Origin of the sequence: Enterobacter cloacae complex sp. P1B (assembly GCF_014982345.1) — a bacterium.
Lineage (GTDB): Bacteria > Pseudomonadota > Gammaproteobacteria > Enterobacterales > Enterobacteriaceae > Enterobacter > Enterobacter bugandensis.
Genome location: NZ_JADCLF010000004.1, coordinates 10,281 through 67,951 on the forward strand (window position 1 = coordinate 10,281; position 57,671 = coordinate 67,951).

Sequence of the window (57,671 nt, forward strand, 5' to 3'; positions counted from 1 at the left end):
CGTACAGGCAGCTTAGAAAACCTGCAACGAATTAATCAGGCTTGGACTGCTGTGCACTGCCTTACAGGCAGCTTAGAAACAAAATGGGTCGGTAAAGCGGCGTGGGGCGCTGGTGCACTGCCGTACAGGCAGCTTAGAAATCCAACATTGCAGTAAGACACCCGCCGCTTAAGTGCACTGCCGTACAGGCAGCTTAGAAAATGACGTCTTCATAATCCAGCCCCTGTAAGGCGTGCACTGCCGTATAGGCAGCTTAGAAAATAAAAATCGGCTGGCCGTCGGCGCGGTGTATGTGCACTGCCGTACAGGCAGCTTAGAAAGTCACGTTTTCCCAGCCGCCGATCTCGATCACGTGCACTGCCGTACAGGCAGCTTAGAAAATATGAAAATGGCGGGGTTATCCCCGCCCTACGTGCACTGCCGTACAGGCAGCTTAGAAATTAACGAGAGCGACGATTTCCCCGATCGAGACGGTGCACTGCCGTACAGACAGCTTAGAAATTCAATCGAATTAACCGACAGTACCGGGAGTAGTGCACTGCCACACGCAGCTCAGCAAAATAGAAAATAAGGCCTAACAGTCGTCGCACCGTGCACTGTCGAACAGACAGCCCCAAATCTCAAACGAACCGCCAACTAATTGTTCAAATAATCAACAGCACCACTAAAAAATAAGGCCGGGAATATCCCGGCCTTATTTAATATTCATCTGCCATTACAGGCGAAAAAATTAGCGACTACGGAAGACAATGCGGCCTTTGCTCAGGTCGTACGGGGTCAGTTCAACAGTCACTTTGTCGCCCGTCAAAATGCGGATGTAGTTTTTGCGCATTTTACCGGAGATGTGCGCAGTTACCACGTGACCGTTTTCCAGCTCTACGCGAAACATGGTATTAGGCAACGTATCAAGTACGGTACCCTGCATTTCAATATTGTCTTCTTTGGCCATCTAATCCTCTGGGGTATCACTACCAAGTTTTGAACCGGCAAGATAATGCCGAAATTCATCAATTAAGTAAAGAATTGCGCGATTAAAACGCAGCAAAACAGTTTCGGCGCATTGCCCAAGCGTCACGGTACAACCGAACAGGAAGCGCATTCGTAAAGGGGAGACAACAGGATAAACGTCAGGACGTTATCTGAAGCGAGGGTCCCAAACGGCGGCGGGGCAACAGGCAGAAGCTACTCTGCGGCATAATTATAACACCCTCACAAAAAATATGCGGAAAACATTTAAGCATTGGGCATAAAGAGCGTTCTGGGGATCCAGAAGTCGCGTGGGAGCTTCTCCTGACGGCAGGCGTCCAGATGCTCGATATACTGTCGTCGCGGGATGTCAACTGCACCGAGAGAGGCCGTGTGCTCGTTCAGCACCTGACAATCGATCAGGCGTCCGCCGCGCTGGGCAAAGGCCTCGCAGAAGACCAGCAGCGCGGTTTTCGAGGCGTTAACCGCACGGGAGAACATCGATTCGCCGCAAAACAGCGTCCCTTGCGCCACGCCGTACATGCCGCCAACCAGTTCCCCCTTTTCCCAAACCTCAATGGAGTGGGCGTAGCCAAGCTCATGGAGCTGGTGATAGGCGTTGACGATATCGCGGGTGATCCACGTCCCTTCATGGCGATCTTCGGCACAGCCTTCTATCACCTGCCCAAAGGCGTGATTCAGCGTGACGCGATATGGGGATTTTGCATGGAAACGCTTCATGCTGCGGCTCAGATGGAACTGCGCTGGCCACAGCACGGCGCGCGGGTCGGGAGACCACCATAAAATCGGGTCGCCGGGAGAAAACCACGGGAAGATGCCGCGCTGGTAGGCCATTAATAGCCGCGCAGGGCTAAGGTCACCGCCAAGGGCCAGCAGCCCGTTGGGCTCACGCAGCGCTCCCTCCGGCGAAGGAAACGCGATGTTATGACGAGAAAGCTGGACCAGGCGCATGACAGCAAAACTCCAGTACGCGAGTGAGGACGCTACAAATATAGTCTACAGACGCTGTTTGAACTGGTAGTAGCGACCCTGTTTCGCCAACAGCTCTGCGTGACTACCTTGCTCAATAATGTGTCCGTTGTCCATCACAATTATCCGATCAAAACTTGCCAGCCCGCGCAGGCGGTGCGTCACCATCAGGACGGTTTTTCCTGCCATAACGTTTGCCAGTAAATCAAGGATTTGACTCTCGGTTGTCGCATCAAGCCCTTCTGTAGGTTCGTCGAGCAGCATCAGAGGTGCATCATGCAGCAGCGCACGCGCAATGGCCAGACGGCGCAGCTCTCCGCCGGAAAGCTGACGACCGCCTTCTCCCAGCCAGCTGTTCAGTCCTTCGTCCTCAAGCAGCTTTTGCAGTCCGACCTGCTCCAGTACGGCGCGAAGATCATCGTCCGAAGCCTCTGGCGCGGCCAGCAGCAGGTTATCGCGCAGGGTGGCGCTAAACAGATGCACGCGCTGTGGAACAACGCTCACGGTCTTGCGCAGGGCCTGCTCGCTGAAATCAGTCAGCAACGTGTTATTAAAACGAATCTGACCGTGCTGTGGATCCCAGGCGCGCGTCAGCAGCTGCAGCAACGTCGACTTACCGCAGCCGGTACGGCCGAGGATCGCAATCCGCTGCCCTGCATTAACGGAAAGGTTGATACCCTCCAGCGCGTTCTGCGCCTGTTTGTCATAGGCGAAGGTCACGTTATCAAGCGTCAGCGCCACCTGCTCAGGCACGGTGGTTTGCCCGGCACTGAACGTGACTTCAGGCTCCTGTTCGGCAATCTGAGTGATGCGCAGGGCAGAGGCGATCACCTGTCCAAGATGCTGGAAAGCGCCCGTCACCGGGGCCAGTGCCTCAAATGCGGCGAGCGCGCAGAAAACAAAGAGGGCAATAAGAGGGCCTGGCTGGGTATTACCGCCAATGCCGCCGGAAGCCAGCCACAGCATGGCGATCACCGCCACGCCGCCGATTAACACCATCAGCGCCTGCGAGAAGGCCGTCAGTTCCGACTGGCGGCGCTGGGCTTCATGCCAGTTCAACTCCGTACTTTCCATTCGGGCACGGTAGCGCTTGCTGGCACCAAAAATGGTTAGCTCTGCCTGGCCCTGAAGCCAGGAGGTCAGCTGCTGGCGGTAATCCCCGCGCAGCCGCGTCAGGTTTTCCCCGGTGGATTTTCCGGCGCGGTAAAAGAGCGGCGGCAGAATGATAAGCGTCAGCAGCATGATCCCGCCCAGCGTCAGCGCAACGGGAACATCCAGAACGGACAGCCCCAGCGTAACTACCACAATCACCACAAACGCGCCCACTATCGGGGAGATCACCCGCAGGTAAAGGTGGTCCAGCGTGTCGACATCCGCAACGACACGGTTCAGTAATTCGCCCTGGCGAAAACGCGCCAGCCCGGCAGGGGAGAGGGGAAGCAGTTTGCTGAAGGTGTAAATGCGCAGGTGCTGCAGGACGCGGAACGTCGCGTCGTGGCTGACCAGCCGCTCGAAATAGCGTCCGGCAGTACGGGTAATGGCGGTACCCCGCACGCCTGCCGCCGGCAGCATATAGTTGAAGCTGTATAATCCGGCGAACCCGGCTACGGCGGAGGCCGACAGGAACCAGCCGGAAAGCGTGAGCAGGCCGATGCTGGCAAGCAGCGTGACAATCGCCAGCACGATCCCCAGCGTCAGCATCCACTTGTGGCGTTTATAGAGCGCAAGATAAGGCAGCAGAGCACGCATCAGATGTCCTCCTGACGGTTCGCCAGCAGGGCGGCGAACGGCCCCTGCGCGGCAACAAGCGCGGCGTAATTGCCTTGCTCAACAATATGACCGTTTTCCATCACCCAGATCTCATCCCAGTCAGCAATGCCTTCCAGCTGATGGGTAACCATAAGGGTGGTTTGCTGCAGGGAAGCGGCGCTCAGGGCCGCCATGACGCGCTGCTCGCTGTGTGAATCCAGGCTGGCAGCAGGCTCATCCAGCAGCATCAGCTGGCACGGGTTCAGCAGCGCACGGGCGACGGCCACGCGCTGTGCCTGGCCGACAGACAGCCCGGCAGACTGATCGCCTACCACGGTATCGACACCCTGCGGGAGAAGCGGCAGAAATTCACTGACCCACGCGCGGTCAAGAACGGACTGCAGTTCATCTTCACGAGCATCCGGGCGTGCCAGGAGCACGTTTTCGCGCAGCGTGGAAGCAGGTAGCTGAGGGTTTTGTCCGACCCAACTGAGCTGCTTACGCCAGGCGTCGGGATCGAGATTACGCAGTTCAGTTTTGTTTATCCGCAGCGAACCGGTGTAGGCCATAAAACCGGATAACGCATTCAGCAGAGAACTCTTCCCTGAACCGCTGGTGCCGACCAGCACCACGCGTTTTCCGGCGGGCAGGCTAAAGTTCAGCGGGCCGGCCAGCACTTTTCCTTCCGGCGAGAGAATGCAGAAATCGCTCGCGTCGACGGTTACCGGCTCTTTAGCGTTCAGCGCCACGTCACCGCGCTCCGGATGCGCCAGCGGCGTCTCCAGGAAGGTTTTCAGGCTGTCGGCCGCGCCAACGGCCTGCGCTTTGGCATGATAGAAGGTCCCCAGGTCGCGAAGCGGCTGGAAAAACTCCGGAGCCAGGATGAGCGCGAGGAAACCGGCAGAGAGGGTCACCGCAGTGCCGTAGTGGCCGAAATCCAGCGCGCCGAGATAGGAGAAACCGAAATAAACCGCCACGAGGGCAATCGACAGCGAGGTAAAGAATTCCAGCACGCCGGACGAGAGGAACGCCAGGCGTAACACTTCCATCGTGCGCTGGCGGAAGTCCTGTGATGCCAGGCGAATATTCTCGGTTTCCGCTTCACCGCGACCAAAAATACGCAGGGTTTCCATCCCGCGCAGACGATCGAGGAAATGTCCGCTCAGCCGGCCCAGCGCCAGGAAGTTGCGGCGGTTGGCATCAGCCGCACCCATGCCGACCATCGCCATAAACAGCGGGATCAGCGGGGCGGTCCCCAGCAGGATCAGCGCCGCCACCCAGTTAACCGGGAAGATGGCAATAACAATCAACAGCGGCACAAAAACCGCCAGCGCCATCTGCGGAAGATAGCGCGCGTAGTAATCGTGCATATCGTCGATCTGCTCAAGGATCAGCGTCGCCCAGCTTCCGGCCGGTTTACCCTGGATCCACGCGGGCCCGGCTTCCTGCAGGCGGTCGAGCACCTGACGACGGATCTCGTAGCGGATATGCTGTCCGGCGTGGAAGCCAACACGTTCACGCAGCCACACCACCCAGGCGCGCAGGACAAAAACCAGGATCAGAACGATAAAGGGCAGCAGGAGCGCTTCACGGGGAATGTTCTCCATGATCATGTGATTAAGAATGCGGGCCAGCAGCCATGCCTGGGCAACAATCAACAGACCGCTAACGAACCCCAGAAGACGGGAGATCGTAAGCCAGCGGCGGGAAATAACGCTTTGCTGTTTCAGCCAGCGTGTTAACTCTTGTTGACGGGTTTTTTCCATTGCGTATTTTGCAGGTGACGTTATAAGAAATTAGACATCTGCATGTTACACGCGAGCAAAAATAAAGGCGACCTGTGGCCGCCTTTATTTACGTTTGTTACTGACTTGTAAAGATTATTTACCTTGTTCCGCCAGTCCATCGAGGTAGCGTTCAGCGTCCAGCGCGGCCATACAGCCGGTGCCCGCAGAGGTGATCGCCTGACGATAAATATGGTCCATCACGTCACCGGCAGCGAACACGCCCGGGATGCTGGTCTGGGTCGCGTTACCGTGAATGCCGGACTGCACTTTGATATAGCCGTTTTCCAGATCCAGCTGGCCTTCGAAGATCGCGGTGTTCGGGCTGTGGCCGATTGCCACAAACAGGCCCGCCACTTCCAGCGTTTCGACGTTATCGGTGTTCTGGGTATCACGAATGCGCAGACCCGCAACGCCCATCTGATCGCCCGTGACTTCTTCCAGGGTACGGTTGGTGTGCAGAACGATGTTGCCGCTCGCCACTTTATCCATCAGGCGCTTAATAAGGATCTTCTCGGCGCGGAAGGTGTCACGACGGTGGATCAGATGCACCTCGGAGGCAATGTTCGCCAGGTACAGCGCTTCTTCCACCGCTGTATTACCGCCGCCGATAACCGCGACTTTCTGGTTACGGTAGAAGAAACCGTCGCAGGTCGCACAGGCAGAGACACCGCGGCCTTTGAACGCTTCTTCAGACGGCAGGCCGAGATAGCGGGCAGAGGCGCCGGTGGCAATGATTAGCGCATCGCAGGTGTATTCACCGCTGTCACCCGTCAGGCGGAACGGACGGTTCTGCAAATCCACTTTATTAATGTGGTCGAACAGGATTTCGGTTTCGAATTTGGCGGCATGCTCGTGCATGCGTTCCATCAGCAGCGGCCCGGTCAGATCGTTCGGGTCGCCCGGCCAGTTTTCCACTTCCGTGGTGGTGGTCAACTGACCGCCTTTTTCCATGCCGGTGATCAGAACCGGCTGCAGGTTTGCGCGTGCAGCATAGACCGCCGCGGTATATCCCGCAGGTCCAGAACCAAGGATTAACAACTTACTGTGTTTGGTCGTGCCCATGAGATCCCCATTGTTGTTGGCAGGCAATGGGCTGGATTGTAGGGAATTTGTTGCCGTAAAAAAAGAGCACTGGGATTTTGCTTTCGATATATGTAATAGCTGCGCCCGATGAATCCCGTGCCGTTACATCACGTTTTCTACTGAAAACCGCTCGTTTATAAAGCAGTAAAATGAGGATTAATACCCCCCCGTAATGAATATCCGGCATCTTGTACTAAAAAACGATGTTTTGCTTTGACAATCCCCTGCGCATTTGCGAAAACATTCAAGGAAGAAAAAAAACCGCGTTAACCGTATGCCGCATAGGCATGCACGTAAATGCCATTTTTACCGTGTCAGTGAAATCTACGCATGGCGTGGACAGACGCCATACGTGATGTCGGTGACAGCCTTCGGGCAGCGGTCTTCTTACCAACAGAACCCGAATCCGCATCGCGTCTAATACATAACCAGGCGATGTGATGACTAACGGGTACAGGCTCTGAACAGTGATGTGCACAGGGTCCAGGCAGGAGTAGGGAAGGAATACAGAGAGACAATAATAATGGTAGATAGCAAGAAGCGCCCTGGCAAAGATCTCGACCGTATCGATCGTAACATTCTTAATGAATTGCAAAAGGATGGGCGTATTTCCAACGTCGAGCTTTCAAAACGTGTGGGACTTTCCCCGACGCCGTGCCTTGAGCGTGTGCGCCGACTGGAAAGACAGGGTTTTATTCAGGGCTATACGGCTCTGCTGAACCCGCATTATCTGGATGCCTCACTTCTGGTATTTGTTGAGATTACTCTGAATCGTGGTGCGCCGGATGTGTTTGAGCAATTTAACGCCGCTGTACAAAAACTTGAAGAAATTCAAGAGTGTCATCTGGTGTCCGGTGATTTCGACTACCTGTTGAAAACCCGTGTGCCTGATATGTCCGCCTACCGTAAGCTGCTGGGGGAAACCCTGCTGCGTCTGCCAGGCGTGAACGACACCCGTACCTATGTGGTGATGGAAGAGGTCAAACAGAGCAATCGTCTGGTTATTAAGACGCGCTAACACGGAACAGGTGCAAAATCAGCGTAGTTTGATTACACTCCTGTTAATCCATACAGCAACAGTGCCGGGGAGTCCCGGCGCTGTTGTCCGTTTTAGCAAACAGGCAGGATATGCCTGATACCTGGAGAGCCTTTCTTGAGCCAGGAATACACTGAAGACAAAGAAGTCACACTATCGAAGCTAAGCAGCGGACGTCGTCTCCTCGAGGCTTTGCTGATCGTTATTGCCCTTTTTGCCGTCTGGCTGATGGCAGCCTTACTCAGTTTCAACCCCTCCGATCCCAGCTGGTCGCAAACCGCGTGGCATGAGCCTATCCATAATTTAGGCGGCGTACCCGGAGCCTGGCTTGCGGACACGCTCTTTTTCATTTTCGGTGTGATGGCCTACACCATTCCCGTCATAATCATTGGCGGATGCTGGTTTGCATGGCGTCATCGTCAGAACGATGATTACATCGACTATTTTGCAGTTTCCCTGCGCCTGATTGGCGCCCTGGCGCTGATCCTCACCTCCTGCGGGCTGGCGGCGATTAATGCCGATGATATCTGGTACTTCGCCTCCGGTGGGGTGATTGGCAGCCTGCTGAGCTCTGCGCTACAGCCGATGCTTCACAGCAGCGGCGGTACGCTGGCGCTGCTCTGCATCTGGGCGGCCGGGCTGACGCTGTTTACCGGCTGGTCATGGGTGAGCATTGCCGAGAAGATCGGCAGCTTTATTCTTACGATCCTGACCTTCGCGAGCAACCGTACCCGCCGCGACGACACGTGGGTCGATGAAGAAGAATATGAAGATGAGTACGAAGAGGAAGACGATGCGCCGGTGCAACGTCGTGAATCTCGTCGTGCTCGTATTCTGCGCGGTGCCCTGGCGCGTCGCCAGCGCGTTGCTGAAAAATTTGCCAACCCGCTTGGACGTAAAACCGACGCGGCGCTCTTCTCCGGTAAGCGTATGGATGAAGACGAGCAGGTGGAGTACCGCGCTGCGGGTAGTACAGTCGATCCTGATGATGTGCTTTTCTCCGGCAACCGTGCGATGCCGGGTGATTTCGATGAATACGATCCGCTGCTTAACGGCCATACCGTTACCGCGCCGGTTGCCGCGGCCGCAGCCGCAACGACAGCATCACAGGCGTATGCCGCGCCTGTCGAAGCCGTGATGCCATCCGCGCCGGTTCCGCCTCCGGAATCCGCTATTCAGCAGCCTCAGGTTGCCTGGCAGACCGCGCCGGGTGTCCACACGCCGGAGCCTGTTATCGCGCCGGAACCAGAGAGCTATATCCCCGTGCAGCAGGAGCAGTGGCAGCAGCCTTATCAGCCGCCGCAACCTGAGTATGAACAGCCGCACTATGAGCAGCCTGTGGCCCAGCCTTATCAGGAGTACGTGCCTGAACCGGTTGAACCTGTGCAGCCTTATGTCGAGCCTCAGCCTGAACCTGAGGTGGTGGAAGAGGTGAAACCGTCTCGTCCGCCAATGTACTATTTTGAAGAAGTTGAAGAACGCCGTGCTCGTGAGCGCGAACAGCTGGCGGCATGGTATCAGCCTGTGCCTGAACCGGTGCAGGAACCTGCGCCAAAAGCCCCGTCGGTTTCGGTTCCACCGGTCGACCCGACGCCTGCTGTTGCCCCCGTAGCGGAAAGCGTGAAGCAGGCTACCGCAGCCGCAGCGGCGGCGGCACCTGTCTTTAGCCTGGCAACGGGCGGTGCGCCGCGTCCGCAGGTGAAAGAGGGAATTGGTCCGCAACTGCCTCGCCCTAACCGCGTCCGCGTTCCAACTCGTCGTGAGCTTGCCTCCTATGGGATCAAGCTGCCTTCCCAGCGGATGGCCGAAGAGAAAGCGCGTGGAACGGACTACGAAGATGATGCTGATGAAATGCAGCAGGACGAGCTGGCGCGCCAGTTCGCCGCGCAGCAGAATCAGCGCTACGGTGAAGACTATCAGCATGATGAACCGATGCTGGAAGACGAAGATGACGCGGCTGAAGCCGAATTAGCGCGTCAGTTTGCGGCAACCCAGCAGCAGCGTTACTCAGGTGAACAGCCAGCTGGTGCGAACCCGTTCTCATTATCGGATTTCGAGTTTTCGCCGATGAAAGATCTGGTGGATGATGGCCCGAGCGAGCCACTGTTCACCCCGAGCGTGATGCCTGAAGCAGAGCCTGTGCGCCAGCCGCCAGCGCCGCAGGCACAGACTTACGCGCAGCCGCAGCAACCTGTTCAGCAGCCGTATGCGCAACCGCAGCAGCCACAACAGCAGCCGCCGCAGTACCAGCAGCCAGCACCGCAGCCGCAGGAGAGCCTGATTCACCCGCTGCTGATGCGTAACGGTGATAGCCGTCCGCTGCAGCGTCCGAGCACGCCGCTGCCGTCGCTGGATCTGCTGACGCCGCCACCGGCTGAAGTCGAACCGGTTGATACGTTTGCCCTGGAGCAGATGGCCCGTCTGGTGGAAGCCCGTCTGGCAGACTTCCGCATCAAGGCGGACGTGGTGAACTACTCGCCCGGTCCGGTGATCACCCGCTTCGAACTGAACCTGGCGCCGGGCGTCAAAGCCGCGCGTATTTCTAACCTCTCCCGCGACCTGGCGCGTTCTCTGTCGACCGTGGCGGTACGTGTGGTGGAAGTGATTCCGGGTAAACCGTACGTTGGCCTTGAGCTGCCGAACAAGAAACGTCAGACCGTTTACCTGCGTGAAGTGCTGGATAACACCAAGTTCCGCGATAACCCATCTCCGCTGACCGTGGTGTTGGGTAAAGATATCGCCGGCGACCCGGTAGTGGCAGACCTCGCGAAAATGCCTCACCTGCTGGTAGCGGGTACCACCGGTTCCGGTAAATCGGTCGGCGTGAACGCCATGATCCTTAGCATGCTCTACAAAGCGCAGCCTGAAGACGTGCGTTTCATCATGATCGACCCGAAAATGCTCGAACTGTCGGTCTACGAAGGCATTCCGCACCTGCTGACGGAAGTGGTCACCGACATGAAGGACGCCGCCAACGCCCTGCGCTGGAGCGTCAATGAAATGGAGCGTCGCTACAAGCTGATGTCTGCGCTGGGCGTGCGTAACCTGGCCGGTTATAACGAGAAGATCGCCGAGGCGGCGCGCATGGGGCGTCCGATTCCGGACCCATACTGGAAGCCGGGTGACAGCATGGATGCCCAGCATCCTGTGCTGGAGAAACTGCCTTATATCGTCGTACTGGTGGATGAATTCGCCGACCTGATGATGACCGTCGGGAAGAAAGTGGAAGAGCTGATCGCGCGTCTGGCACAGAAAGCGCGTGCGGCAGGTATTCACCTGGTGCTGGCGACCCAGCGTCCGTCCGTGGACGTTATCACCGGTCTAATTAAGGCGAATATTCCGACCCGTATTGCGTTTACCGTTTCGAGCAAAATCGACTCCCGTACCATTCTTGACCAGGGCGGCGCTGAGTCGTTGCTGGGAATGGGGGACATGCTGTACTCCGGTCCGAACTCCACCTCTCCGGTGCGCGTACACGGCGCGTTTGTTCGCGACCAGGAAGTACACGCCGTGGTGCAGGACTGGAAGGCGCGCGGACGTCCGCAGTACGTTGACGGCATTACCTCCGACAGCGAAAGCGAAGGCGGCGGTGGTGGCTTTGACGGCGGCGAAGAGCTGGATCCGTTATTCGACCAGGCGGTTAATTTCGTTACTGAAAAACGCAAAGCGTCCATCTCTGGCGTGCAGCGTCAGTTCCGCATCGGCTATAACCGCGCGGCGCGCATCATCGAGCAGATGGAAGCGCAGGGCATTGTGAGCGAGCAGGGGCACAACGGTAACCGTGAGGTGCTGGCTCCGCCGCCGTTTGATTAACCTTCAGCGATTGCAAAGAAGGGTAAATCAGCAAAAATTAAGCATATTCTTCTGTCGCCTGCCTTCGGGCAGGTCCAGAATAGAAACGGAAACCCCATTTCGGGAAGACGTATTTTAAGGAATAACAATGAAAAAAATCGCCATCGCCTGTGCATTACTCACCAGTTTTGTAGCCAGCAGCGTCTGGGCTGATGCAGCCAGCGACCTTAAAAGCCGACTGGATAAAGTAAGCAGCTTCCACGCCAGCTTCACGCAAAAAGTGACGGACGGCAGCGGCAATGCGGTGCAGGAAGGACAGGGTGATTTGTGGGTGAAACGCCCCAATCTGTTTAACTGGCATATGACCCAGCCGGATGAGAGCATCCTGGTTTCTGACGGTAAAACCCTGTGGTTCTTCAACCCGTTTGTTGAGCAGGCCACTGCGACCTGGCTGAAAGACGCTACCAGCAATACACCGTTTATGCTGATCGCCCGCAACCAGACCAGCGACTGGCAGCAGTACAACATTAAACAGAACGGTGATGAATTTGTCCTGACGCCGAAAGGCAGCAACGGCAATCTGAAGCAGTTCACCATCAACGTCAGCACCAACGGTACCATTAATCAGTTCGGCGCGGTTGAGCAGGACGATCAGCGCAGCAGCTACCAGCTTAAGTCTCAGCAAAACGGCGCCGTTGACGCATCGAAATTCACCTTTACCCCGCCGCAGGGCGTAACGGTGGACGACCAACGCAATAAGTAAGAGGCGTGAGTGAGCAACCTGTCGCTCGATTTTTCAGATAATGCGTTTCAACCTCTGGCCGCCCGTATGCGGCCAGAAAATTTAGCGCAGTACATCGGTCAGCAGCATCTGCTGGCTGCGGGGAAACCCTTGCCGCGCGCTATTGAGGCGGGGCATCTGCACTCCATGATCCTCTGGGGGCCGCCCGGCACCGGAAAAACCACGCTCGCTGAAGTGATAGCCCGCTATGCCAACGCGGACGTTGAGCGTATCTCGGCGGTAACGTCTGGCGTGAAGGAGATCCGCGAGGCGATCGAGCGCGCGCGTCAAAACCGCAATGCCGGACGCCGCACCATTCTCTTTGTCGATGAAGTCCACCGCTTCAACAAGAGCCAGCAGGATGCTTTCCTGCCGCACATTGAGGACGGGACGATCATCTTCATTGGTGCGACCACCGAAAACCCGTCGTTTGAACTCAACTCGGCGCTGCTGTCCCGCGCCCGCGTCTACCTGCTTAAATCCCTGACCACGGAAGATATCGAAAAGGTTCTGACCCAGGCAATGGACGACAAAGCGCGGGGTTACGGTGGGCAGGATATCGTTCTGCCTGACGACACGCGACGTGCGATTGCGGAGCTGGTCAACGGCGATGCGCGCCGCGCGCTGAACACGCTCGAAATGATGGCCGATATGGCAGAAGTAGACGATGCGGGCAAGCGCGTATTGAAGCCTGAACTGCTCACCGAAATTGCCGGCGAGCGCAGCGCGCGTTTCGATAATAAAGGCGACCGTTTCTACGACCTGATCTCGGCTCTGCATAAATCCGTACGCGGCAGTGCGCCGGATGCGGCGCTCTACTGGTACGCACGTATCATTACCGCAGGTGGCGATCCGCTATACGTTGCGCGCCGCTGTCTGGCGATTGCGTCAGAAGATGTTGGCAATGCCGACCCGCGCGCCATGCAGGTTGCGCTTTCAGCCTGGGACTGCTTCACCCGCGTAGGCCCGGCGGAAGGCGAACGCGCCATTGCGCAGGCAATTGTCTATCTGGCCTGCGCGCCGAAAAGCAATGCGGTCTATACCGCGTTCAAAGCGGCGATGTCGGATGCGCGCGAGCGCCCGGACTACGATGTGCCGGTTCATCTGCGCAATGCGCCAACCAAACTGATGAAAGAGATGGGTTACGGGCAGGAGTATCGCTACGCCCATGATGAGCCTAACGCCTACGCCGCCGGGGAGGAATATTTCCCGCAGGAGATGGCACAAACGCGCTATTATCATCCCACAAACAGAGGTCTTGAAGGCAAGATTGGTGAAAAGCTCACCTGGCTCGCCGGACAGGATCAAAATAGCCCTATAAAACGCTACCGTTAGTTCAATCGTTGCGGTAATGTTGGCAATTGTATCCTTGTGACCGCAGGCTGTGGTCACATTTCCTATTTTAATTCGATAAGCACAGGATAAGCATGCTCGATCCCAATCTGCTGCGTAATGAGCCAGACGCAGTCGCTGAAAAACTGGCACGCCGGGGCTTTAAGCTGGATGTAGATAAGCTGCGCGCTCTTGAAGAGCGTCGTAAAGTACTGCAGGTACAAACTGAAAATCTGCAGGCAGAGCGTAACTCTCGATCGAAATCCATTGGCCAGGCGAAAGCGCGCGGGGAAGATATTGAGCCATTACGCCTGGAAGTGAACAAGCTGGGTGAAGAGCTGGATCAGGCGAAAGCGGAGCTGGACGTTCTTCAGGCCGAAATTCGTGACATCGCTCTGGCTATCCCGAACATTCCTGACGACAGCGTGCCTGTCGGCAAAGACGAGAACGACAACGTTGAAGTGAAGCGCTGGGGTACGCCTCGCGAGTTTGACTTCGAAGTGCGCGATCACGTGACGCTGGGCGAAATGCACGCGGGCCTGGACTTTGCCGCTGCGGTTAAGCTGACCGGCTCTCGCTTCGTAGTAATGAAAGGTCAGATTGCCCATCTGCACCGCGCCCTGGCGCAGTTCATGCTGGATCTGCACACCGAGCAGCACGGCTACAGCGAAACCTATGTTCCGTATCTGGTTAACCACGATACGCTGTACGGTACAGGCCAGCTGCCGAAATTTGCCGGCGATCTGTTCCATACCCGTCCGCTGGATGAAGAAGCAGACAGCAGCAACTATGCGCTGATCCCAACCGCGGAAGTGCCGCTGACCAACCTCGTGCGTGATGAGATCATTGACGAAGATGATCTGCCAATCAAGCTGACGGCACACTCTCCGTGCTTCCGTTCAGAAGCCGGTTCTTACGGTCGCGACACCCGTGGTCTGATCCGTATGCACCAGTTCGACAAAGTCGAGATGGTGCAGATCGTCCGTCCGGAAGAATCCATGGACGCGCTGGAAGAGATGACTGGCCATGCGGAAAAAGTGCTGGAGCTGCTGGGCCTGCCGTATCGCCGCATGGCGCTGTGCACCGGTGACATGGGCTTTGGTGCCTGCAAAACCTTCGACCTGGAAGTCTGGGTGCCTGCACAGAACACCTACCGTGAAATCTCCTCCTGCTCTAACGTCTGGGATTTCCAGGCGCGCCGCATGCAGGCACGCTGCCGCAGCAAATCTGACAAGAAAACCCGTCTGGTGCATACCCTGAACGGTTCTGGTCTGGCTGTTGGCCGTACGCTGGTTGCCGTGCTGGAAAACTACCAGCAGGCAGATGGCCGCATCGAGATCCCTGAAGTGCTGCGTCCATACATGAAAGGCCAGCAGTACATCGGCTAATTCTTTGCCTCACAACAAAAAAGCGCCTTCGGGCGCTTTTTTTATGCCTCTGAATTGACACGACGCAATACCCCCTCCCTCTAAAGTAGTAATACTCCTCCGAATGAAAGTCAGCATAAGACGCTGATAACGAAGAAATTCGTTATTTACAAAACTATATAGCGGTTCTTGCCGCCTCTTTTTTCTTTGTGAGCAACCAAAGTGAGTCTCTATGAAAATCAAAGCGCCTGAAGCGTTAATGGCTGCCGAGGTCACTCGCCGTGGGTTGATGAAAACCACGGCAATAGGCGGCCTGGCTGTAGCCAGCAGCGCCTTCACGCTCCCTTTTACCCGGCTGGCGTCGGCGGCGGACGCACTATCCGCAGCCGCAGCTCCGGAAAAAGTCGTGTGGAGTGCGTGTACCGTAAACTGCGGTAGCCGTTGTCCGCTGCGTATGCACGTGGTGGATGGCGAAATTAAGTATGTCGAAACCGACAACACCGGGGACGATAACTACGAAGGGTTACACCAGGTTCGCGCCTGCCTGCGCGGTCGCTCCATGCGTCGCCGCGTCTACAACCCGGATCGTCTGAAATACCCAATGAAGCGTGTCGGTAAGCGTGGGGAAGGGAAGTTTGAGCGCATTAGCTGGGACGAAGCCTACGACATTATCGCCACCAACCTGCAGCGCCTGATCAAAGAGTACGGCAACGAGTCCATCTATCTGAACTATGGCACCGGGACGCTGGGCGGCACGCTGACCCGCTCCTGGCCACCGGGTAAAACGCTGGTCGCGCGTCTGATGAACTGCTGCGGCGGTTATCTCAACCACTACGGCGACTACTCTTCCGCGCAGATTGCCGCAGGTCTGAACTATACCTACGGCGGCTGGGCCGACGGCAACAGCCCGTCCGATATCGAAAACAGTAAGCTGGTCGTCCTGTTCGGTAACAACCCGGGCGAAACCCGCATGAGCGGCGGCGGGGTGACGTACTACCTCGAACAGGCCCGCGCCAAATCCAATGCCCGCATGATCATTATCGATCCGCGCTATACCGACACCGGTGCCGGGCGCGAAGATGAGTGGATCCCCATTCGTCCCGGTACCGATGCGGCACTGGTTTCCGCGCTGGCGTGGGTGATGATTACTGAAAACCTCGTCGATCAGCCGTTCCTTGATAAATACTGCGTCGGTTATGACGAGAAAACGCTGCCAGCCAGTGCCCCTGCCAATGGTCACTACAAGGCATATATTCTCGGCCAGGGCAGCGACGGCGTAGCGAAAACGCCGGAGTGGGCCTCCACCATCACCGGTATTCCGGTCGAGCGCATTGTTCAGCTGGCGCGTGAGATAGGTTCAGCTAAACCGGCCTACATCAGCCAGGGCTGGGGACCGCAGCGTCATGCGAATGGTGAAATCGCCACCCGCGCTATCTCCATGCTTTCAATTCTGACCGGCAACGTCGGCGTTCATGGCGGTAACACCGGCGCGCGCGAAGGTTCTTATGAAGTGCCGTTTGAGCGGATGCCGACGCTGGATAACCCGGTTCAGACCAGCATCTCCATGTTTATGTGGACTGACGCAATCGAGCGCGGTCCGGAAATGACCGCGCTGCGCGACGGCGTTCGGGGCAAAGACAAGCTGGATGTGCCGATCAAGATGATCTGGAACTACGCCGGCAACTGCCTTATCAACCAGCACTCGGAAATCAACCGCACCCATGAAATTCTGCAGGACGACAAGAAGTGCGAGATGATTGTGGTGATCGACTGCCACATGACCTCCTCGGCAAAATATGCCGATATTCTGCTGCCGGACTGCACCGCGTCTGAGCAGATGGATTTCGCGCTGGACGCTTCCTGCGGCAACATGTCCTACGTGATCTTTACCGACCAGGCCATCAAGCCGCGCTTCGAGTGCAAAACCATCTATGAGATGACCTCCGAACTGGCGAAGCGATTGGGCGTCGAACAGCAGTTTACCGAAGGGCGTACTCAGGAAGGGTGGATGCGCCATCTGCACGAGCTCTCTCGTAAAGCCATTCCAGACCTGCCGGACTTCGACACCTTCCGCAAGCAGGGCATGTACAAGCAGCGTGACCCGGAAGGGCATCACGTGGCGTATAAAGCGTTCCGTGAAGATCCGCAGGCGAATCCGCTGACCACGCCGTCGGGCAAAATCGAAATCTACTCCGAAGCGCTGGCAAAAATCGCGTCTACCTGGGAGCTGCCGGAAGGAGATGTTATCGATCCGCTGCCGATCTACACGCCGGGGTTCGAAAACTATAACGATCCGCTGACGGCGAAATTCCCGCTGCAGCTGACCGGTTTCCACTATAAGGCGCGTGTGCACTCCACCTACGGCAACGTTGACGTACTGAAGGCCGCCTGCCGCCAGGAGATGTGGATCAACCCGATGGATGCCAAAGCACGTGGTATCCGTAACGGGGATCGCGTGCGTATCTTTAACGGTCGCGGCGAGGTACACATTGAAGCCAAAGTAACACCGCGCATGATGCCTGGCGTAGTGGCACTGGGGGAAGGGGCCTGGTACAGCCCGGATGCCAACGGCATCGACCAGGCAGGCAGTATTAACGTCCTGACCACGCAGCGTCCGTCGCCGCTGGCGAAAGGCAACCCGTCTCACACAAACCTTGTCCAGGTTGAAAAGGTTTAAGGAGTAACCGATGACAACCCAGTATGGATTTTTCATTGATTCCAGCCGTTGCACCGGGTGCAAAACCTGCGAGCTGGCCTGTAAAGATTATAAAGATCTCACCCCGGACGTGAGCTTCCGCCGCATTTACGAATACGCCGGGGGCGACTGGCAGGAAGATAACGGCGTCTGGCATCAGAACGTCTTTGCCTATTACCTGTCGATTGCCTGTAACCACTGTGAAGATCCGGCCTGCACTAAGGTGTGCCCAAGCGGGGCGATGCACAAGCGGGAGGACGGTTTTGTGGTGGTGGATGAAGATGTCTGCATCGGCTGTCGCTACTGCCATATGGCGTGCCCGTACGGCGCGCCGCAGTACAACGCCGCCAAAGGACATATGACCAAGTGCGACGGCTGCCACAGCCGCGTAGCGGACGGCAAAAAGCCAATCTGCGTCGAGTCCTGCCCGCTGCGCGCGCTGGATTTTGGTCCGATAGAAGAGCTGCGTCAGAAACACGGTCAGCTTGCCGCAGTGGCACCGCTGCCGTCAGCGCACTTCACCAAGCCGAGTATTGTCATTAAACCTAACGCCAACAGCCGTCCGACGGGTGACACCACCGGCTACCTGGCAAATCCGAAGGAGGTGTGAGATGGGAAGTGGATGGCATGAATGGCCGCTGATGATCTTCACGGTCTTTGGGCAGTGCGTAGTGGGCGGCTTCATTGTTCTGGCGCTGGCGCTGTTAAAAGGGAACCTCAATGCCGAACAGCAGCAGCGTTTAGTGTTGAGCATGTTTGGCCTGTGGGTGCTGATGGGGATTGGATTTATCGCTTCTACGCTGCACCTGGGCTCACCGATGCGCGCGTTCAACTCCCTGAACCGCGTGGGGGCGTCGTCGCTCAGTAACGAAATTGCCAGCGGGGCAATCTTCTTTACCGTCGGCGGGCTGGGGTGGCTGCTGGCTGCGTTGAAAAAATTGCCTGCGGGCCTGCGCAGCCTGTGGCTGATCGTCACCATGGTACTGGGCGTGGTGTTCGTGTGGATGATGGTGCGCGTCTATAACACCATCGATACCGTTCCAACCTGGTACAGCTTCTGGACGCCGATGAGCTTCTTCCTGACGATGTTTATCGGCGGGCCGCTGCTGGGCTACCTGCTGCTGCGCGTGGCGGGGGTAAACGGTTGGGCAATGCGTCTGCTGCCAGCCGTTTCGCTGCTGGCGCTGGTGGTGAGCGCGATGGTCGCCCTGATGCAGGGGGCCGAGCTGGCAACCATTCACAGCTCTATCCAGCAGGCTTCTGCACTGGTGCCGGACTACGGTTCGCTGATGGCCTGGCGCGTGGTGTTGCTGGCAGCTGCGCTGGTGTGCTGGATCGCCCCTCAGCTTAAAGGTTATCAGCCTGCACTGCCGCTCCTGTCACTGGCTTTTGTGCTGGTGCTGGCAGGGGAGTTAATTGGTCGCGGTGTGTTTTACGGCCTGCATATGACGGTCGGTATGGCTATCGCCAGCTAATTTCATTTTTCGTTATAAAAAGCCGGGACATAGCGCCCGGCTTTTCTTTTTTTCATTCATGAAATTTTTCGACTGTCGCTTTGTTTTAATTTCGGTCATTAATAAATAAAAACAGATACATAATTAATATCTATAGCAGGCGCTGCATTAGCAGGATAAGTTTTTTAAATCGACAGGGAACATATTGTGCGAGCCGGTTAAATCTGTGGATTGACTTTGTTTTTGCCAGTGGCATGATGCGCACGAAATCTGAACTTCCTCACGGTTTTTAATCCATGACCACCTATACCCGGCCAGTGCTCCTGTTGCTCTGTGGCCTGCTTCTGTTGACCCTGGCGATCGCCGTGTTAAACACGCTCGTCCCGCTGTGGCTCGCCCATGAAAACTTACCGACCTGGCAGGTGGGTATGGTCAGCTCGTCCTTTTTTACCGGGAACCTGTTGGGCACATTATTAACCGGTAGCCTGATTAAGCGTTTTGGCTTTAATCGCAGCTATTATCTGGCCTCGCTGATTTTCGCTGCCGGGTGTGCCGGTCTGGGTCTGATGGTGGGCTTCTGGAGCTGGATGGCATGGCGCTTTATCGCCGGCATCGGCTGCGCGATGATTTGGGTGGTGGTTGAAAGCGCGCTGATGTGTAGTGGTACCTCCCGCAACCGCGGACGTCTGCTGGCGGCCTATATGATGGTTTACTACGTCGGTACCGTTCTGGGTCAACTGATGGTCAGCAAACTGCCAACCGACCTGATGAGCGTGCTGCCGTGGGTAACCGGCATGGTGCTGGCCGCGATCCTGCCGCTGCTCTTTACGCGCATTGTGAACCAGAACAGCGAACATCAGGAAGCGACCCACGTCTGGCCGATGTTGAGACTCCGTCAGGCGCGTCTTGGCGTAAATGGCTGTATTATCTCGGGAATTGTACTGGGCTCGCTCTATGGCCTGATGCCGCTCTACCTGAATCATCAGGGCGTCAGCGATTCCGGAATTGGTTTCTGGATGGCGGTGATGGTCAGTGCGGGTATTGTGGGGCAATGGCCGATTGGCCGCCTGGCGGACCGCTTTGGTCGTCTGCTGGTGCTGCGCGTTCAGGTCTTCGTGGTGATCATGGGATGCCTTGCGATGCTCAGCAACGCCGCGATGGCGCCTGCACTGTTTATTCTCGGGGCCGCAGGATTCACGCTTTACCCCGTCGCGATGGCGTGGGCCTGTGAGAAAGTAGAACATCACCAGCTCGTGGCAATGAACCAGGCGCTATTATTAAGCTATACCATCGGTAGCCTGCTGGGACCGACATTTACCGCGATGCTGATGCAGAATTATTCCGACAATTTGCTGTTTATCATGATTGCCAGCGTGTCGTTTATTTATCTCCTGATGCTGCTGCGCAAAGCGGGCGAGCATCCAACCCCTGTGGCGCACGCCTGATTAAATAAAAGCCTGTCGATGACAGGCTTTTTTGTCCCCGTCACATATAAGACTTTTACGCATTGTTTGTTTTCCCCGCCTGGCGATAATTCAAATGAGTTCTACCACAAAAGGCAACAATCATGTCTATACGTCGTTTTTCCACTACCGCACTTGCCGTAGTGTTGTCTTTAACGTTTGCAACGGCTCCGGTCATGGCTAATCCTGGAAACGGGAATGGCGGTGGTCATGGAAACAGTGGCGGACAAGGTAATGGCGGCAATCATGGTAACGGGAATTCTGGTAATTCCGGTAACCATGGTAATAAGCAAAATAGCGGAAAGGAAAACCCTGGAAAATCGGATAAGAGCTTCAAAAACAGCAAAGATGTCGGTAATGACGTCGACGCTCGCGTGAGCTTCGATCATGCCCGCCACCTGGCACTGAATTATGGCTTAACGGGCTATGAGTCTCTGCCGCCGGGGATTGCGAAAAACCTCGCACGCGGTAAACCGCTTCCTCCGGGCATTGCGAAGAAGACCGTACCAGCCTCTATGCTCGGCCAGCTTCCTTCCTACCCGGGCTATGAATGGCGCGTGGTCGGGGACGACCTGGTCTTAATTGCGCTGAGTACGGCAATTGTGACCTCCGTAATTAACGGCGTCTTTAAATAGAATATAAAAAGGCCCGGTTCTTACCGGGCCTTCTCTTTAATACATGACCTTGTGGCCGTACTGCTCAAGAATACCTTTCACGCGTTCCATCGTCTCTTTTTTCGGCGGCTTCACGCCATCAAGCTTGTACTCTTCGCCCATCGCCACCCATTTATGTTTACCCAGTTCGTGATAGGGCAGAAGCTCAATTTTCTCGACGTTGCCCATGTCGCGGGTAAATTCACCCAGGCGATGCGCGGAGTCATCGTCATCTGACCAGCCGGGAACAACAACGTAGCGGATCCAGGTTTTGATGCCTTTGTCGGCGATGTACTTGGCAAACTCCAGCGTACGGTGGTTAGAAACGCCAACCAGATTCTGGTGGATCTCATCGTTCATCTGTTTGAGATCGAGCATCACCAGATCGGTCACGTCGAGCAGTTCATCAATGACCGGATCGTAGCGGCGCACAAAGCCGTTGGTGTCGAGACAGGTATGAATGCCTTCTTTATGGCAGGCGCGGAACCAGTCGCGGACAAACTCAGCCTGAAGAATAGCTTCACCGCCGGACGCGGTCACGCCACCGCCGGATGCGTTCATAAAGTGGCGGTAGGTCACCACCTCTTTCATCAGATCTTCCACGGTGACTTCTTTACCGCCGTGCGTGTCCCAGGTGTCGCGGTTATGGCAGTACAGGCAGCGCATCAGGCAGCCCTGGAAAAAGGTAATAAAGCGGATCCCCGGGCCATCGACGGTGCCACAGGATTCAAAGGAGTGAATGCGACCAATAGTTGACATTGCGGTGATATCTCCGAATTTGGCCCATCCGGGGGCCTGTGTAGTTGCACAGCTCAAAGGCTATGTCGAGTCTGTTTTGGCTGTTATCCATAAAGTATAGATAGCGGACAAAAGAGACTGGTGAAGCGAGGGTGTTAAAAAGGCCCCACTTGCGTGGAGCCTTTATTGTACGCTTTTTAACGCGTGATTTCAGTCAATTCCACTTACATGGACTGAGTGAAAGTACGGGTGATAACGTCCTGCTGCTGTTCTTTCGTCAGGGAGTTAAAACGTACTGCGTAGCCAGATACGCGGATGGTCAGCTGAGGATATTTCTCAGGATGTTCCATCGCGTCGAGCAGCATTTCACGGTTCATTACGTTCACGTTCAGGTGCTGACCACCTTCGATGGACGCTTCGTGGTGGAAGTAACCATCCATCAGACCCGCGAGGTTAGTTTTACGCACTTCGTCGTCTTTACCCAGCGCGTTTGGCACGATAGAGAAGGTGTAAGAGATACCATCTTTCGCGTAAGCAAACGGCAGTTTAGCAACGGAGGTCAGAGAAGCTACAGCACCTTTCTGGTCACGACCGTGCATTGGGTTAGCACCTGGGCCAAATGGCGCGCCAGCACGACGACCGTCTGGGGTGTTACCGGTTTTCTTACCATACACAACGTTAGAGGTGATGGTCAGAACAGACTGAGTCGGGATAGCGTTACGGTAGGTAGTGAGTTTCTGAATTTTCTTCATGAAACGTTCTACCAGGTCAACCGCCATGTCATCAACGCGAGCGTCGTTGTTACCAAACTGCGGGTATTCGCCTTCGATTTCGAAGTCTACGGCCAGACCGTCTTCGTCACGAATTGGTTTAACTTTCGCGTATTTGATAGCAGACAGGGAGTCAGCCGCAACGGACAGACCTGCGATACCACACGCCATGGTGCGGATAACGTCACGGTCGTGCAGCGCCATCAGAGAGGCTTCGTAGCTGTACTTGTCGTGCATGTAGTGGATAACGTTCAGCGCGGTCACGTACTGCTTAGCCAGCCAGTCCATGAAGTGGTCCATGCGCTCCATGACTTCGTCATAGTTCAGCACGTCGCCTTTGATTGGCTCAGACTTAGGACCAACCTGCATTTTCAGTTTTTCATCAACGCCGCCGTTGATAGCGTACAGCATGGTTTTCGCCAGGTTTGCACGCGCACCGAAGAACTGCATTTGTTTACCAACAACCATTGGGCTCACGCAGCAAGCGATAGCGTAGTCGTCGTTGTTGAAGTCCGGACGCATCAGGTCATCGTTCTCGTACTGCAGAGAAGAGGTGTCGATGGACACTTTAGCGGCGAATTTCTTGAAGTTCAGAGGCAGTTTTTCAGACCACAGAACGGTGATGTTCGGCTCCGGAGAAGGACCCATGGTGTACAGGGTGTTCAGGAAGCGGAAGCTGTTTTTGGTAACCAGCGTACGGCCGTCAACGCCCATACCACCGATTGATTCTGTTGCCCAGATTGGGTCACCAGAGAACAGCTCATCATATTCTGGGGTACGCAGGAAGCGAACCATACGCAGTTTCATGACCAGGTGGTCAATCATTTCCTGAGCGTCTTGCTCGGTGATTTTACCCGCTTTCAGGTCACGTTCGATGTACGCATCCAGGAAGGTGGATACGCGGCCGAAGGACATTGCTGCACCGTTCTGAGACTTAACAGCGGCCAGGTAGCCGAAGTAGGTCCACTGAATAGCTTCCTGAGCGTTGGTCGCAGGACCAGAGATATCACAGCCGTATTTAGCCGCCATCTCTTTGATCTGACCCAGCGCGCGGTGCTGTTCAGCAATTTCTTCACGCAGACGGATAGTCGCTTCCAGGTTTACGCCGTTTTCCAGGTCAGACTGCAGGGAAACGAACTGCGCGTATTTGTCTTTCATCAGGAAGTCGATACCGTACAGCGCAACGCGACGGTAGTCACCGATGATACGGCCACGGCCATAGGCATCTGGCAGACCAGTCAGAACGCCAGACTTACGGCAGTTCAGAATGTCTTTGGTATAAACATCGAATACGCCCTGGTTATGGGTTTTGCGGTATTCGGTGAAGATTTTTTTCAGCATTGGGTCCAGCTCGCGGTTATACGCTTTGCAGGAACCTTCAACCATTTTGATACCACCGAACGGGATGATTGCGCGTTTCAGTGGTGCTTCAGTCTGCAGACCAACAATTTTCTCAAGGGCTTTGTTGATGTAGCCAGCATCGTGAGAAGTGATGGTGGATGCAACGGAGGTGTCAAAATCAACTGGCGCGTGAGTGCGGTTTTCCAGTTTAACGCCTTCCATTACGCTGTCCCACAGCTTGGTGGTCGCGTCAGTTGCGCCAGCCAGGAAGGATTCGTCACCTTCATACGGGGTATAGTTTTTCTGAATGAAGTCACGCACGTTGACTTCATTCTGCCAGTCACCTTTCGCAAAACCTTCCCAGGCTGTGGCTAACTTTTCATTAAGCTCGGACATGTAACACCTACCTTCTTAAGTGGATTTTTTATTTACTGCCTGAGACAACCATTAATGATGGTCGCCGCCACGCAGGTAAATGACCCAGTATGTCAACCCAACTAACAGACCCCCACCGATAATGTTCCCGATAGTGACGGGGATCAGGTTATCAGTAATGAAATTCATAATAGTCAGGTGAGAGAAACTTTCCGGGGATGAACCAACTGCGGTCCAGAACTCCGGGCTTGCAAAGTTGCGGATAACAATCCCCATCGGGATCATGAACATATTCGCAATACTGTGCTCGAAGCCGCTGGCAACAAACATCGCAACCGGCAGAACCATAATCATGGCTTTATCCATCAGGCTACGGCCAGAGTAGCTCATCCAGACCGCCAGGCAGACCATCAGGTTTGCGAGGATGCCGAGAGCAACGGCTTCGATAAATGTGTGATGCATTTTGTGGTCAGCGGTTTGCAGGACATTAAGCCCCCAGCCACCGTTGGCGGTCATATACTCGCCAGAGAGCCACATCAACAGAACAAAGAGCAGACAGCCAATCAGGTTACCAACGTAGACGTTAAGCCAGTTGCGCGCCAGTTGACCCCAGGTAATTCTTCCGCTGGCTTTCGCCACAACAATCAGCACCGTTGAGGTGAAGAGGTCGGCGCCGCAAATGACGCAGAGAATCAGACCCAGTGAGAAGCAAATGCCGCCAATCAGTTTGGCCATGCCGAAAGGCATTCCGGCAGTACCGGTGGTGGCGGTGATGTAGAAGACGAAAGCGATAGAGATGAACACACCAGCGGTGATCGCCAGATAGAACGTCTTCATCGGGTGTTTCGTTGCTTTATAGACACCCGCTTCTTCGGCAACTTTTGCCATCGCGGCGGGGAGTAAAAGATCAAAAGGGTTGTCAGCTTTCACACTAACTCTCTCTTTATTAAGTCGGCGACGAGATACTAACAAAGCATTATAGAAGAGAAATTGATATAGATCATATCTCGCCTGGCTTATAGGCCCGCAGTATGTATGGTTTTACAACAAATGCGGAGTAAGTATTTGATTATCCGTATAAAAATAAATTTTAAAAGTTATGAAAAGAGTTGAATTTTTTCGTTCGGCCCCCTTCGAAACAGTTAATTAATATGGAGTATTTACCATAAAAAGTAACAATAAAGCCCAGGCAAATATTATTATATTTACCCGTGTTTAACTTTATTATTACAATCAACAATCATTGCCTAAGAGAATAAAAAACGGGGCAATGAAATTGCCCCGTAATATAGCCCAGACGATTGAATACGCCTACTGCCGTTAATGTTATATGCGCTTATTTTGACCAGTAAGCGGCTTTTGCTTTCTGCAGCTTTTCATAGGCCTTCAGCAGAGACTGATGCGCCGGTAAGGCTTTCAGATCGCTGTCAACCGCCTGCAGACCGTAGAACGGCTCTTCACCGCTCAGCGCCGCGCTGGCGGCTTCAACCGCTTCAGCACCGTACATACGTACAAAAGCGTTCAGGTACTGCAGTGGCTCGCGATCGTCTTCCTGCGCAAGCAGCAGCAGGGTTTGCAGGCAGCGGTAATAGTTGGTGCGCTCGGCGGAGAAGACCGACTGGTTAAACTCCATGGTCCATTCTGTCCAGGCCAGAGCCTGATCCAGATCGCCGCCCGCGAGGGCCAGCATCGCTTTCAGTTCACCGATGCGCAGCGTGTACCAGCCGTTGTCTTTCCCGGTCGCCAGACCCAGCAACTCGCGCACGCGGGTAAAGTCATCGTGGCCTTCATCGTCCAGCTGGGCTATCAGGTTGAGATAATCTTCTTTTTCCCACTCGCTGCCCGGCAGGGAGAGTAGGGTTTCACGCAGGTGCGCGCCCATGCTGTTGTTTGCGAGCCACAGATCTTCCGCCGGGTAGATATCGGACATGCCAGGTACGATGATGCGGCACGCGTAAACGCCCAGGTGTTCGTAGTCGGCAATGTAGACTTCCTGATCTTCGGCGTCGAAGATTGCCATCAATGTAGCGAACTCTTCTTCGGTGGTACCGGCAAAGCTCCAGTCCACGAACGGATAGTCCGCGTCCTGCTTGAACATATCCCAGGAGATCAAACCGCTGGAGTCGATGAAGTGGGTTTCGAGGTTGGTGTGCTCGGCCACTTCTTCATCGTCAAACGTTGGCGGGGTGAATACGTCGAGATCTTTCAGGCTACGGCCCTGCAGCAGCTCGGTCACGGTACGCTCCAGCGCCACGCCGAAGTCAGGATGCGCGCCGAAGGAGGCGAAGCAGGTTCCGTTAGTCGGGTTAAACAGCACGACGCAGATAACCGGATATTTACCGCCCAGCGAGCCGTCATACGCAAAGATTGGGAAACCTTCCGCTTCCAGTTTGGCGATGGATTCCACCACGCCCGGGTAGCGCGCCAGCACGTCTGCCGGAATTTCAGGCAGGCTGATGGATTCGGCAATAATGCGGTTTTTGATATGACGCTCGAAGACTTCAGAGAGACCCTGTACGCGCGCTTCATTGCGGGTGTTACCGGCGGACATACCGTTAGACACATACAGGTTGCCGACGATGTTCATCGGGATATAGACGGTCTGCTCGTCAGACTGACGGGTGAACGGCAGGGCGCAGATCCCACGCTCTTCATTACCAGACTGCAGATCGATCAGCATGCTGGCGGTCAGTTCGTTTTCCGGATCGTAGAAGGCACGCAGACGGGCATCCAGAATGCCTTCCGGCAGTTCATCGTCTTCGGTCAGCGGGAACCATTTTTCGTTCGGATAGTGAACGAACGGGCCGTTGGCGATGGTTTCACCCAGCCAGAAGTCAGCGAAGAAATAGTTGGTGGACAGACGCTCAAAATACTCACCCAGCGCAGAGGCCAGTGCCGCTTTTTTCGTCGCACCTTTACCGTTGGTAAAGCAGAGCGCGCAGTCTCTGTCGCGAATGTGCACGGACCAGACGTGAGGCACCGGGTTCAGCCAGGAGGCTTCTTCGATGTTAAAGCCCAGGTCGGTCAGTTTCTGCTGGAAGCGAGCGATGGAATCTTCCAGAGCGGCGTCTTTGCCGGGGATAAACGTTTGAGTCATGGCGTTCACTTTTATCGTACGTAAAGCGCGCAATGATACGGGTTTTGCGTGACGGGTGCTATCTCCGGCGAAAATAAATGGCTGGGCTATGCTTAGTAGCAGTAACTGACTGTTAAGGCATAGAAAAATGAAAGCATTTGATCTCCAGCGGATGGCGTTTGATAAAGTTCCACCTGAATTTCTGGGCGAAGTGGCGCTGCGCAGCCTGTATACCTTCGTACTCGTCTTCCTGTTTCTCAAAATTACCGGTCGTCGTGGCGTTCGTCAGATGTCGCTGTTTGAAGTGCTGATCATCCTGACGCTGGGCTCGGCGGCGGGGGACGTCGCGTTTTATGACGACGTGCCGATGGTGCCGGTGTTTATCGTTTTTGTTTCCCTCGCCTTGCTTTACCGGCTGGTGATGTGGCTGATGTCAAAAAGTGAAAAGCTGGAAGATCTGCTTGAAGGGAAACCGGTCGTTATTGTTGAGGACGGTCAACTGGCCTGGGAAAATGTGCAAAGCGCCAATATGACCGAGTTTGAGTTCTTCATGGAGCTACGCCTGAATAGCGTTGAACAGCTCGGACAGGTGCGGCTGGCGATCATGGAAACCAATGGGCAAATCAGCGTCTATTACTATGCTGATGACGACGTTAAGCCCGGCCTGTGTATCCTGCCGGATATGTTAGTAGAACGGTTCAGGGTGATACCTGAAACCGGGGAGTATGCATGTATAAAATGTAGTCATGTTGTGGGGATGCATGCGGGCGATCATCAATTATGCCCTCGTTGTGCAAATCCGGAATGGACAAAGGTTAGCCGGGCTAAACGCCTCGTCTGACAGCGATTTTGTCGGTTTTGTGACGACGAGGCGGCAGATTGTTTTGTGTGACGAAGGGCACATTTCCCCGGTTATAAGTTTTAGACATTGCGGCGCGTGTCACTGAATGATAAAACCGATATCCACAGTTATAACTTATGGCTTTTAGCGTGGTGAGGGGAAATGGCTCAAGTTTTTAATTTCAGTTCAGGTCCGGCAATGTTACCGGCAGACGTACTCAAACAGGCTCAACAGGAACTGTGTGACTGGAACGGTCTGGGTACGTCGGTGATGGAAATCAGCCACCGGGGTAAAGCGTTTATTCAGGTGGCGGAAGAGGCAGAAAAGGATTTTCGCGATCTGCTGAACATTCCCTCGAACTACAAAGTATTGTTCTGCCATGGCGGTGGACGCGGTCAGTTTGCGGGCATCCCGCTCAATCTGCTGGGCGACAAAACCACCGCTGATTACGTCGATGCCGGCTACTGGGCAGCCAGTGCGTTAAAAGAAGCGCACAAATACTGCACGCCGAACGTTATCGACGCCAAAGTGACCGTTGACGGTCTGCGCGCCGTGAAGCCGATGAGCGAGTGGCAGCTGTCTGACAACGCCGCGTATCTCCACTACTGCCCGAACGAAACCATCGACGGCATCGCCATTCACGAAGAGCCAGACTTTGGCGACAATGTCATTGTGACGGCGGACTTCTCTTCAACCATTCTGTCCACTCCGCTGGACGTCAGCCGCTACGGCGTCATTTACGCAGGTGCTCAGAAAAACATCGGTCCTGCTGGGCTGACTATTGTCATCGTCCGTGAAGACCTGCTGGGGAAAGCCCATAAGTCCTGCCCGTCAATCCTGGATTACACCGTCCTGAATGACAACGACTCCATGTTCAACACCCCACCTACGTTTGCCTGGTATCTCTCCGGCCTGGTCTTCAAATGGCTGAAGCAAAACGGCGGCGTGGCGCAGATGGACAAGATCAATCAGCAGAAAGCCGAACTGCTGTACGGCACGATCGACAAGAGCGATTTCTACCGTAACGATGTGGCGAAAGCGAACCGTTCCCGCATGAACGTACCGTTCCAGCTGGCAGACAGCAGCCTGGACAGCGTGTTCCTGGAAGAGTCGTTCGCGGCGGGTCTGCACGCGCTGAAAGGCCATCGTGTGGTTGGCGGGATGCGTGCTTCCATTTATAACGCCATGCCGCTGGAAGGGGTTAAAGCCCTGACCGATTTCATGATCGACTTCGAACGTCGTCACGGTTAATTTGCTGTTTTTCACCCCCGCAGCGTCCCTGCGGGGTTTTTATTATGTTGAGTTGAGAGTTTAGTTTTCATGGAATCCCTGACGTTACAACCTATCGCGCGGGTAGATGGCACCATCAATCTGCCTGGTTCAAAAAGTGTCTCGAACCGCGCTCTGCTGCTGGCAGCTCTGGCAAACGGCACCACCGTCCTCACCAACCTGCTGGACAGCGATGACGTGCGCCATATGCTCAATGCGCTGAAAGCGTTGGGCGTTCATTACACACTCTCTGACGATCGCACCCGCTGCGAAGTGACCGGCAACGGCGGCGCGCTGCAGGCGAGTGACGAGCTTGAGCTGTTTCTGGGTAACGCGGGTACCGCGATGCGTCCGCTGGCGGCGGCCCTGTGCCTCGGGAGCAATAACATCGTGCTGACCGGCGAGCCGCGCATGAAGGAACGTCCGATCGGCCATCTGGTAGATGCCCTGCGTCAGGGCGGCGCGCAGATTGAGTATCTGGAGCAGGAAAATTACCCGCCACTGCGTCTGCGCGGGGGCTTTACCGGCGGTACCGTCGAGGTTGACGGCAGCGTCTCCAGCCAGTTCCTGACGGCGCTGCTGATGACCGCGCCGCTGGCCCCGCAGGATACGGTTATCACGATTAAAGGTGAGCTGGTCTCCAAACCGTATATTGATATTACGCTGCATCTGATGAAAACCTTCGGCGTTGAGGTTGAAAACCAGTCTTATCAGCGTTTCGTGGTTCGCGGCGCGCAGCAGTACCAGTCGCCGGGCAACTACCTGGTTGAAGGCGATGCTTCATCCGCATCCTATTTCCTTGCCGCTGGCGCGATTAAAGGCGGTACGGTAAAAGTGACCGGCATTGGCCGCAACAGCGTGCAGGGCGATATTCGTTTTGCTGACGTGCTGGAAAAAATGGGCGCGGTTGTCACCTGGGGGGATGATTTCATCTCCTGTACCCACGGTGAGCTGAACGCCATCGACATGGACATGAACCATATCCCGGATGCGGCGATGACCATTGCCACGGCGGCGCTGTTTGCCAAAGGCACCACCACGCTGCGCAACATCTATAACTGGCGCGTAAAAGAGACGGACCGCCTGTTCGCGATGGCAACCGAGCTGCGTAAAGTCGGCGCTGAGGTAGAAGAGGGCGAAGATTACATTCGCGTTACCCCTCCGGTAAAACTGAACTTTGCTGAAATCGGGACCTATAACGATCACCGTATGGCGATGTGTTTCTCGCTGGTGGCGCTGTCCGATACCCCTGTGACCATTCTCGATCCGAAATGTACGGCGAAAACCTTCCCGGACTATTTCGAACAGCTGGCGCGCATTAGCACCCTGGCATGATGAAGTCTTGCCGCATCACCTGATGCGGCATTTCCTTACGCTTCCTGACGATCTTTTCCGCTCATTTCTTCTACACTCTGCTTCTATCATTCCGTAATTTGCACGCAAAGGTAACAGTTGCGCACGTTGGCGCGTATAATGCGCGGCGTTCATGTTAACGGTATGCCTTATTTAAGGAGAAAAAGATGACGGCAGTTGCCCCGGTAATCACCATTGATGGGCCGAGTGGCGCAGGGAAAGGTACTCTGTGCAAAGCGATGGCGGAAGCATTGCAATGGCATCTTTTAGATTCGGGAGCAATCTATCGCGTGCTGGCGCTGGCTGCGCTGCATCATCACGTGGATGTCGCCTCTGAAGAAGCGCTGGTACCGCTGGCTGCGCATCTGGATGTGCGTTTTGTTTCTACCGATGGCAACCTGGAAGTAATCCTGGAAGGGGAAGACGTGAGCGGCGAAATCCGTACGCAGGAAGTCGCTAATGCGGCCTCCCAGGTGGCGGCTTTCCCACGCGTTCGCGAGGCGCTGCTGCGTCGCCAGCGAGCGTTTCGTGAAGCCCCGGGTCTGATCGCTGATGGACGCGACATGGGAACCGTGGTCTTCCCTGATGCGCCAGTAAAAATCTTCCTTGACGCCTCTTCGGAAGAACGTGCTCAACGCCGTATGCTTCAGTTGCAGGAAAAGGGGTTTAGTGTTAACTTTGATCGCCTTTTATCCGAGATAAAAGAGCGCGATGACCGCGATCGTAACCGCGCCGTCGCACCGCTTGTTCCTGCAGAAGATGCATTAGTTCTGGATTCAACCAGTTTAACTATTGAGCAAGTGATTGAAAAAGCGCTACAATATGCGCGCCAAAAACTGGCACTCGCGTAATCGCGACCGATTTAGCAGTACCCCCGCTGCAATGGATTGACGGCGGGTATGTGAAACAACCCCATCCGGCACGGAGCCAGGTGGACGTTAATATTAACCTGAAGATTAAACATGACTGAATCTTTTGCTCAACTGTTTGAAGAATCCTTAAAAGAAATCGAAACCCGTCCGGGTTCCATCGTTCGCGGTGTTGTTGTTGCTATCGACAAAGACGTAGTACTGGTTGACGCCGGTCTGAAATCTGAGTCCGCCATTCCGGCTGAGCAGTTCAAAAACGCCCAGGGCGAGCTGGAAATCCAGGTTGGTGACGAAGTTGACGTTGCTCTGGACGCAGTAGAAGACGGCTTCGGCGAAACCCTGCTGTCTCGTGAGAAAGCTAAACGTCACGAAGCATGGATCACGCTGGAGAAAGCTTACGAAGAAGCTGAAACTGTGGTCGGTGTTATCAACGGCAAAGTTAAAGGTGGCTTCACTGTTGAGCTGAATGGTATTCGTGCGTTCCTGCCAGGTTCACTGGTAGACGTTCGTCCAGTCCGTGACACCCTGCACCTCGAAGGCAAAGAGCTTGAGTTCAAAGTAATCAAGCTGGACCAGAAGCGTAACAACGTTGTTGTTTCCCGTCGTGCCGTTATCGAATCCGAAAACAGCGCAGAACGCGATCAGCTGCTGGAAAACCTGCAGGAAGGCATGGAAGTCAAAGGTATCGTTAAGAACCTCACTGACTACGGCGCATTCGTTGACCTGGGCGGCGTTGATGGCCTGCTGCACATCACCGACATGGCGTGGAAACGCGTTAAGCACCCAAGCGAAATCGTGAACGTGGGCGACGAAATCACTGTTAAAGTGCTGAAGTTCGACCGCGAGCGTACTCGTGTATCCCTCGGCCTGAAACAGCTGGGCGAAGATCCATGGGTAGCTATCGCTAAGCGTTACCCAGAAGGTACTAAACTGACTGGTCGCGTAACCAACCTGACCGACTACGGCTGCTTCGTTGAAATCGAAGAAGGCGTTGAAGGCCTGGTGCACGTTTCCGAAATGGACTGGACCAACAAAAACATCCACCCATCCAAAGTTGTTAACGTTGGTGATGTAGTGGAAGTGATGGTTCTGGATATCGACGAAGAACGTCGTCGTATCTCCCTGGGCCTGAAGCAGTGCAAAAACAACCCATGGCAGCAGTTCGCGGAAACCCACAACAAGGGCGACCGTGTTGAAGGTAAAATCAAGTCTATCACTGACTTCGGTATCTTCATCGGCCTGGACGGCGGCATCGATGGCCTGGTTCACCTGTCTGACATCTCCTGGAACGTTGCAGGCGAAGAAGCAGTTCGTGAATACAAAAAAGGCGACGAAATCGCTGCAGTTGTTCTGCAGGTTGACGCAGAGCGTGAGCGTATCTCCCTGGGCGTTAAACAGCTCGCAGAAGATCCGTTCAACAACTGGGTTGCACTGAACAAGAAAGGCGCAATCGTAAACGGTAAAGTGACTGCAGTTGACGCTAAAGGCGCAACCGTAGAACTGGCTGACGGCGTTGAAGGTTACCTGCGCGCTTCTGAAGCTTCACGTGACCGCGTTGAAGATGCCACTCTGGTTCTGAACGTAGGCGACGACGTTGAAGCTAAGTTCACCGGTGTTGACCGTAAGAACCGTGCAATCAGCCTGTCTGTACGTGCTAAAGACGAAGCTGATGAGAAAGATGCAATCGCAACTGTTAACAAACAGGAAGATGCAAACTTCTCTAACAACGCAATGGCTGAAGCTTTCAAAGCAGCTAAAGGCGAGTAATATCAGGTTCTCAGCATCATTTGAGCTGTAACGCATTTACAGCGCGAAGGATGATGAGCAGACTTGACAGATTGCAGGATTCGTCCTGTAATCAATAACAAAGGGCGGCTACGGCCGCCCTTGTTTAATGAGCTGTTCAGCTAATTGGTTTGAAAGGAACCGGAGGAATCATGACCAAGTCAGAATTGATTGAAAGACTTGCCAGTCAGCAACCGCATATCCCTGCCAAGGCAGTGGAAGATGCCGTAAAAGAGATGCTGGAGCATATGGCCTCCACTCTTGCCCAGGGCGAGCGCATTGAAATCCGCGGTTTCGGTAGTTTTTCTCTGCACTATCGTGCTCCACGTACCGGGCGTAACCCGAAAACTGGTGATAAAGTCGAGCTGGAAGGGAAGTACGTTCCACACTTTAAGCCGGGTAAAGAACTGCGCGATCGCGCCAATATTTACGGCAACTGAGTTTAGCCAGCCGGTTAAACTGGGTTCGAAAGAAAGCACCTGCGGGTGCTTTTTTTGTCTCCGTCACTTTCATTCTGAAGGTGTCTCGCATTTTAAGTTGCGTTTTCTGCAATGCGCTAAAAACCTTGCAGCGCTTGCTGTAGATTGCATTTTTCACACCTGACACTCCGCTCGATCTGCCCGCATACTGCCACCCAGAAACAGGGAGGTAGCAATGGGAATTCCCGCTTTAGGTATCTGCGCCATTCTGGCGATAGCCCCGTTACTCTGGTTACCTGAACTGCCATCGCGTTATACCATCTGGATAATGATGGCTGGCGGGGTTGCACTAGCCGCACGCCAAAACGTACGGCTGAAGTATGTGGGGTTGACGCTGTTATTTTGCGTGTGGGGCATTCTGGCCGCGCAAGAGAGCGTCTGGCCGATGCAGCATTTAACCGCAGGTGCCGTACAGGTCGAGGTGGAGATCGCCGCGACTGATGGTGCCACTGTGCATCAGGGAAAAATACTCACCGTTGATGGCCAGCGCTGGTGGGCGTCAACGGGCGTAACGCTTTATGGTCATTATCTGCCGCAGAAAGCGTGTGCCGGTCAGCGCTGGGCGATGACGCTCCGGCTCAGGCCTGTACACGGCGAACTGAACGACGGAGGGTATGACCCCCAGCGCAGCGCTATTGCCCGCCATCAAACGCTAAGTGGGCGTTTTACACATGCAGAACTCATCGATGGACGCTGTAGCCTGCGAGCGCAATACCTGACATCGCTGCAAAACCGACTTTCAGTTTATCGCTGGGGCGCGGTTATCCTCGGGCTGGGCATGGGAGAACGTCTGGATGTCCCCAGGGAAATAAAAGACCTGATGCGTGAAACCGGCACGCTGCATCTGATGGCGATTTCGGGTCTGCATATCGCGCTGGCGGCCTCCATCGTCTGGTTTCTTGTGCGCGGGCTTCAGTTTTTATTACCTTGCCATCGGGTCAACTGGCAAATGCCTCTGCTGGCAGGGTTATTCTTTGCTGCTTTCTACGCCTGGCTGACCGGTCTGCAACCGCCCGCGCTACGCACGGTCATCGCACTTGCTGTACTGGCGGCGCTGCGGATCGGTTCCAGGCAATGGTCTCCATGGCAGGTGTGGATCTGCTGTGTCGCGGCGATCCTGATAAGCGATCCCTTAGCCATACTTTCGCAGAGTCTGCTTTTGTCTGCATTTGCCGTCGCCGCGCTGATTTTCTGGTTTCAGTGGTTGCCGCTTCCTCACTGGCAGTGGGCTCGCCGGATACGTCCGCTGCTGAACCTGGTCTATCTGCAGGTCGGCATGCTGTTACTTCTCATGCCGCTACAGGTTCTGATTTTCCATGGCTTTAGCATTTCATCGTTGATCGCCAATTTCTTTGCCGTGCCGTTGGTGACGTTTGTCTGCGTACCGCTGATTTTACTCGGCATGCTGCTCCATCTGCTGCCGCTGGCGGGGCTGGAAAGCGGCATCTGGTATGCAGCCGATAAGACGCTTGCCGGGTTGTTCTGGTTGCTGATGCGCCTGCCAGACGGCTGGCAGAGTGTGGACCAGCGCTGGCAGTACATGACGTTACTGCCGTGGCTTATCCTCATCGGCTGGTGTTTCCGCGCCTGGAAAACCGTTCCTGCCGTTTGTCTGGCGGGAAGTGTCTTGCTGGCTTTTCCCCTCTGGCGGACGGCGAAAAGCGACGCCTGGACGCTCCATATGCTGGACGTGGGGCAGGGGCTGGCAATGGTTATTGAACGACAGGGAAAAGCCATTCTTTACGATACCGGGCTTGCCTGGCCGGGCGGGGATAGTGCACAGCGGTTAATTATTCCATGGCTGCGCTGGCATCATCTGCAGCCGGAAGGCGTTATTCTCAGCCATGAGCATCTCGACCATGCGGGAGGCCTTGTATCGCTGCAAAAAACATGGCCCGAAATGTGGGTAAGAAGTCCGTTGCACCAGACCGGGCATCGTCCCTGCTTTCGCGGGCAAAGATGGCAATGGCAGGGGTTAACCTTCACCGTCCACTGGCCCACTGAAAATTATCCGGCTCAGGGTAACAATCACTCTTGCGTGGTAAAAATTGACGACGGCGAGCAGAGCGTTCTGCTGACGGGAGACATTGAAGCACAGGCAGAACAGGCTATGCTTAGCCATTACTGGCAGCATCTGACGTCCACCCTCATACAGGTACCTCATCACGGCAGCAATACCTCGTCTTCATTGCCGCTGGTACAGCGCCTGGAAGGGGAGATTGCGCTGGATTCAGCGGCCCGCTATAACGCATGGCGATTCCCGTCGGCTAAAGTAGTCCGGCGCTATCGAAAAGAGGGATATATCTGGCACGATACCCCCCATTCAGGGCAAATATCGGTGACATTTTCGCACCATCGCTGGCAAATCCGGCGCGTGCGGGATCAATTTTTACCCCCCTGGTATCATCAGTGGTTTGGCGCGCCCGTAGATAACGGGTAGAATATGCGGCTATTTCAACAAATGCTGGTTTTTTGAATGCATAACGACAAAGATCTCTCCACGTGGCAAACCTTCCGCCGACTCTGGCCGATGATTGCACCCTTTAAAGCAGGCCTGATCGTGGCGGGTGTAGCGTTAATCCTCAACGCAGCCAGCGATACTTTTATGTTATCGCTCCTCAAACCGTTACTGGACGACGGTTTTGGTAAAACGGATCGCTCAGTGTTGCTATGGATGCCTCTGGTGGTTATCGGGCTGATGATCTTACGTGGTATCACCAGCTATATCTCCAGCTACTGCATTTCCTGGGTTTCCGGGAAAGTGGTTATGACCATGCGCCGTCGTCTGTTCAGCCACATGATGGGCATGCCAGTCTCATTCTTTGACAAGCAATCCACCGGGACGCTGCTGTCTCGCATTACCTACGATTCAGAGCAGGTTGCCTCCTCCTCTTCAAGCGCGCTGATTACCGTCGTGCGCGAAGGAGCGTCGATCATCGGTCTGTTTGCAATGATGTTCTATTACAGCTGGCAGCTGTCGCTGATCCTTATCGTGCTGGCACCGGTCGTGTCCATTGCTATCCGCGTCGTCTCAAAGCGCTTCCGCAATATCAGTAAGAATATGCAGAACACCATGGGGCAGGTGACGACCAGCGCAGAACAGATGCTGAAAGGGCACAAAGAAGTGTTGATCTTCGGCGGTCAGGAAGTTGAAACCAAACGCTTTGACAAAGTCAGCAACAAAATGCGTCTGCAGGGGATGAAGATGGTCTCGGCCTCTTCCATCTCTGACCCGATCATTCAGCTGATTGCCTCACTGGCGCTGGCGTTCGTTCTTTATGCGGCAAGCTTCCCGAGCGTAATGGAGACGCTGACGGCGGGTACTATCACCGTAGTCTTCTCCTCGATGATTGCCCTGATGCGCCCGCTGAAATCCCTGACGAACGTGAACGCCCAGTTCCAGCGCGGGATGGCCGCCTGCCAGACGCTGTTCAGCATTCTGGATTCTGAACAGGAAAAAGACGAAGGTACACGCGAGGTAGAGCGCGCGCGTGGCGACGTGGAGTTCCGCAACGTGACCTTCACCTATCCAGGCCGCGAAACGCCGGCTCTGCGCAATATCAACCTGACGATTCCGGCAGGTAAAACCGTTGCGCTGGTAGGCCGCTCCGGCTCCGGTAAATCCACCATTGCGAGCCTCATCACTCGTTTCTACGATATTAACGAAGGTGAGATCCTGCTGGATGGACACGACCTGCGGGAGTACACCCTGCAGTCGCTGCGTAACCAGGTTGCGCTGGTTTCTCAGAACGTGCATCTCTTCAACGATACGGTTGCCAACAACATTGCTTATGCACGCACTGACGAGTACAGCCGCGAGCAGATTGAGAACGCCGCGCGTATGGCGTATGCAATGGACTTTATCAACAAGATGGATAACGGTCTGGACACGATAATCGGTGAAAACGGGGTACTGCTCTCCGGCGGTCAGCGCCAGCGTATTGCCATTGCGCGCGCGCTGCTGCGCGATAGCCCGATACTGATCCTGGACGAAGCAACATCTGCACTGGATACGGAATCTGAACGCGCGATTCAGTCGGCGCTGGATGAACTGCAAAAGAACCGTACTTCGCTGGTGATTGCGCACCGTCTGTCCACTATTGAGCAGGCAGATGAGATCGTCGTGGTTGAGGATGGCATCATTGTTGAACGCGGAAGCCATGCCGATCTGCTGGAACATCGTGGCGTTTACGCCCAGCTTCATAAGATGCAGTTCGGCGAATGATTGCACGCATCTGGTCCGGTGAATCCCCGCTGTGGCTGCTGCTTTTGCCGCTCTCCTGGCTGTACGGCCTGGTGAGCGGCATTATTCGCCTGTTTTACCGTCTGGGGATCAAGCGTGCCTGGCGCGCGCCGGTTCCGGTAGTCGTGGTAGGTAACCTCACGGCGGGCGGCAACGGCAAAACGCCAGTGGTGATCTGGCTGGTGGAGCAGTTGCAAAAACGCGGCATCCGCCCCGGCGTGGTGTCGCGTGGGTATGGTGGTAAAGCGGCGCACTACCCATTGCTGCTGTCGGCGGAAACCACGACCGCAGAAGCGGGTGATGAGCCAGTATTGATTTTCCAGCGTACCGGCGCGCCGGTTGCGGTCTCCCCGGTGCGCAGCGACGCCGTGCAGGCGCTGCTTGCCGCGCATGCAGTACAAATCATTATTACTGACGATGGCCTGCAGCATTACGCTCTGGCGCGTGATAAAGAGATTGTAGTTATCGACGGCGTGCGTCGTTTCGGCAACGGCTGGTGGCTGCCCGCTGGCCCCATGCGTGAACGCGCTTCGCGTCTGAAGTCCGTTGATGCGGTGATTGTTAACGGCGGTGAAGCCGAGGCGGGTGAAATTCCTATGCGTCTGTTACCGGGAATGGCGGTCAACCTGGTGACGGGTGAACGCCGGGCGGTTGCAGAACTGCCTTCGCTGGTGGCTATGGCGGGTATTGGTCATCCGCCGCGCTTCTTCGCGACGCTGGAACAGTGTGGCGCCCGGCTGGAAAAACGCGTTCCGCTGGCTGACCATCAGGCGCTGGTGTCAGAACAGGTTGAGGCGCTTACCGCGCCTGGCCAGACGCTCATTATGACCGAAAAAGATGCGGTGAAATGCCGTGCCTTTGCGAAAGAAAACTGGTGGTATCTGCCGGTTGACGCTGAACTCAGCGGCGAACAGCCGGAACAATTGCTTAAGGAACTGATTGCGTTGGTGCAGTAGAGGCTTACGCGGTTCTGGTGGCGCTTTGACTGACAGGAAAACGCATGTCTTTACCGCAACTCTCGCTTTCAGCCGCACGTCATTTACACCTTGCCGCGCAGGGGCTGCTCAAAAAGCCCCGTCGCCGCGCGCAGCCTGCCGATATCCTCTCTACCATCCAGCGCATGTCGCTGCTCCAAATCGACACCATTAACATTGTCGCCCGTAGCCCTTACCTGGTGCTGTTTAGCCGCCTGGGGAGTTATCCTCCGCAGTGGCTGGATGAGGCGCTCTCCAAAGGGGAGCTGATGGAGTACTGGGCTCACGAAGCCTGCTTCCTGCCCCGTAGCGATTTCGCCCTGGTACGTCACCGTATGCTTGCTCCGGAAAAGATGGGATGGAAATACCGGCAGGCGTGGATGGAGGAACATGAGGCCGAAATAGAGCAGCTTATCAGCCATATTCAGGAAAACGGCCCCGTTCGATCCGCCGATTTTGAACATCCGCGCAAAGGTGCAGGCGGATGGTGGGAGTGGAAGCCGCACAAGCGTCATCTTGAAGGGTTGTTCACGTCAGGCAAAGTCATGGTCATTGAACGGCGTAATTTTCAGCGCGTTTATGATCTGACACATCGCGTGATGCCTCACTGGGACGACGAGCGGGATCTGCTTACCCAGGAGGTGGCCGAGGCCATCATGCTGGAGAACAGCGCCCGCAGCCTGGGCATTTTCCGTCCGCAATGGCTGGCAGACTATTACCGCCTCCGTCAGCCTGCGCTGAAGCCTCTGCTGGAGATGTGGCAGCGTGAACAGCGAGTTATTCCCGTTATGGTGGAAACGCTGGGCGAAATGTGGCTGCACGCGGAACTCCTCCCGTTATTGCCTCAGGCCCTGGAGGGCAAACTTCAGGCGACCCACAGCGCGGTATTGTCGCCGTTCGATCCGGTTGTCTGGGACAGAAAACGCGCCGAGCAGCTGTTTGACTTCAGCTACCGGCTGGAATGCTATACCCCGGCGCCAAAGCGGCAATACGGCTACTTTGTTTTACCGCTGCTGCACAAGGGACAACTGGTCGGACGGATGGATGCCAAAATGCACCGCAAGACCGGCACGCTTGAAATCATTGCCCTTTATCTGCAAGAGGGCATCAGGGTCACGGCGAGCCTGGAAAAAGGGTTAACGTCCGCCATTAGCGAGTTCGCGCGCTGGCAGGAGGCTCGCGACGTAACGCTTGGCCGGATACCTGACGGGTTATTCACATCCTGTCGAAGTGGCTGGGAAACAGGCACGCCCTGAAAAGGGAATGTGTTAAGCTTTAGTGATTACCCATACGGAGGAACTATGGATCACCGTTTACTTGAAATTATTGCCTGCCCGGTATGCAACGGCAAACTCTACTACAGCCAGGACAAACAGGAGCTGATCTGCAAGCTGGACAGTCTGGCCTTCCCGCTGCGTGACGGCATTCCGGTACTGCTGGAAAATGAAGCCCGTTCCCTGGTGGCAGAAGAGAGCAAACCATGAGTTTTGTTGTTATTATTCCTGCACGTTATGCCTCAACGCGTCTGCCGGGTAAACCGCTGGTAGATATCAACGGCAAGCCGATGATTGTGCATGTCCTTGAGCGGGCGCGTGAGTCCGGTGCCGACCGCATTATCGTTGCAACCGATCATCCTGATGTCGCCCGTGCGGTTGAGGCCGCAGGCGGTGAGGTGTGCATGACCCGCGCCGATCACCAGTCCGGCACCGAGCGTCTGGCGGAAGTGGTTGAGAAATGTGGTTTTAGTGACGATACGGTCATCGTCAACGTGCAGGGCGACGAGCCGATGATCCCGGCCGTTATTATCCGTCAGGTGGCGGAAAACCTGGCGCAGCGTCAGGTCGGTATGGCGACGCTCGCGGTGCCTATTCATCACGCTGAAGAGGTATTCAATCCGAATGCGGTGAAGGTGGTGATGGATGCCGAAGGCTATGCGCTCTATTTCTCCCGCGCTACGATTCCGTGGGATCGCGATCGCTTTGCGCTCTCTAAAGAGACCATCGGTGATTCTTTCCTGCGTCATATTGGGATCTACGGCTATCGCGCCGGCTTTATTCGCCGCTATGTAGCCTGGGCGCCGAGCCCGCTGGAGCATATCGAAATGCTGGAGCAGCTTCGCGTGCTCTGGTATGGCGAAAAAATCCACGTTGCCGTTGCCCGCGAAGTACCGGGAACGGGCGTTGATACCCCAGAAGATCTTGAGCGCGTCCGCGCCGAGTTGCGCTAATCCCGCCTGCATCCCTCCTTTCGGAGGGATGTCCTCTCCCCGCAAATTCCCCTTTCTTTACCCTAATTGATCTCTTCCGGGTGACATCTTCACGCTGTGCGCTCATTATAAAAGCAGTAGTCTTAATGGGGGTAATCTCATATGGAACAGCTGCGTTCCGAACTTAGCCATCTGCTGGGTGAGAAGTTAAGCCGGGTCGAATGCGTGAGTGAAAAGGTCGATACCGCGCTCTGGTCGTTGTATGACGGCCAGGGCAACCCGATGCCGCTGATGGCACGAAGCTTCTCGTCGCCGGGCGTCGCCAGGCAGCTTGCCTGGAAAATGTCGATGCTGGCACGGGAGGGAACCGTCCGTATGCCGACCGTGTACGGCGTGATGACCCACGAGGAACATCCCGGCCCGGACGTACTGCTGATTGAGCGTTTACGCGGTGTGCCGGTAGAAGCGCCCGCGCGTACGCCGGAACGCTGGGAACAGCTGAAAGACCAGATTGTTGAGGCGCTGCTGGCCTGGCACCGACAGGATAGCCGCGGGCTTGTTGGTCCGGTTGACAGCACCCAGGAAAACCTGTGGCCGCTGTGGTATCGCCAGCGGGTGGAAGTGCTGTGGGGGACGCTTAACCAGTTCAACAATACCGGTTTGACCATGCAGGACAAACGTATTCTGTTTCGCACCCGCGAGTGCTTACCGGCGCTGTTCGACGGCTTTAACGACAACTGCGTGCTGATCCACGGCAATTTTACTCTGCGCAGTATGCTCAAAGACTCCCGCAGCGATCAGCTCCTGGCGATGCTAGGGCCGGGGATCATGCTCTGGGCACCGCGGGAATATGAGCTGTTCAGGCTCAGCGACAGCGGGGCGGCGGAAGGTTTACTGTGGCACTACCTTCAACGCGCGCCCGTTGCAGAGGCGTTTCTCTGGCGTCGCTGGCTTTATCTGCTCTGGGACGAAGTGGCGCAGCTGGTCAACACCGGACGTTTCAATCGCGCCAACTTCGATCTGGCGGCTAAATCACTCTTGCCCTGGCTCGCCTGACGAGCCTTTCAGCCACTGCCAGAGACGTCCGAGCGTCTCGTAGCCGACACGATCGCTATGCATCAACCACATCGGAGAGGGGATCACCCGTTCCCATGGGTTGAGCGGCGCGCTGATGGCCATCTGGTTTGCCGGTGCGGGAAGCGGGTGCAAACCTTGCTTCTCGAAGAAAATCATCGCTCTTGGCAGGTGCGAGGCGGAGGTCACCAGTAAGAACGGAACATCCCCTATCGCCTGCTTCACCGCGGCAGCCTCTTCCTCGGTATCCTTTGGGCTGTCCAGCGTGATGATAGAGGAACGCGGTACGCCGAGCGATTCCGCGATTCTGGCCCCCGCTTCAGCTGTACTCACCGGGTTGGTTTTGGCCGCTGCGCCGGTGAAGATCATTTTTGATCCCGGATTCGCCAGCCACAGGCGAATACCTTCGTTTAGCCGTGGCAGGCTGTTGTTGATCAGGTTCGAACTGGGGGCCCAGTCAGGGTCCCAGGTATACCCGCCGCCCAGCACAACGATGTAATCAACTTTCTGGTTTCCCTGCCACGTAGGGTACCTGTTTTCGATGGGGCGCAGCAGTCCATCCGCCACTGGCTGCAGGCTCAGCAGCAGCAGGACCAGCCAGCCGAACGTAATAAGCGTTTTGCCACTCTTCTGAAAGCGACTAAACCACACCAGCGCCAGCCCCAGCGCGATGATGATAAGCAGCAGCGGAAGGGGAAGCATCATCCCTCCAACGTATTTCTTAAGGGTAAAAAGCATCCTTTTTGGTTCCTTTTTTGACCATACAGCAGATGATTACCGGTGATATTACACCAGAGAGGTTCATTCTCCGCGCGGGTGTGACAAAATAGCGGTTTTGCAGTTAGCGAGTGGAACTCTCCCAATGCGGGATCGCAATTTTGATGACATCGCGGAAAAGTTTTCGCGCAACATTTATGGCACCACGAAAGGGCAGCTCCGTCAGACGATCCTCTGGCAGGATCTGGACACTATTCTGGCGACGTTCGGTGGTCAAACGTTGCGCGTGCTGGACGCCGGTGGTGGTGAAGGGCAGACGGCGATAAAAATGGCTGAACGCGGTCATCACGTCACGCTTTGCGATCTTTCTGCTGAAATGGTCGCCCGCGCGACGCGTGCGGCAGAAGAGAAAGGTGTGAGCGACAACATGCATTTTATACAATGCGCCGCTCAGGACATCGCGCAGCATTTGGAAACCCAGGTTGATCTGATATTGTTTCATGCGGTGCTGGAGTGGGTTGCCGATCCGCAAAGCGTGTTACAAACCCTGTGGTCAATGTTACGTCCGGGCGGTACGCTGTCGCTGATGTTCTACAATGCTAACGGCTTCCTGATGCACAACATGGTGGCAGGGAACTTCGACTATGTTCAGGTCGGGATGCCGAAAAAGAAAAAACGCACGCTTTCCCCGGACTATCCGCGCGATCCGCAGCAGGTTTACGGCTGGCTGGAAGAGATTGGCTGGCAGATCGTCGGGAAGACGGGCGTCAGGGTGTTTCATGATTATCTGCGTGAAAAACACAAACAGCGTGACTGTTTTGACACCTTAACAGAATTAGAAACGCGGTATTGCCGCCAGGAGCCGTTCGTCAGCCTTGGCCGCTATATTCACGTCACCGCGCACAAGCCGCAGATGCAAGGATAACCTATGAGTGAATTTTCCCAGACAGTCCCCGAACTGGTTGCCTGGGCCAGGAAAAACGATTTCTCCATCTCGCTGCCGGTAGACAGACTCTCTTTCCTGCTGGCGGTTGCCACGCTGAACGGCGAACGGCTGGATGGTGAAATGAGCGAGGGTGAACTGGTGGATGCGTTCCGCCACGTCAGTGATGCGTTTGAGCAAACCAGCGAAACCATTAGCGTGCGCGCCAATAACGCAATCAACGATATGGTGCGTCAACGTCTGCTGAACCGCTTTACCAGCGAGCAGGCGGAAGGAAACGCCATCTATCGCCTGACGCCGCTGGGCATCGGCATCACCGACTACTACATTCGCCAGCGCGAATTTTCCACGCTGCGTCTCTCCATGCAGCTCTCGATCGTGGCGGGTGAGCTTAAACGTGCCGCCGACGCGGCCGATGAAAACGGTGACGAATTCCACTGGCACCGCAACGTTTACGCGCCGCTGAAATACTCGGTGGCCGAGATTTTCGACAGTATCGATCTCACTCAGCGTCTGATGGACGAGCAGCAGCAGCAGGTGAAAGACGATATCGCGCAGCTGCTGAACAAAGACTGGCGTGCGGCCATCTCCAGCTGTGAACTTTTATTGTCAGAAACCTCCGGTACGCTGCGTGAGCTGCAGGATACGCTGGAGGCCGCAGGGGACAAGCTGCAGGCCAACCTGCTGCGCATCCAGGACGCGACCCTGGCGCACGACGATCTGCATTTTATCGACCGTCTGGTGTTTGATCTGCAGAGCAAACTTGACCGCATTATCAGCTGGGGCCAGCAGTCGATCGATCTGTGGATCGGCTATGACCGCCACGTGCATAAATTTATCCGTACCGCGATTGATATGGATAAAAACCGCGTCTTTGCTCAGCGTCTTCGTCAGTCGGTACAGACCTACTTTGATGCACCGTGGGCGCTGACCTATGCCAATGCCGATCGTCTGTTGGATATGCGCGACGAAGAGATGGCGCTGCGCGATGAAGAGGTCACCGGTGAACTGCCGCCGGATCTGGAGTACGAAGAATTCAACGAAATTCGTGAGCAACTTGCGGCGATGATCGAAGAACAGCTCGCCGTCTACAAAACCAGACAAGCGCCGCTGGATCTTGGGCTCGTGGTGCGCGACTATCTGGCGCAATATCCGCGCGCGCGCCACTTCGACGTTGCCCGCATTGTGGTAGACCAGGCGGTGCGCCTGGGTATCGCGCAAGCAGACTTCACCGGACTGCCGCCGAAGTGGCAGCCAATTAACGATTACGGAGCCAAGGTACAGGCGCATGTCATTGACAAATATTGAACAAGTGATGCCAGTTAAGCTGGCACAGGCGCTGGCGAATCCGTTATTTCCGGCGCTGGACAGCCAGCTGCGTGCCGGTCGTCACATTGGCCTGGACGAGCTGGATAATCACGCCTTTTTGATGGACTTCCAGGAGTACCTGGAAGAGTTTTACGCCCGCTATAACGTGGAGCTTATCCGCGCGCCGGAAGGCTTTTTCTATCTGCGCCCGCGTTCCACGACCCTGATCCCGCGCTCCGTGCTCTCCGAGCTGGACATGATGGTTGGCAAAATTCTTTGTTATCTCTACCTCAGCCCGGAACGCCTGGCAAATGAAGGCATCTTCACCCAGCAGGAGCTGTACGATGAACTGCTGACGCTGGCGGATGAGAGCAAGCTGCTTAAGCTGGTGAATAACCGTTCGACGGGGTCGGATCTTGACCGTCAAAAATTACAGGAAAAGGTTCGCTCTTCCCTGAACCGTCTGCGCCGTCTGGGGATGGTCTGGTTTATGGGCCACGACAGCAGCAAATTCCGCATCACGGAATCGGTCTTCCGCTTCGGCGCCGACGTGCGTGCGGGCGATGATGCGCGTGAAGCGCAGCTTCGCATGATCCGCGACGGTGAAGCGATGCCGGTGGAAAACCATTTGCAGCTCAATGATGAGCATGAAGAGAATCTGCCGGATAGCGGGGAGGAAGAGTAATGATTGAACGCGGTAAATTTCGCTCACTGACGCTGATTAACTGGAACGGCTTCTTTGCCCGAACCTTCGATCTGGATGAGCTGGTCACGACGCTCTCCGGTGGTAACGGGGCGGGTAAATCCACCACCATGGCGGCGTTTGTAACGGCGCTGATCCCCGACCTGACGCTGCTTCACTTCCGTAACACCACCGAAGCGGGCGCGACAAGCGGCTCCCGCGATAAAGGCCTGCACGGTAAGCTGAAAGCGGGCGTCTGTTATTCCGTGCTGGACGTCATCAACTCCCGTCACCAGCGCGTGGTGGTGGGCGTACGTCTGCAACAGGTTGCCGGCCGCGACCGTAAAGTGGATATCAAACCGTTCGCCATTCAGGGGCTGCCAACCTCCGTACAGCCGACCGCGCTGCTGACGGAAACGCTGAATGAACGCCAGGCGCGCGTCCTGACGCTGCAGGAGCTGAAGGACAAGCTTGAAGCCATCGAAGGGGTGCAGTTTAAGCAGTTCAACTCGATTACTGACTATCACTCCCTGATGTTCGATCTGGGCGTGGTGGCGCGCCGTCTGCGCACCGCTTCAGACCGTAGTAAATACTACCGTCTGATCGAAGCGTCCCTGTACGGCGGTATCTCCAGCGCCATTACCCGTTCCCTGCGTGACTACCTGCTGCCGGAAAACAGCGGCGTGCGTAAGGCCTTCCAGGACATGGAGGCGGCACTGCGTGAAAACCGCATGACGCTGGAAGCGATTCGCGTTACCCAGTCTGACCGCGACCTGTTTAAACATCTGATCAGCGAAGCGACCAACTACGTGGCGGCGGACTATATGCGCCACGCCAACGAGCGCCGCGTCCATCTCGATCAGGCATTAGAATATCGCCGCGAGCTGTTTACCTCCCGTAAACAGCTGGTGGCCGAGCAGTACAAGCACGTCGAAATGGCGCGCGAGCTGGGTGAGCACAACGGTGCCGAGGGCGACCTGGAAGCCGACTACCAGGCCGCCAGCGATCACCTGAACCTGGTGCAGACCGCGCTGCGTCAGCAGGAAAAGATCGAACGCTACGAAGCGGACCTCGATGAGCTGCAAATTCGTCTCGAAGAGCAGAATGAAGTGGTGGCCGAAGCCGCCGAGATGCAGGAAGAGAACGAAGCCCGCGCCGAAGCCGCCGAGCTGGAAGTGGACGAGCTGAAAAGCCAGCTTGCGGATTACCAGCAGGCGCTGGATGTGCAGCAGACGCGTGCGATTCAGTACAACCAGGCGCTACAGGCGCTACAGCGTGCGAAAGAGCTGTGCCATCTGCCAGACCTGACGCCGGAAAGTGCCGACGAGTGGCTGGACACCTTCCAGGCCAAAGAGCAGGAAGCCACCGAGAAACTGCTCTCGCTTGAACAGAAAATGAGCGTCGCGCAAACGGCGCACAGCCAGTTTGAACAGGCTTATCAGCTGGTAGTTGCCATTAACGGCCCGCTGGCGCGTAGCGAAGCCTGGGACGTTGCCCGTGAATTGCTGCGCGACGGCGTCAACCAGCGCCATCTGGCCGAGCAGGTGCAGCCGCTGCGTATGCGTCTGAACGAGCTGGAACAGCGTCTGCGCGAGCAGCAGGAAGCCGAACGTCTGCTGGCCGAGTTCTGCAAGCGTCAGGGTAAACATTACGATTTCGACGAGCTTGAGGCCCTGCATCAGGAGCTGGAAGCGCGTATTGCGGCCCTGTCCGATACCGTATCAAATGCCAGCGAACAGCGTATGACGCTGCGTCAGGAGCTGGAGCAGCTTCAGTCCCGTTCGAAGGCGCTCCTGCAGCGTGCGCCGGTCTGGCTGGCAGCGCAAAGCAGCCTGAACCAGCTCAGCGAACAGTGCGGCGAGCAGTTCGAATCCAGCCAGGAAGTGACCGAATACCTGCAACAGCTGCTGGAGCGCGAGCGCGAAGCCATTGTTGAACGTGACGAAGTGGGTGCCCGCAAGCGTGACGTCGATGAAGAAATCGAGCGCTTAAGCCAGCCGGGCGGGTCAGAAGATCCGCGTCTGAACACCTTAGCCGAGCGTTTTGGCGGCGTACTGCTGTCTGAGATTTACGATGATGTTGGCCTGGACGATGCGCCGTACTTCTCCGCGCTGTACGGTCCATCCCGCAACGCAATTGTGGTGCCGGATCTGTCGCTGATTTCTGAGCAGCTCGCAGGGCTGGAAGATTGCCCGGAAGATCTCTACCTGATCGAAGGGGATCCGCAGTCGTTCGATGACAGCGTTTTCAGCGTTGACGAGCTGGAAAAAGCGGTGGTGGTGAAAATCGCCGATCGCCAGTGGCGTTACTCCCGCTTCCCGGAACTGCCGCTGTTTGGCCGCGCCGCGCGCGAAAGCCGCATCGAAAGCCTCCACGCCGAGCGTGAAACGCTGTCTGAACGCTTTGCTACTCTGTCGTTTGACGTACAGAAAACCCAGCGTCTGCACCAGGCGTTCAGCCGCTTTATCGGCAGCCATCTGGGCGTGGCGTTTGAAGCCGACCCGGAAGCGGAAATCCGCAAGCTCAACACCCGCCGTGGCGAGCTGGAGCGCGCGATTGCCAGTCATGAAAGTGACAACCAGCAGAGCCGCGTCCAGTTCGAACAGGCGAAAGAGGGCGTCGCTGCCCTTAACCGCATTCTGCCGCGCCTGAACCTGCTGGCGGATGACACGCTGGCCGACCGCGTGGATGAGATCCAGGAACGTCTGGATGAAGCCCAGGAAGCCGCGCGCTTCGTGCAGCAGCACGGCAACCAGCTGGCGAAGCTGGAGCCCGTCGTGTCTGTACTGCAGAGCGACCCGGAACAGTTCGAGCAGTTAAAAGAAGATTACGCCTGGTCGCAGCAGGTGCAGCGCGAAGCGCGTCAGCAGGCGTTTGCCCTGACGGAAGTGGTGCAGCGTCGTGCGCACTTCGGCTACTCCGATTCGGCTGAAATGCTGAGCGGTAACAGCGACCTGAATGAAAAACTGCGCCAGCGCCTTGAGCAGGCGGAAGCGGAACGTACCCGCGCTCGCGAAGCGATGCGCAGCCACTCCGCTCAGCTGAACCAGTACAACCAGGTACTGGCTTCGCTGAAAAGCTCCTTCGACACCAAGAAAGAGCTGTTAAACGACCTGCAGAAAGAGCTGCAGGACATTGGCGTTCGTGCCGACAGCGGGGCGGAAGAGCGCGCGCGCATTCGTCGTGATGAGCTGCATAGCCAGCTCAGCAATAACCGCGCGCGTCGTAATCAGCTGGAAAAAGCGCTCACCTTCTGCGAAGCGGAAATGGATAACCTGACCCGCCGCCTGCGCAAGCTGGAGCGCGACTATCATGAAATGCGCGAGCAGGTCGTGACGGCGAAAGCGGGCTGGTGCGCCGTGATGCGGATGGTGAAAGATAACAACGTTGAACGTCGCCTGCACCGTCGCGAGCTGGCATACCTTTCTGCCGATGAGCTGCGTTCGATGTCGGATAAGGCGCTGGGTGCGCTGCGTCTGGCGGTGGCGGATAACGAACACCTGCGCGATGTGCTGCGCATGTCAGAGGATCCGAAACGTCCTGAACGTAAAATTCAGTTCTTCGTTGCGGTTTATCAGCACCTGCGCGAGCGTATTCGTCAGGACATTATCCGTACCGACGATCCGGTCGAAGCCATCGAACAGATGGAAATTGAGCTGGGCCGTCTGACGGAAGAGCTGACCTCCCGCGAGCAGAAGCTGGCGATCAGTTCCCGCAGCGTGGCGAATATCATTCGCAAAACCATTCAGCGCGAGCAGAACCGTATCCGCCAGCTGAACCAGGGGCTGCAGAGCGTCTCGTTTGGTCAGGTCAACAGCGTGCGTCTTAACGTCAACGTGCGTGAAGCCCACGCGACGCTGCTGGAAGTGCTCTCTGAGCAGCACGAGCAGCATCAGGATCTGTTCAACAGCAACCGTCTGACCTTCTCCGAAGCGCTGGCGAAGCTGTATCAGCGCCTGAATCCGCAGATTGATATGGGCCAGCGTACGCCGCAAACCATCGGTGAAGAGTTGCTGGACTATCGTAACTACCTGGAAATGGAAGTTGAGGTAAACCGTGGTTCAGACGGCTGGCTGCGTGCGGAATCCGGAGCGCTGTCGACCGGTGAAGCCATTGGTACCGGGATGTCGATTCTGGTGATGGTGGTGCAGAGTTGGGAAGATGAAGCGCGCCGCCTGCGCGGGAAAGACATCTCCCCATGCCGACTGCTGTTCCTCGATGAAGCGGCGCGTCTTGATGCCCGCTCGATTGCCACGCTGTTTGAGCTTTGCGAACGTCTCGATATGCAGCTCATCATTGCGGCACCGGAAAACATCAGCCCTGAAAAAGGCACCACCTATAAGCTGGTGCGTAAAGTGTTCCAGAACAGCGAACACGTGCACGTTGTCGGGCTGCGTGGCTTTGCGCCGCAGCCGCCGGAATCATTGCCGGAAACCACGGCGGACGCTTCCTGAGGCGTTTTGTTACAAAGAGCGGCGCAGAAGCGCCGCTTTTTTTATTCTCTTAACTTGTGTTCAGGGCTGCGTTATCTTTAAACTTCTTTACATAAGGTAAGGCAACAGAGTTGTCGTCTACCTATAATAAAAGAAAGCCCCACCGTGATGGGCATGTCGTGAAAACAGGGGGCAAGGGATGTTGCTAAAGAAAGAATGTGGTCGTCAGCTGTCAGCGCTGAGTTTATGTCTGGCAGTGATGTTTGCTCCACTGTTAACCGCCCAGGCCGACGAGCCTGAAATTGTGCCGACTGACAGCACCGCAACGACAGGCGCGCAGCCGACGTCATTGTCTCAGCCGCTGGAACAGTCTACGGCAACGGCCATCATGGCCGGGATTAAGCCGCTGCCGGAAGGCATCGACGTTGAATCGCTCAGCCAGCAGCTCCAGACAGGCCTGCCTTCAGGCTACACGCCTGCCTATATCAATCAGCTCACGCTGCTTTATGCTGCCCGCGATATGAAACCCATGTGGGAAAATCGTGAAGCCGTGCGCGCCTTCCAGCAACAGCTGGCGGAAGTGGCGATTGCGGGATTCCAGCCGCAGTTTACGAAGTGGGTTGAGCTGTTAACCGATCCTGCCGTCACCGGTCAGGCGCGGGACGTGGTCCTTTCCGATGCCATGATGGGCTACCTGCAGTTTGTGGCGGGTATTCCGGTCAATGGCAACCGCTGGCTGTACAGCGATAGGCCCTATAAGCTGGCGACGCCAGCCCTGTCGGTGATTAACCAGTGGCAATTAGCGCTGGATAACGGCGACCTGCCGCGCTTCATTGCCAGCCTCGCGCCGGCGCATCCACAGTATGCCACGATGCACCAGTCGCTCCTCGCGCTGGTGGGGGACTCGCGTCCATGGCCGCAAATGCGGGGGACCGCAACGCTGCGTCCGGGTCAGTGGAGCAGCGATGTGCCAGCCCTGCGCGAGATCCTTAAACGCTCCGGTATTCTTGATGGCGGGCCGAAGATTGCCCTGCCGGGCGACGATCCGCAAAGCGCGGTGGTCAGCCCGTCAGCGCCCGTAAAAGAGAACAAGGCCACTACCCTGCGCAATAAGCCCGAGGCTTACGATCGTGAGCTGGTCGCCGCGGTTAAACAGTTCCAGGCCGCTCAGGGGCTGGGAGCCGATGGTGTCATTGGATCCTCAACGCGTGACTGGCTTAACGTATCGCCTGCGCAGCGGGCCGGGGTGCTGGCGCTTAATATTCAGCGTTTGCGTTTGCTGCCGGGCACGCTGTCTACCGGCATTATGGTCAATATCCCGGCCTATTCACTGGTTTATTATCAGGATGGTAGCGAGAAGCTGGCCTCGCGCGTGATTGTCGGGCGTCCGGATCGCAAAACGCCGATGATGAGCAGCGCGTTAAATAACGTGGTAGTTAACCCGCCGTGGAACGTGCCGCCGACGCTGGCGCGTAAGGACATTCTGCCTAAGGTCTGGAACGATCCGGGTTATCTGGAACGTCACGGCTATACGGTGATGCGCGGTTGGAACAGTAAAGAGGCGATCGATCCTTATATGGTCGACTGGTCGACAATCACGGCGTCCAATCTGCCGTTCCGCTTCCAGCAGGCTCCCGGGGCGCATAACTCGCTGGGGCGCTACAAATTCAACATGCCAAGTTCAGATGCTATCTATCTGCACGATACGCCGAACCACAATCTGTTCCAGAAAGATACCCGGGCACTGAGTTCAGGCTGCGTGCGCGTGAATAAAGCCTCGGAGCTGGCCAACATGCTGCTGCAGGATGCGGGCTGGAACGATACGCGTATTTCTGACGCCCTGAAGCAGGGTGATACGCGCTACGTGAATATTCGCCACAACATTCCGGTTAATCTTTATTATCTGACAGCGTTTGTGGGTGAAGACGGTCGCACGCAGTACCGTACAGATATTTACAATTATGATCTCACCGCGCGATCCGGCGCACAAATTTTGCCAAAAGCGGAACAATTAATCAGGTAAATGAAGTAGTTCGGGAAAAATGATTGTCGTAAGTTATGGTGAATCGGGGCCAATATCGCTGTAAGCCGCGTATTCACTGGGGTTGGGCGCCTTGACGTACTCTGTTTTGCCAGTTAAGGTGCCCTTCGTGCGCTAAGCATATTACGATTTCCTTGACCTGTAGACCTGATTATCATGGACAAATTTGACGCTAATCGCCGCAAGCTGCTGGCGTTAGGTGGTGTTGCGCTTGGCGCAGCGGCCATCTTACCGACGCCAGCATTTGCCACCCTCTCGACACCTCGTCCGCGCGTTTTAACGCTCAGCAATCTTCACACCGGTGAGTCGCTAAAAGCGGAGTTTTTCGATGGCAGAGGCTATATTCAGGATGAATTAGCAAGACTCAACCATTTTTTCCGTGATTTCCGCGCGAATAAAGTAAAAGCCATCGACCCAGGACTGTTTGATCAGCTTTTCCGCCTTCAGGGCCTGCTGGGCACCAGCAAGCCAGTGCAGCTTATTTCTGGTTATCGCTCAATTGATACCAACAATGAACTGCGCGCCCATAGCCGTGGGGTAGCGAAAAAAAGCTACCACACGAAGGGACAGGCAATGGATTTCCACATTGAAGGCGTTTCGTTAGCCAATATTCGCAAAGCCGCGTTATCTATGCGCGCGGGTGGTGTAGGATATTACCCACGTAGCAACTTTGTGCATATTGATACCGGGCCGGTTCGGCACTGGTAATAACGAAACACAGGAGCAGTATGAACTATCGTATTATTCCGGTTACCGCGTTCTCCCAGAACTGTTCATTAATCTGGTGCGAGCAAACCAAACTGGCCGCGCTTGTCGATCCCGGCGGTGACGCTGAGAAAATCAAGCAGGACGTTGCCGACAGCGGCGTGACGCTGATGCAGATTTTACTGACGCATGGTCACCTCGACCACGTAGGCGCAGCGGCTGAACTGGCTAAACACTACGGTGTGCCGATTATTGGCCCGGAAAAAGAAGATGAGTTCTGGCTGCAGGGGTTACCCGCCCAAAGCCGCATGTTTGGCCTTGATGAGTGTCTGCCATTGACGCCCGATCGCTGGCTGAACGAAGGAGAGCGCGTTAACGTAGGGAATGTGACTTTACAGGTGTTGCATTGTCCTGGGCATACGCCAGGCCATATCGTCTTCTTTGACGACCAGTCCCGTCTGCTGATTTCCGGCGATGTGATTTTCAAAGGGGGCGTAGGACGCAGCGATTTTCCGCGCGGCGATCACGGGCAGCTGATTCAGTCGATCAAACAGAAGTTATTGCCGCTGGGTGATGACGTAACGTTTATCCCTGGACACGGTCCGATATCGACGCTGGGCTATGAACGGCTCCATAACCCGTTCCTTCAGGATGAAATGCCTGTCTGGTAACCAGCATAAAAAAAGCCTGCTTAACGCAGGCTTTTTTGTGGGCGCAAATTACAGGACGGCGACAATCGCTTCGCACAGTGGCGCCATGTTGTCAGGGGTCATGCCTGCAACGTTTACGCGGCCAGAGGCTACGGCGTATACGCCAAACTCTTCACGCAGACGCAGAACCTGCTCTTTGGTCAGGCCGCTGAACGAGAACATACCGTTCTGTTTGATAATGAAGCTGAAGTCGCGGTCAGCGCCTTTCTCAGCCAGGGTGTTCACAAACAGCAGGCGCATGCGCTGGATACGCTGACGCATATCGTTCAGCTCTTGTTCCCAAATCGCGCGCAGCGCATCGTTGCTCAGAATGGTCGCAACAACAGACGCACCGTGTGCCGGCGGGTTAGAGTAGTTAGCGCGGATAACGGACTTCATCTGGCTGAAAGCGCGATCGGCGGTCTCATCGTTAGCCGCAACCAGCGTACAGGCGCCTACACGCTCATTGTACAGACCAAAGTTCTTGGAGTAGGAGCTTGCAACGATCAGCTCCTGATGCACGGCTGCGAACGCGCGCAGGCCTTCGGCATCTTCTTCCAAACCGCGGGCGAAGCCCTGGTAGGCAAAGTCAAACAGCGGCAGCCAGCCTTTCTCAACGGACAGCTTCGCCAGGTGTTCCCACTGCTCAAGCGTTGGATCGATACCGGTTGGGTTGTGGCAGCAGCCGTGGAACAGCACCACGTCACCCGCCTGCGCTTCGCTCAGGCTTGAGAGCAGGCCGTCAAAGTCGAGAGCGTGGTTTGCCGCATCGTAGTAAGCATATTCGCGCACTTCCAGGCCCGCAGAGTTAAAGACGCTCTTGTGGTTCGGCCAGCTTGGATTGCTCACCCATACGCGCTTCACAGAGGTGTTTTTCGCAAGGAAATCCGCCGCCACGCGCAGCGCGCCGGTACCGCCAGGGGTCTGTGCTGTGCGGGCACGTTTGTCACTCACAATTGCGCTGCCTTTACCGAACAGCAGCTCCTGGGTGCAGCGACCAAATTCAGGGATACCATCAATACCGAGGTAGTTTTTGGTGGTTTCATTTTCCAGCAGATACTGCTCAGCTTTCTTAACGCTGGTCAGTACCGGAGTTTTGCCGGTTTCATCTTTATATACACCAATACCCAGGTTGATTTTGCCAGGGCGGTCGTCGGCACGAAACAGATCGGCCAGGCCCAGAATAGGGTCGGCAGGAGCGGCGGTAATGTTCTCAAACATGACGAAGTTCCATTGTGATTACAGAAGTGAAATCCGCTATCAGGTTAACGGTAGATTTACAAAATGCCAACCGTTTGCGACGAAAAGCGTGCGGCTTTTCAAAAGTCGCCATTATTTTCTGTCAGGCATAAAAAAACAGGGCCGAAGCCCTGTTCATTATGCATATAACAAAGTGGTGTTCTGATTAGAACTGGTAGGTTACACCCACAGCAGCCATATCGTCGTTGCCGTTCAGACCGCCAACTGCTTTCGCGTAGTCGGTGTCTTTATCCAGCAGGTTGATGTAGTAGTCAGCCCACACGTTGAAGTTTTTGTTGAAGTAGTAAGTGGTACCAACCTGGATGAATTTAGCCAGGTCTGCATCGCCACCGCTGAAGCCGCCGACGGCAGCCAGGTCTTTACCTTTGGTCTGCACGTAGGAGATTGCTGGACGCAGGCCGAAGTCGAACTGGTACTGAGCAACCACTTCGAAGTTCTGAGTTTTGTTAGCAAAACCTGCATCACCGCTAGAACCGGTACGGGTGGTGTTACGGGTTTCTGCATAGGTAGTTGCCAGGTAGAGGTTGTTAGCGTCGTATTTCAGACCCACGCCCCATGCTTCAGCTTTATCACCCTGGCCATCAGCTTTCTGGTTCAGAGTACGGTTAGCGTTGCTGTAAGATGCGATTGCACCGAAGCCTTCGCCGAAGTCGTAACCCAGTGAGTAACCTACGCCGTCACCGTTAGAGGTTTTAACGTCAGCACGGTCATTTTTACCCTGGTACTGTACGCCCAGGCTCAGACCGTCAACCAGACCGAAGAAATCGCTGTTACGGTAGGTCAGCAGGCCGGTGCTGCGGCTGGTCATAAAGTTATCAACGTAGTTACCGCCCCAGGTCATACCGGAGAAGGACGGCGCCATATCGGTGTATGACTCAACGTCGTATACGATACCGTAGTTACGACCGTAGTCGATGCTGCCAGCGTCGCCCGCTTTCAGACCAGCAAAGGCCAGACGGTTTTTGTTAGACTGAGCGGTGTTCTCAGCCTGGTTAGCCATGAAGCGGTATTCCCACTGGCCGTAACCGGTCAGCTGGTCGTTGATCTGAGTTTCGCCTTTGAAACCGATCTGCGCGTAGGTAGCGTCGTTATTGTTAGTGTCATCGCCGGAGGTCACGAAATCGTGCTCGGCGTTAACTTTACCGTAGAAGTCCAGTTTGTTGCCGTTCTTGTTATAGATTTCTGCAGCGTTAGCTGCACCGGCTACCAGCAGGGCAGGGATTACCACTGCCAGAATATTGCGCTTCATCATTATTTATTACCCTCATTGGTTTTTTTATGACACTCGCCACTGCCGTCAATAAATTCTGTCAATAAATATTTCCGGAACTATTGATGAGAGTTTGGTGTCTTTATGTATCTGACAGGCATCTTTCCATTCACCGAAGCGTTTCGCTAGCCTGAAAGTGCTACAATTCTCAAGATTGAGTTACAGAAAGAAAATATGTGTAACTAAATGTGTATTTTTGGGAACTTTGTGAACCATCTCAAATTTCAGAACCCCCTGGCGAATTAAGCATCGGTTTGTTTCCTATATATATGAATTCCTTATGTTTAATTTGGATAAAGGCAATTCCTATAAACGAATGTTAAACGACTCGTTTTTTCTTATGACCCTAAAAAGACTTCTGGATGGCTGAAAAATTGGTTGAAATTTGTGCTATTACTTCAGAATGTAATAATCGCAATAAGAATGAGGTTAATTTTTTGTGGCTTGATATTTCGCGGAAACAAAACGTAACAGGTAGCGGTTGTGACGGGGTAGTGGTTTAAAAACGCTGACTTTACGCTGACAAAAACTGACAGGGCAGAATAAAATAATGGCCAGCAAATGCTGGCCATTGTCTGTTGCGTTGCTTAGAAGCTGGCGTTGCGTGGTGTACGCGGGAACGGAATTACGTCACGCACGTTCTGAACACCAGTAACGTAGGCGATCAGACGCTCGAAGCCCAGACCGAACCCAGCGTGCGGAACGGTGCCATAACGGCGCAGGTCGCGATACCAGCTGTAGTCCGCAGGGTTGAGCCCCATCTCTGCCATGCGCGCGTCAAGCACGTCCAGACGCTCTTCACGCTGAGAACCACCAATGATTTCACCGATGCCCGGCGCCAGTACGTCCATCGCTGCCACGGTTTTCCCGTCTTCGTTAAGGCGCATATAGAAGGCCTTAATGTCTTTCGGGTAGTTTTTAACGACAACCGGCGCTTTGAAATGTTTCTCGGCGAGATAGCGTTCGTGCTCAGACGCCAGATCGACGCCCCAGTAAACCGGGTTCTCAAACTTCTCACCGCATTTCTCAAGGATCGCTACCGCGTCGGTATAGTCCACCTGCGCAAAGTCGGCAGAGACGAA

The 57,671-nt window shown here is 55.4% G+C and carries 44 protein-coding genes and 1 CRISPR repeat array (1 of these 45 only partly in view); of the genes, 30 read left to right on the forward strand and 14 right to left on the reverse strand.

Annotation, left to right across the window (positions count from 1 at the left end; all coding sequences use genetic code 11):
- A CRISPR array of direct repeats spans positions 1 to 501; the repeat unit is 19 nt; unit sequence CGTACAGGCAGCTTAGAAA.
- A gap of 229 nt (positions 502 to 730) precedes the next feature.
- The 5 genes from infA to trxB all read right to left on the reverse strand — a co-directional run bounded on the left by infA (position 731) and on the right by trxB (position 6,554).
- A complete protein-coding gene (gene infA / locus INF77_RS03020) occupies positions 731 to 949 on the reverse strand; it encodes a translation initiation factor IF-1 (RefSeq protein WP_002211347.1) in 219 nt (72 codons plus the stop codon).
- Between the two features lie 284 nt (positions 950 to 1,233).
- Positions 1,234 to 1,938 (reverse strand): leucyl/phenylalanyl-tRNA--protein transferase, encoded by a 705-nt coding sequence (gene aat, locus INF77_RS03025; protein WP_041910636.1) that lies wholly within the window; start codon positions 1,936 to 1,938, stop codon positions 1,234 to 1,236.
- Positions 1,939 to 1,983: 45 nt separating this feature from the next.
- Positions 1,984 to 3,705, reverse strand: a complete 1,722-nt coding sequence (gene cydC, locus INF77_RS03030; protein ID WP_047362713.1) for a cysteine/glutathione ABC transporter ATP-binding protein/permease CydC — start codon at positions 3,703 to 3,705, stop codon at positions 1,984 to 1,986.
- Complete coding sequence (gene cydD / locus INF77_RS03035) at positions 3,705 to 5,471, reverse strand: cysteine/glutathione ABC transporter permease/ATP-binding protein CydD (protein ID WP_028012554.1); 1,767 nt, start codon at positions 5,469 to 5,471, stop codon at positions 3,705 to 3,707. The genes cydC and cydD overlap by 1 nt, the downstream gene beginning before the upstream one ends.
- Before the next feature lie 114 nt (positions 5,472 to 5,585).
- Entirely contained in the window at positions 5,586 to 6,554 is a 969-nt protein-coding gene (gene trxB, locus INF77_RS03040) for a thioredoxin-disulfide reductase (RefSeq protein WP_193532695.1), read from the reverse strand.
- A 544-nt stretch (positions 6,555 to 7,098) separates the two neighbouring features.
- On the opposite strand from trxB, the gene lrp reads away from it, so the two are divergent.
- From lrp to INF77_RS03085, 9 genes are all read left to right on the forward strand, one after another.
- Positions 7,099 to 7,593 carry a leucine-responsive transcriptional regulator Lrp gene (lrp, locus tag INF77_RS03045; RefSeq protein ID WP_000228469.1) on the forward strand — a complete coding sequence of 165 codons (495 nt, stop codon included), beginning with the start codon at positions 7,099 to 7,101 and terminating at the stop codon, positions 7,591 to 7,593.
- A gap of 135 nt (positions 7,594 to 7,728) precedes the next feature.
- Positions 7,729 to 11,424 carry a DNA translocase FtsK 4TM domain-containing protein gene (locus tag INF77_RS03050; protein WP_060572716.1) on the forward strand — a complete coding sequence of 1,232 codons (3,696 nt, stop codon included), beginning with the start codon at positions 7,729 to 7,731 and terminating at the stop codon, positions 11,422 to 11,424.
- Positions 11,425 to 11,551: 127 nt separating this feature from the next.
- The gene (gene lolA / locus INF77_RS03055) at positions 11,552 to 12,166 is read left to right on the forward strand and encodes an outer membrane lipoprotein chaperone LolA (RefSeq protein ID WP_028012557.1); all 615 of its coding nucleotides are present in this window, start codon (positions 11,552 to 11,554) and stop codon (positions 12,164 to 12,166) included.
- A 9-nt stretch (positions 12,167 to 12,175) separates the two neighbouring features.
- Entirely contained in the window at positions 12,176 to 13,519 is a 1,344-nt protein-coding gene (rarA, locus tag INF77_RS03060) for a replication-associated recombination protein RarA (RefSeq protein ID WP_193532696.1), read from the forward strand.
- 92 nt (positions 13,520 to 13,611) lie between these two features.
- Entirely contained in the window at positions 13,612 to 14,904 is a 1,293-nt protein-coding gene (serS, locus tag INF77_RS03065; protein WP_008499983.1) for a serine--tRNA ligase, read from the forward strand.
- A 211-nt stretch (positions 14,905 to 15,115) separates the two neighbouring features.
- Entirely contained in the window at positions 15,116 to 17,560 is a 2,445-nt protein-coding gene (dmsA, locus tag INF77_RS03070; RefSeq protein WP_193532697.1) for a dimethylsulfoxide reductase subunit A, read from the forward strand.
- Positions 17,561 to 17,570: 10 nt separating this feature from the next.
- Positions 17,571 to 18,188 (forward strand): DMSO/selenate family reductase complex B subunit, encoded by a 618-nt coding sequence (locus INF77_RS03075; RefSeq protein WP_014883208.1) that lies wholly within the window; start codon positions 17,571 to 17,573, stop codon positions 18,186 to 18,188.
- A 1-nt stretch (position 18,189) separates the two neighbouring features.
- Entirely contained in the window at positions 18,190 to 19,053 is an 864-nt protein-coding gene (locus INF77_RS03080) for a dimethyl sulfoxide reductase anchor subunit family protein (protein ID WP_150143215.1), read from the forward strand.
- 275 nt (positions 19,054 to 19,328) lie between these two features.
- Positions 19,329 to 20,477, forward strand: coding sequence for an MFS transporter (locus INF77_RS03085; RefSeq protein WP_049136505.1), 1,149 nt, complete (start codon positions 19,329 to 19,331; stop codon positions 20,475 to 20,477).
- Between the two features lie 55 nt (positions 20,478 to 20,532).
- On the opposite strand, the gene INF77_RS23180 is transcribed toward INF77_RS03085, so the two are convergent.
- Complete coding sequence (locus tag INF77_RS23180) at positions 20,533 to 20,673, reverse strand: hypothetical protein (protein ID WP_223824769.1); 141 nt, start codon at positions 20,671 to 20,673, stop codon at positions 20,533 to 20,535.
- On the opposite strand from INF77_RS23180, the gene INF77_RS03090 reads away from it, so the two are divergent.
- The gene (locus tag INF77_RS03090) at positions 20,672 to 21,130 is read left to right on the forward strand and encodes an anti-virulence regulator CigR family protein (protein ID WP_269837742.1); all 459 of its coding nucleotides are present in this window, start codon (positions 20,672 to 20,674) and stop codon (positions 21,128 to 21,130) included. The two genes, INF77_RS23180 and INF77_RS03090, sit on opposite strands and share 2 nt — an antisense overlap.
- 36 nt (positions 21,131 to 21,166) lie before the next feature.
- On the opposite strand, the gene pflA is transcribed toward INF77_RS03090, so the two are convergent.
- The 4 genes from pflA to ycaO all read right to left on the reverse strand — a co-directional run bounded on the left by pflA (position 21,167) and on the right by ycaO (position 27,469).
- Positions 21,167 to 21,907, reverse strand: a complete 741-nt coding sequence (gene pflA, locus INF77_RS03095) for a pyruvate formate lyase 1-activating protein (RefSeq protein ID WP_028012563.1) — start codon at positions 21,905 to 21,907, stop codon at positions 21,167 to 21,169.
- 203 nt (positions 21,908 to 22,110) lie between these two features.
- A complete protein-coding gene (pflB, locus tag INF77_RS03100) occupies positions 22,111 to 24,393 on the reverse strand; it encodes a formate C-acetyltransferase (RefSeq protein ID WP_023338210.1) in 2,283 nt (760 codons plus the stop codon).
- Between the two features lie 51 nt (positions 24,394 to 24,444).
- Entirely contained in the window at positions 24,445 to 25,302 is an 858-nt protein-coding gene (focA, locus tag INF77_RS03105; RefSeq protein WP_028012564.1) for a formate transporter FocA, read from the reverse strand.
- Positions 25,303 to 25,708: 406 nt separating this feature from the next.
- Positions 25,709 to 27,469 carry a 30S ribosomal protein S12 methylthiotransferase accessory factor YcaO gene (ycaO, locus tag INF77_RS03110; RefSeq protein ID WP_193532698.1) on the reverse strand — a complete coding sequence of 587 codons (1,761 nt, stop codon included), beginning with the start codon at positions 27,467 to 27,469 and terminating at the stop codon, positions 25,709 to 25,711.
- A 127-nt stretch (positions 27,470 to 27,596) separates the two neighbouring features.
- Here ycaO and INF77_RS03115 point away from each other — a divergent pair, with 127 nt between their 5' ends.
- From INF77_RS03115 to INF77_RS03175, 13 genes are all read left to right on the forward strand, one after another.
- A complete protein-coding gene (locus tag INF77_RS03115; RefSeq protein ID WP_028012566.1) occupies positions 27,597 to 28,289 on the forward strand; it encodes a DUF421 domain-containing protein in 693 nt (230 codons plus the stop codon).
- Between the two features lie 162 nt (positions 28,290 to 28,451).
- Complete coding sequence (gene serC / locus INF77_RS03120) at positions 28,452 to 29,540, forward strand: 3-phosphoserine/phosphohydroxythreonine transaminase (RefSeq protein WP_047368210.1); 1,089 nt, start codon at positions 28,452 to 28,454, stop codon at positions 29,538 to 29,540.
- Between the two features lie 69 nt (positions 29,541 to 29,609).
- Positions 29,610 to 30,893, forward strand: a complete 1,284-nt coding sequence (aroA, locus tag INF77_RS03125) for a 3-phosphoshikimate 1-carboxyvinyltransferase (protein WP_126345194.1) — start codon at positions 29,610 to 29,612, stop codon at positions 30,891 to 30,893.
- Between the two features lie 185 nt (positions 30,894 to 31,078).
- Positions 31,079 to 31,762: a (d)CMP kinase gene (gene cmk, locus INF77_RS03130; RefSeq protein ID WP_013097305.1), complete on the forward strand. Its 684-nt coding sequence runs from the start codon at positions 31,079 to 31,081 to the stop codon at positions 31,760 to 31,762.
- 111 nt (positions 31,763 to 31,873) lie between these two features.
- Positions 31,874 to 33,547: a 30S ribosomal protein S1 gene (rpsA, locus tag INF77_RS03135; RefSeq protein WP_008499966.1), complete on the forward strand. Its 1,674-nt coding sequence runs from the start codon at positions 31,874 to 31,876 to the stop codon at positions 33,545 to 33,547.
- Positions 33,548 to 33,717: 170 nt separating this feature from the next.
- A complete protein-coding gene (gene ihfB, locus INF77_RS03140) occupies positions 33,718 to 34,005 on the forward strand; it encodes an integration host factor subunit beta (protein ID WP_008499965.1) in 288 nt (95 codons plus the stop codon).
- 214 nt (positions 34,006 to 34,219) lie between these two features.
- Positions 34,220 to 36,484, forward strand: a complete 2,265-nt coding sequence (locus INF77_RS03145) for a ComEC family protein (protein WP_193532699.1) — start codon at positions 34,220 to 34,222, stop codon at positions 36,482 to 36,484.
- A 36-nt stretch (positions 36,485 to 36,520) separates the two neighbouring features.
- Positions 36,521 to 38,269 (forward strand): lipid A ABC transporter ATP-binding protein/permease MsbA, encoded by a 1,749-nt coding sequence (gene msbA / locus INF77_RS03150; RefSeq protein ID WP_028012570.1) that lies wholly within the window; start codon positions 36,521 to 36,523, stop codon positions 38,267 to 38,269.
- The gene (lpxK, locus tag INF77_RS03155; RefSeq protein ID WP_048999372.1) at positions 38,266 to 39,243 is read left to right on the forward strand and encodes a tetraacyldisaccharide 4'-kinase; all 978 of its coding nucleotides are present in this window, start codon (positions 38,266 to 38,268) and stop codon (positions 39,241 to 39,243) included. The genes msbA and lpxK overlap by 4 nt, the downstream gene beginning before the upstream one ends.
- A 44-nt stretch (positions 39,244 to 39,287) precedes the next feature.
- Positions 39,288 to 40,517, forward strand: coding sequence for a winged helix-turn-helix domain-containing protein (locus tag INF77_RS03160; protein WP_193532700.1), 1,230 nt, complete (start codon positions 39,288 to 39,290; stop codon positions 40,515 to 40,517).
- A 45-nt stretch (positions 40,518 to 40,562) separates the two neighbouring features.
- A complete protein-coding gene (ycaR, locus tag INF77_RS03165) occupies positions 40,563 to 40,745 on the forward strand; it encodes a protein YcaR (RefSeq protein WP_006174474.1) in 183 nt (60 codons plus the stop codon).
- Positions 40,742 to 41,488 carry a 3-deoxy-manno-octulosonate cytidylyltransferase gene (gene kdsB / locus INF77_RS03170; protein WP_047368214.1) on the forward strand — a complete coding sequence of 249 codons (747 nt, stop codon included), beginning with the start codon at positions 40,742 to 40,744 and terminating at the stop codon, positions 41,486 to 41,488. Before ycaR ends, kdsB begins: the two co-directional genes overlap by 4 nt.
- Positions 41,489 to 41,629: 141 nt before the next feature.
- Positions 41,630 to 42,523, forward strand: a complete 894-nt coding sequence (locus INF77_RS03175) for a YcbJ family phosphotransferase (RefSeq protein WP_193532701.1) — start codon at positions 41,630 to 41,632, stop codon at positions 42,521 to 42,523.
- Here the strand turns inward: INF77_RS03175 and elyC are convergent.
- Positions 42,500 to 43,279: an envelope biogenesis factor ElyC gene (elyC, locus tag INF77_RS03180; protein ID WP_028012575.1), complete on the reverse strand. Its 780-nt coding sequence runs from the start codon at positions 43,277 to 43,279 to the stop codon at positions 42,500 to 42,502. The genes INF77_RS03175 and elyC overlap by 24 nt on opposite strands.
- Before the next feature lie 124 nt (positions 43,280 to 43,403).
- Between elyC and cmoM the strand changes: the two genes are divergently transcribed.
- The 7 genes from cmoM (at position 43,404) to INF77_RS03215 (ending at position 54,041) form a co-directional block, all read left to right on the forward strand.
- Positions 43,404 to 44,183 carry a tRNA uridine 5-oxyacetic acid(34) methyltransferase CmoM gene (cmoM, locus tag INF77_RS03185; protein WP_028012576.1) on the forward strand — a complete coding sequence of 260 codons (780 nt, stop codon included), beginning with the start codon at positions 43,404 to 43,406 and terminating at the stop codon, positions 44,181 to 44,183.
- A gap of 3 nt (positions 44,184 to 44,186) precedes the next feature.
- On the forward strand, positions 44,187 to 45,509 hold the full coding sequence (mukF, locus tag INF77_RS03190) for a chromosome partition protein MukF (protein ID WP_041910621.1): 1,323 nt from the start codon (positions 44,187 to 44,189) through the stop codon (positions 45,507 to 45,509).
- Positions 45,490 to 46,194 (forward strand): chromosome partition protein MukE, encoded by a 705-nt coding sequence (gene mukE / locus INF77_RS03195; RefSeq protein WP_008499954.1) that lies wholly within the window; start codon positions 45,490 to 45,492, stop codon positions 46,192 to 46,194. The genes mukF and mukE overlap by 20 nt, the downstream gene beginning before the upstream one ends.
- Positions 46,194 to 50,645, forward strand: coding sequence for a chromosome partition protein MukB (gene mukB, locus INF77_RS03200; protein ID WP_045630028.1), 4,452 nt, complete (start codon positions 46,194 to 46,196; stop codon positions 50,643 to 50,645). The genes mukE and mukB overlap by 1 nt, the downstream gene beginning before the upstream one ends.
- A 178-nt stretch (positions 50,646 to 50,823) precedes the next feature.
- Positions 50,824 to 52,647: a L,D-transpeptidase gene (ldtD, locus tag INF77_RS03205; RefSeq protein ID WP_047368218.1), complete on the forward strand. Its 1,824-nt coding sequence runs from the start codon at positions 50,824 to 50,826 to the stop codon at positions 52,645 to 52,647.
- 174 nt (positions 52,648 to 52,821) lie between these two features.
- Entirely contained in the window at positions 52,822 to 53,373 is a 552-nt protein-coding gene (locus tag INF77_RS03210; RefSeq protein WP_028012580.1) for a YcbK family protein, read from the forward strand.
- Positions 53,374 to 53,393: 20 nt separating this feature from the next.
- Positions 53,394 to 54,041, forward strand: a complete 648-nt coding sequence (locus tag INF77_RS03215; RefSeq protein ID WP_049136519.1) for an MBL fold metallo-hydrolase — start codon at positions 53,394 to 53,396, stop codon at positions 54,039 to 54,041.
- Positions 54,042 to 54,089: 48 nt separating this feature from the next.
- Here the strand turns inward: INF77_RS03215 and INF77_RS03220 are convergent, their stop codons facing one another.
- The 3 genes from INF77_RS03220 to asnS all read right to left on the reverse strand — a co-directional run.
- Complete coding sequence (locus tag INF77_RS03220) at positions 54,090 to 55,280, reverse strand: amino acid aminotransferase (protein ID WP_116340932.1); 1,191 nt, start codon at positions 55,278 to 55,280, stop codon at positions 54,090 to 54,092.
- A 184-nt stretch (positions 55,281 to 55,464) separates the two neighbouring features.
- Complete coding sequence (locus tag INF77_RS03225; RefSeq protein ID WP_041910616.1) at positions 55,465 to 56,571, reverse strand: porin; 1,107 nt, start codon at positions 56,569 to 56,571, stop codon at positions 55,465 to 55,467.
- Positions 56,572 to 57,176: 605 nt separating this feature from the next.
- A protein-coding gene (asnS, locus tag INF77_RS03230; RefSeq protein ID WP_193532702.1) for an asparagine--tRNA ligase crosses the window boundary here: on the reverse strand, positions 57,177 to 57,671 show its 3' portion. 906 nt of this gene lie beyond the right edge of the window; 495 of the gene's 1,401 nt are visible here — the last part of the coding sequence; its start codon lies off the right edge, out of view; the stop codon is at positions 57,177 to 57,179.

Bases quoted from the DNA above. Each gene is read 5' to 3' on its own strand.
- pflB (WP_023338210.1), bottom strand. From the start codon at position 24,393: ATGTCCGAGCTTAATGAAAAGTTAGCCACAGCCTGGGAAGGTTTTGCG.
- INF77_RS03175 (WP_193532701.1), top strand. From the start codon at position 41,630: ATGGAACAGCTGCGTTCCGAACTTAGCCATCTGCTGGGTGAGAAGTTA.
- INF77_RS03225 (WP_041910616.1), bottom strand. From the start codon at position 56,571: ATGATGAAGCGCAATATTCTGGCAGTGGTAATCCCTGCCCTGCTGGTA.
- infA (WP_002211347.1), bottom strand. From the start codon at position 949: ATGGCCAAAGAAGACAATATTGAAATGCAGGGTACCGTACTTGATACG.
- INF77_RS03085 (WP_049136505.1), top strand. From the start codon at position 19,329: ATGACCACCTATACCCGGCCAGTGCTCCTGTTGCTCTGTGGCCTGCTT.
- cmoM (WP_028012576.1), top strand. From the start codon at position 43,404: ATGCGGGATCGCAATTTTGATGACATCGCGGAAAAGTTTTCGCGCAAC.
- ldtD (WP_047368218.1), top strand. From the start codon at position 50,824: ATGTTGCTAAAGAAAGAATGTGGTCGTCAGCTGTCAGCGCTGAGTTTA.
- INF77_RS03210 (WP_028012580.1), top strand. From the start codon at position 52,822: ATGGACAAATTTGACGCTAATCGCCGCAAGCTGCTGGCGTTAGGTGGT.
- INF77_RS03115 (WP_028012566.1), top strand. From the start codon at position 27,597: ATGAAAGCATTTGATCTCCAGCGGATGGCGTTTGATAAAGTTCCACCT.
- kdsB (WP_047368214.1), top strand. From the start codon at position 40,742: ATGAGTTTTGTTGTTATTATTCCTGCACGTTATGCCTCAACGCGTCTG.
- mukB (WP_045630028.1), top strand. From the start codon at position 46,194: ATGATTGAACGCGGTAAATTTCGCTCACTGACGCTGATTAACTGGAAC.
- lrp (WP_000228469.1), top strand. From the start codon at position 7,099: ATGGTAGATAGCAAGAAGCGCCCTGGCAAAGATCTCGACCGTATCGAT.
- ycaO (WP_193532698.1), bottom strand. From the start codon at position 27,469: ATGACTCAAACGTTTATCCCCGGCAAAGACGCCGCTCTGGAAGATTCC.
- INF77_RS03080 (WP_150143215.1), top strand. From the start codon at position 18,190: ATGGGAAGTGGATGGCATGAATGGCCGCTGATGATCTTCACGGTCTTT.
- trxB (WP_193532695.1), bottom strand. From the start codon at position 6,554: ATGGGCACGACCAAACACAGTAAGTTGTTAATCCTTGGTTCTGGACCT.
- serS (WP_008499983.1), top strand. From the start codon at position 13,612: ATGCTCGATCCCAATCTGCTGCGTAATGAGCCAGACGCAGTCGCTGAA.
- INF77_RS03075 (WP_014883208.1), top strand. From the start codon at position 17,571: ATGACAACCCAGTATGGATTTTTCATTGATTCCAGCCGTTGCACCGGG.
- serC (WP_047368210.1), top strand. From the start codon at position 28,452: ATGGCTCAAGTTTTTAATTTCAGTTCAGGTCCGGCAATGTTACCGGCA.
- dmsA (WP_193532697.1), top strand. From the start codon at position 15,116: ATGAAAATCAAAGCGCCTGAAGCGTTAATGGCTGCCGAGGTCACTCGC.
- aroA (WP_126345194.1), top strand. From the start codon at position 29,610: ATGGAATCCCTGACGTTACAACCTATCGCGCGGGTAGATGGCACCATC.
- cydD (WP_028012554.1), bottom strand. From the start codon at position 5,471: ATGGAAAAAACCCGTCAACAAGAGTTAACACGCTGGCTGAAACAGCAA.
- INF77_RS23180 (WP_223824769.1), bottom strand. From the start codon at position 20,673: ATGACCGGAGCCGTTGCAAACGTTAAAGACAACACTACGGCAAGTGCG.
- ycaR (WP_006174474.1), top strand. From the start codon at position 40,563: ATGGATCACCGTTTACTTGAAATTATTGCCTGCCCGGTATGCAACGGC.
- lpxK (WP_048999372.1), top strand. From the start codon at position 38,266: ATGATTGCACGCATCTGGTCCGGTGAATCCCCGCTGTGGCTGCTGCTT.
- msbA (WP_028012570.1), top strand. From the start codon at position 36,521: ATGCATAACGACAAAGATCTCTCCACGTGGCAAACCTTCCGCCGACTC.
- elyC (WP_028012575.1), bottom strand. From the start codon at position 43,279: ATGCTTTTTACCCTTAAGAAATACGTTGGAGGGATGATGCTTCCCCTT.
- INF77_RS03160 (WP_193532700.1), top strand. From the start codon at position 39,288: ATGTCTTTACCGCAACTCTCGCTTTCAGCCGCACGTCATTTACACCTT.
- mukF (WP_041910621.1), top strand. From the start codon at position 44,187: ATGAGTGAATTTTCCCAGACAGTCCCCGAACTGGTTGCCTGGGCCAGG.
- INF77_RS03145 (WP_193532699.1), top strand. From the start codon at position 34,220: ATGGGAATTCCCGCTTTAGGTATCTGCGCCATTCTGGCGATAGCCCCG.
- INF77_RS03220 (WP_116340932.1), bottom strand. From the start codon at position 55,280: ATGTTTGAGAACATTACCGCCGCTCCTGCCGACCCTATTCTGGGCCTG.
- rpsA (WP_008499966.1), top strand. From the start codon at position 31,874: ATGACTGAATCTTTTGCTCAACTGTTTGAAGAATCCTTAAAAGAAATC.
- cydC (WP_047362713.1), bottom strand. From the start codon at position 3,705: ATGCGTGCTCTGCTGCCTTATCTTGCGCTCTATAAACGCCACAAGTGG.
- cmk (WP_013097305.1), top strand. From the start codon at position 31,079: ATGACGGCAGTTGCCCCGGTAATCACCATTGATGGGCCGAGTGGCGCA.
- INF77_RS03090 (WP_269837742.1), top strand. From the start codon at position 20,672: ATGGCTAATCCTGGAAACGGGAATGGCGGTGGTCATGGAAACAGTGGC.
- aat (WP_041910636.1), bottom strand. From the start codon at position 1,938: ATGCGCCTGGTCCAGCTTTCTCGTCATAACATCGCGTTTCCTTCGCCG.
- ihfB (WP_008499965.1), top strand. From the start codon at position 33,718: ATGACCAAGTCAGAATTGATTGAAAGACTTGCCAGTCAGCAACCGCAT.
- lolA (WP_028012557.1), top strand. From the start codon at position 11,552: ATGAAAAAAATCGCCATCGCCTGTGCATTACTCACCAGTTTTGTAGCC.
- pflA (WP_028012563.1), bottom strand. From the start codon at position 21,907: ATGTCAACTATTGGTCGCATTCACTCCTTTGAATCCTGTGGCACCGTC.
- mukE (WP_008499954.1), top strand. From the start codon at position 45,490: ATGTCATTGACAAATATTGAACAAGTGATGCCAGTTAAGCTGGCACAG.
- INF77_RS03215 (WP_049136519.1), top strand. From the start codon at position 53,394: ATGAACTATCGTATTATTCCGGTTACCGCGTTCTCCCAGAACTGTTCA.